The following is a 54,851-nucleotide window of genomic DNA, read 5'->3' on the forward strand; positions in this document are numbered from 1 at the left end:
TGGGGTTAGAGGGTGCAGTTGATGAGGACTGGTTCGGGGTGCAGGGTTACGCCGAAGCGGGTGTGCACCGTGTCGCGGATGGTGGCGGCCAGGGTGAGCAGGTCGGTGGTGCTGGCGTTGCCGCTGTGGTTGGTGAGGGCGAGGGTGTGTTTGCCGGAGATGGCCACGCCGTCCGGGCCGGGATGCCCCTTCGCGAAGCCGGCCTTGTCGATCAGCCAGGCCGCGCTCACCTTGACCATGCCGTCGGCACCGGGCCAGTTCGGCGGCTCGCCCAGGTCGGCGGCGTGTTCCCGGAGCGACTCGTAGGTCGCCGGGTCGAGGACCGGATTGGTGAAGAAGGAGCCGACCGAGCGAGTGTCCGGGTCGTTGGCGTCGAGCACCATGCCCTTGCCGGCACGCAGCCGCAGCACCGCCGCGCGGGCGTCGGCCAGCGGAACCTGGTCGCCGACGTCGACACCGAGCGCGCGGGCCAGTTCGGCGTAACGCACCGGGCCGGAGAGCGGGGATCTGGTGAGCCGGAAGTCGACGGACAGCACCACCCAGCGGTCCCGGTACTTGAAGATGCTGCCCCGGTAGGCGAAGCCGCAGTCGGCGGCGGGGATGGCGTAACGGGTGTCCTCGGTCCGGTCGTACACCTCGACTCCGGTGATCGTCTCGGCGACCTCCTGGCCGTACGCACCGACGTTCTGGATCGGGGTCGCGCCGGTCGAGCCGGGGACGCCGGAGAGACACTCCAGCCCGGACCAGCCGTTGGCCACCGTGGCGGCGACCAGGTCGTCCCATGGTTCGCCGGCCTCGACCCGTACCGTGACGGACGCGGCGTCCTCGGCGACGACGCGCAGGCCGCGGGAGCGCACCAGGACGACCGTGCCCGCGAAGCCTGTGTCGCTGATCACCACGTTGCTGCCGCCGGCCAGGATGAGGATCGGCTCGTCGGCCCCCCGAACTGCCTGGACGATGGCGTCGGGGCTGGTCGCGGCCACGATCCGCCCGGCCGGGCCGCCCATCCGCAGCGTGGTGTAGCCGGCCAGTGGACCGGGGATGGCACGATCGGTTTCGGTTGTCGGCTGGGCGTAGGCGTCTGACACGTCTTTCACCTTAGGCTGAGGAGTAGCCGTGGCACCCAATGGTGGCTCGGCACCCCCGGGAGGATGGCGATGAGCAGACTGCAGGGCAGCAAGGATTTCTGGATCGGCGCGCTCCGTGCGGAGGGGCCGGCCTTCGCCGCCGCGGTGGCCGAGGCCCCGCCGGAGACACCGGTACTGTCCTGTCCGGGCTGGACAGTCAACGATCTCACTTTGCACCTCGCCGGTATCTACCATTGGGTTTCTTCGTTCGCGGGCTCCGGCCTGACGACCGTACCGGCCCGCCCGGATCGGACCGACGCGGAGCCCGGTGTGAGCCCGTTGCAGCTCTGGCAGCAGGGCTACGACAAGCTGATGACCCTCTTCGACGGGCTCGACCCGGAGGCGCCGGCGTGGAACTGGGCTCCGCAGCCGAAGCGGGCGGGTTTCTGGCCGCGGCGGATGGCGCACGAGACGGCGGTGCACCGCTGGGACGCTCAGCTCGCCATCGCCGCCGGTGAGCCGGTCGAGGCGAAGCTCGCGGCCGACGGGGTGAGCGAGGTGCTGGACACCTGGCTGCCCGCCGGGCGGCGGCGGGTGCCGGGCGACTGGCACGGCGTGGTGCAGCTCGCGGCGACCGACGCGGATCAGGAGTGGTATCTGCGACTGCGCGGCGAGGGGGTGGCGTTGCTGGACACGGCGACGATCCTCGACCACGACGACCACCACGCCCGGGCGCACGTCACCGGCACGGCGAGCGATCTGTTGCTGGCGCTGTGGGGTCGGGTGAGCTTCGAGACGCTGGACGTGACCGGCGACCGCAGCCTGCTCGAAGGTCTGCGCACCGGCCGCTGACCGGTCCTTCGCGGCGAGGGCGTCACCCCCTGGGGTGACGCCCTCGTTGGCGTCCGGGTCCGGTCGGCAACGTCGAGAGAGCGCTCTCTTGACAGCACCGGACGCACCCCCCACCCTCATGTGAGAGCGCTCTCTCAGCACCGCCGCCATCGACCACCTCGAGAGGGGTCCCCATCCCATGGCTGTCTTCCCGCGCCGCCGCCTCGCCGCGGTGGCCCTCGCCGCCACCACCGCCCTGCTCGTCACCGCCGGCTGCGGCGGCGGCGACGGGCAGGGCGGCGACGGGCAGGTCACACTGACCGTCGACGTCTTCGGCCAGTTCGGCTACGAGCAGCTCTACCAGGAGTACATGTCCGCGCACCCCGGCGTGAAGATCGTCGAACGCGGCACCGGCACCAACCTCGACGAGTACTCACCGAAGCTCACCCAGTGGCTGGCCGCCGGCCGGGGCGCCGGCGACGTGGTGGCCATCGAGGAGGGTCTGCTGGTCGAGTACAAGGCGAACCCCGGCAACTTCGTCAACCTGCTCGACCACGGTGCCGCCGACCTCAAGGGCAACTTCCTCGACTGGAAGTGGGACGCCGGGCTGACCGCCGACGGCAAGCAGCTCATCGGCCTCGGCACCGACGTCGGCGGCATCGCCATGTGCTACCGCAAGGACCTCTTCGAGAAGGCCGGCCTGCCCACCGAGCGGGACGCGGTGTCCCAACTCTGGCCGACCTGGCAGGACTACATCGCCACCGGGGAACGCTTCGTCGCCGCGAAGACCGGCGCGTCCTTCCTCGACGCGGCCACCAACACCTTCAACACCATCCTGCTGCAGACCGCCGGCAACACCACCGGGTACAGCTACTACGACACCAGCGGCACCCTCGTCGTCGACAGCAACCCGGCCGTACGCCAGGCGTGGGACACCACCATGGACATCATCGACTCGGGGCTGTCCGGCAAGTACGGATCCTGGTCCGAGGAGTGGGTCTCCGCCTTCAAGCAGTCCAAGTTCGCCACCATCGCCTGCCCCGCGTGGATGACCGGGGTCATCGAGGGCAACGCCGGCCCGGCCGCCCAGGGCAAGTGGGACATCGCCCGGGTGCCCGGCAACGGCGGCAACTGGGGCGGATCGCACCTCGCCGTGCCCAAGCAGAGCAAGCACCAGGCCGAGGCGATCGAGCTGGCCAAGTTCCTCACCAGCGCCAAGGGGCAGATCGGCGCGTTCAAGGCCAAGGGCCCGCTGCCCTCCTCCCCGCAGGCACTCGACGACCCGGCGATCACCGGCGCTTCCAACGCGTACTTCTCCGGAGCGCCGGTCGGCACCATCTTCGGCAGTGGCGCGAGGAGCCTCAAGCCGGTCTACATGGGCCCGAAGAACCAGGCCGTCCGCACCGAGGTGGAGAACGCCGTACGGACGGTGGAACTCGGCCAGCGCAACCCGGGGCAGGGCTGGACCGACGCGGTGACCAACGCGAAGAAGGCCGCCGCCAAGTAGTCCGAGCCAGCGTGCGGGCGGGCTCCGGGAGCCGGAGTTCCGCCCGCACGACGGAAAGGAGTCCCCGGGCATGACCGTCCAGCTCGACGCCCGCCCGCCGGTCGCACCGGCATCCGGCAACCACCGCCCATCCTCGGGTCGGCTCAGCCGGCTCGACACCCGCTTCTCGCCGTACCTCTACATCGCCCCGTTCTTCCTGCTCTTCGCGGTCTTCGGGGTCTACCCGCTGGCGTACACCTTCTGGGTCTCCCTGCACGACTGGGACCTGCTCGGCACCGACCATCCGTTCGTCGGCGCGGAGAACTACACCCGGTTGCTCGCCGACGTCGACTTCTGGCACGCGCTGGTGAACACGCTGGGCATCTTCGTGATCTCCACCGTGCCGCAGCTGCTCGCCGCGCTGTGGCTGGCCAACCTCCTGAACCGGGGGCTGCGGGCCCGCACCGGCTGGCGGATGGCCGTGCTCGTCCCGAACGTCACCTCCACCGCCGCCGTGGCGATCGTCTTCGGGGTGCTCTTCGGCCGCGAGTTCGGCATGGTCAACTGGCTGCTCGACCTCGTGGGGCTGGACGCGATCGACTGGAAATCCAACCGGATCGCCTCCTGGGTGGCCATCTCCGCCATGGTCGACTGGCGGTGGACCGGCTACAACGCGCTGATCCTCCTGGCCGCGATGCAGGCCATCCCCCGCGACCTGTACGAGGCCGCGGCGATCGACGGCGCCAACCGCGTCCGGCAGTTCTGGTCGGTGACCGTGCCGCTGCTCAAGCCGACGATCATCTTCTGCGCCATCATCGCCACCATCGGCGGGTTGCAGCTGTTCACCGAGCCCCGGATGTTCCACTCCGGCACCAACCCGATCCGGGGCGGCCCGCTGCGCGAGTCGCAGACCCTGACCATGTACATGTTCGAGAACGCCTTCGCACCGCACTACAACTTCGGGTACGGATCAGCGGTCGCCTGGCTGCTCTTCGCGCTCATCGCCATCGTCGCGACCGTCAACGTGCTGGTCCTGCGTCGCCTCGGCGGCGGGTCCGGCCCTCGGAAGGGAGCGGCACGATGAGCCGGCTCTGGCGGGCCAGCCCGCTCACCTACCTGGCCCTGGTGGCCGCCGCGGCCCTGTCGATCTTTCCGATCTGGTGGATGTTCGTGGTCGCCAGCCGGTCCAGCGACGCGATGGGACAACTGCCGCCCCCGATCACGCCCGGCGGCAACCTGGGCGCCAACATCGCCCGGCTGTTCGACAACACCGACGCGTACTTTTTGACCGGTCTGATCAACTCGGTGATCGTCGCGACCACGGTCACCGTGTCCGTGGTGTTCTTCTCCAGCCTGGCCGGGTTCGCCTTCGCGAAGCTGCGGTTCCGTGGACGCAACGCGCTGCTGCTGGTGATCATCGCGACCATGATGGTGCCGACGCAGCTCGGCGTGATCCCGCTCTACCTGCTGATGACCCGACTGCACTGGAACGACCGGCTGCCCGCGGTCATCGTGCCGGTGCTGGTCACCGGGTTCGGGGTGTTCATGATGCGGCAGTACGCCGGCCAGGCCATCAGCGACGAACTGATCGAGGCCGCCCGGATGGACGGCTGCGGCACCGCCCGGACCTGGTGGCACGTCGTGCTGCCCGCGCTGCGTCCGGCCGCCGCCGTACTCGGCCTGCTCACGTTCATGACCACCTGGAACGACTTCCTGTGGCCGTACGCTGTGCTGAACGACCCAGCAAATCCGACCGTGCAGCTCTCCCTGCGGGCGCTGTCGGACGGGTACTACCAGGACATGTCGCAGGTGTTCACCGGGACAGCCATCGCGACGCTGCCCCTGCTACTGGTCTTCGTGCTGTTCGGCCGTCAGATCATCGGCGGGATCATGGAAGGTGCGGTAAAGGCGTGAGTGAACTCCGTTTTCCCGAGCATTTCCTGTGGGGGGCGGCAACCGCCGCGTACCAGATCGAGGGCGCGGCCCGCGACGACGGCCGCGGTCCGTCCATCTGGGACACCTTCAGCCGTACGCCGGGCAAGGTGTACCAGGGCCACACCGGCGACGTCGCCTGCGACCACTACCACCGGTACGCCGACGACGTGGCGCTGATGGCCGAGCTGGGGTTGCGGGCGTACCGCTTCTCGGTGTCCTGGCCGCGGATCCAGCCGGACGGCACCGGCCCGGCCAACCCGCGCGGACTGGACTTCTACGACCGGCTCACCGACACGCTCCTCGACCGGGGGATCGACCCGATCGTCACCCTGTACCACTGGGACCTGCCGCAGAGCCTGGGCGACCGGGGCGGCTGGACCAACCGGGACACCGCCGAGCACTTCGCCACGTACGCCACCGCGGTGTACGCGCGCCTCGGCGACCGGATCGACGTCTGGACCACGCTCAACGAGCCGTGGTGCTCGGCGTACCTCGGTTACGGCAACGGGATCCACGCACCGGGCGAGCAGGATCCGGCGGCGGCCTTCGCCGCCGTACACCATCTGCTGCTCGGGCACGGCCTGGCGGCGCGGGCGTTGCGTGCGGCCGGCGCGCGCAGCGTGGGCATCACCGTCAACCCGGCGGACGTACGGCCGGCCGACCCGGACAGCGCGGCGGACGCCGCCGCGGTGCGCCTGGTCGACGGCCTGCACAATCGGATCTTCCTCGACCCGTTGCTGGCCGGCGGCTACCCCGACGACGTCCGCGAGCACGTGGCGCGCATCGTGGAGCCGACGTTCATCCGCGACGGTGACGAGAAGCTGATCGCCGCCCCCATCGACCTGCTCGGCATCAACTACTACGCGCCCAGCTACGTCGCGGGTCGGCCCGACGGCGCCGGCAACGGCGCGTACCCGGGCACCGAGGGCGCGGTGCACTTCCTGCCGCCGGCCGGGCCGCTCACCGACATGGGCTGGATGATCGAACCGGCCGGTCTGACCCGGCTGCTGGAGCGGATCGCCACCGACTACCCGGGCGTGCCGTTGCTGATCACCGAGAACGGTGCGGCGTTCCCCGACAAGCCGGGCACCGACTCGCCCGACAGCCCGACGCAGGTGATCGATTCGGATCGGATCGCCTACCTCGACGGGCACCTGCGTGCCGCGCACGAGGCGATCTCCCGGGGCGTGGACCTGCGCGGTTATCTCGTATGGTCATTCCTGGACAACTTCGAGTGGGCGGAGGGTTACCGCAAGCGGTTCGGGATCGTGCACGTCGACTACCTGACCCAGCGGCGCACACCGAAGGCCAGCGCCCGGTGGTACCAGGAGGTGATCTCCCGGAACGGGCTGTGACGAGCGGGGGGAGTCGCGATGACGACGGCGCACCGGCCGACGCTCGAGGCGGTGGCGGCACGGGCCGGGGTTTCCCGGGCCACCGTCTCCCGCGTGGTCAACGGCTCCACCACCGTCGCCGAGCCGATCCGCGAGGCCGTCAACCGGGCGGTCGCCGAGCTGGGGTACGTCCCCAACCTGGCCGCCCGCAGCCTGGTCACCCAGCGCACCGACTCGATCGCCCTGGTCATGCCGGAGGCGGCCACAAGAGTCTTCTCCGACGACCAGGTCTTCCCCGGCATCATTCGCGGCGTCAGCCAGGAGTTGGAGGCGGCCGACAAACAACTCGTGCTGATGCTGGCCGGCTCGCCGGCCGGGCATCACCGCGTCGAGCGATACACCACCGGCCGGCACGTGGACGGGGTGCTGTTCGCGTCGTTGCACGGCGCCGACCCGCTGCCCGGCACGCTGGCCCGGCTCGGCATACCGGTGGTGGTCAGTGGTCGACCGCTCGGCGACGTGCCCGTGCCGTACGTCGACGTCGACCACGTCGGCGGGGTGACCGCGGCCGTCCGGCACCTGATCGACAGCGGTCGCCGACGGATCGCCACCATCGCCGGGCCACAGGACATGGTCGCCGGGATCGAACGGCTCACCGGCTACCGCACCGCCGTGGCCGCCGCCGGGCTGCCCGAACTGATCGCCGTCGGTGACTTCACCCGGGAGTCCGGGGGCGCGGCGATGCGGCGACTGCTCGCCGAACACCCCGACCTGGACGGCGTCTTCGCCGCCTCCGACCTGATGGCGCACGCCGCCCTGCGGACGCTGCGCGAGGCCGGCCGGCGGGTGCCGGAGGACGTGGCGGTGGTCGGCTTCGACGACATCGAGACCGCCGCCTACACCGAACCACCGCTGACCACCGTCCGGCAGCCCATCGTGGAACTCGGCCGGCGGATGACCCGGCAACTGCTCCGGCTGGCCGCCGGGGAGACCGTCGAGCCGGCGGTCATGCTCGACACCGAGCTGATCATCCGCGCCTCCGCCTGACCGCCGTCGCAAGGTTCACTTCCAAGATCCGCACAACTTCGGTGTTATTGCTGCTTCCCGGCGTCGGGAGGCAGCAATAACCCTGAAATTGCTGCCTGCGGCCGCGCAGGCGTCGCGTTATTGCGTCGCTTCGGTGGGGGATCGTGGTTAGCCTCGCCGGCATGCCGGATCCTGTCGCGCTGCTGCAAGTACCCGCTCTCACCGACGTCGTCAAGACCACCATGTACGTGGCGTCGTCGCGGCAGGCGGTGGCCTGAGATGCGCATCCGGGTGGCGCAGCCGGACGACGCTGCGGACGTGGTCGCCCTGCGGGCGGTCGTCCACCCGTACCTCGTACGCGGGGTCGAGTCGACCCGCAAGATGATCGCCGAACCACCGCCGCACGACGGCTGGACCGCGTTCGTGGCCGAGGTCGACGGTCAGCTGGTCGGCTGGACGTCCGCCGAGCCCAACGCCTCGACATCGGTGCAGGGTTTCGGCGACGTCAACATGCTGCACGTGCACCCCGAGCGCCGCCGCAGCGGGATCGGAGCGGCGCTGTTGACCGCCGCGATCGACCACCTCCGCCTCCTCGGAGTTCGGCGCGTACGCACCATGGCCACGGCGGACTCCCTGCCCTTCGCGCGCCGGCACGGTTTCACGCCCAGCCGGGAGGTGCGCTACTCGGCGCTGGACCTGAACCCGCCACCCGCGCTGCCCGAGCCACCCCCGGGCGTACGGCTGCGGCCGGTCGCGGAGCTGGACCCCCGCCTGCTCTACGAGGCCGACGTGGCCTCGGCCCTCGACGAACCCGGCGACGTACCCGTCGACGCGGTCACCTTCGAGAACTGGCGGTACGACGTGTGGGACAACCTCGGACTGGACAAGGCCGCCAGCACCGCCACGGAGGTCGACGGCGACGTGGCCGCGTTCAGCCTGGTCAAGCGGGACGGTGCACGGATGTGGTCGGACTACACCTGCTCCGTCCCGGCGTACCGGGGTCGAGGACTGGCCCGGATGGCCAAGACGGCGGCGCTGCACCGGGCCGCCGAGGACGGCGTACGGATCGCGTACACCTCGAACGACGAGTCGAACGCGCCGATGCTGGCGATCAACGCCCGGCTGGGTTACCGGCCGGTGGCGTCGCAGTGGACCTGCCTGGCCGATGTGAGCTGATCAGTCGGCGTGGTTGTCGCCGCGCGGGAGGGTCCACTCCAGGAACCGCCCGACGTACACCGCAGGGTCCGGCCGCAGGCCCAGCCTCAGCGCGTCGGCGAACGCCTCCCGCGCGAGCGCGTTGACCCAGTTCCGCAGCGTCTCATGATTGACGCCGAGTTCCTGACCGGCCTCACGCAGTGACCGGCCCGACGAGCGGACCAGATCAACAGCGTCCCTACGGAACTGCTCGGGGTACTTCGATGGACGTGGCACCAGGCCATCCTTCCCCAGAACACTGTCTGGGCTCAGGGTGTCCGGTCCGCAGGGGGAACCTCAGGGCAACTCCACTACGCAATAGCCCTGACCCGCCGGCCCTCGTCCACGATCAGGCGCGTAAGCCGAAGACGTGCACGAGGAGTCGAAGCAGCGTTAGCGCGGGACACGAAGGCCTCCTGGTTGGCAGAGCGGTTCCTAGACAGCTCCACCCCACAACCGGAGGCCTTCGTCATTACGTCTATCTACGTCGTGTCGTCACACAACCTCGACCAACATCCCCGGGCAGTACAACTAGCTCGGTGACACGCCTCGAACTAGTACGAGTAGGTCGCGTACGGACGGCTGGTGTTGCCCTTGCTGAAGAACTTGATGCCCGTATTGCTCGCAGCCGACACGTCAACGGACTTGAGGATTTTCAGCTCTGGGAATGGATTCCACCCCACGACTTCAATCCGTGACGTGGACGAAGGAATATTACCCTTTCTGCACGTGCCCGGCTCGACCGGGATCGAGGCAATCGAAGACCAGTTGAAGTTCGTGGGAGTTTTATAGAATCTGACGTACGACCAATAGTTTGCCTGCGAGCAAAGCAGATACCGGCCCTTGCCCATGGACGCCTCTGCAGGGGCGGCAGTTGCCGTGAGTGCCGCCGTCGACAGCATGGCCGCCACGGCGGCACCTGCCGTGACACTCTTGAGTAAGGTCTTGATCGTCATACGGTCCTTCCTCTGGTGGCTGTGATCCCCCGCGTGATCCCTGCGAGCGGCGTGATCCCTACAAGGCATACTCACTCAGGCCCTTGCGGTCACACAGGGGAAGGGAATGCTCCAAAGTGGAGCGTATCTCCTGGCTCTTTCTTTTCTCTGAAGGATTTGCAGATTGGGTTCGCACGCTCGGCTGTGGCGAGTCGGACATGGTGCGACCTGCCGCTCCGGCATTGTCAAACTCGGCTGCCTAGCACTCCAGCCGCACCTGGCGGAGATGGAGTCTTCACTGATAGTAGGCGATTTCGGCGCGGTGCTGGTGTCGGCGTTGCCATCGTAACCATCGATGGATGTGGTCGAAGTGCCCGATGGTGATCAGGTGTGCCAGCAGGGCCAGGGCCCCAGGGTCATTGCGTTGTCGGGCAACTGCTGGTCACGGCGGTGATCAGGTCGTGTGAGCGACGGTTGGCTTGGCGGGTGGCTCGGGCGATGTTGGTCGCGCCGGTGATGCGGTGCCAGCCGATCGCGGTGTTACGCAGGGTTGCGATGACGGCGGGTCCGGTGCCTGTTCGGGCCTGGTGGAGGTCTTCACGAAACGTCACGTCGCGTACGTGATGGAGGCAGTTCTCGATGTGCCAGTGGCGGCGGATCCAGGTTTGCAGATCGACCGGCTGGGCCTGGCCGGCGGGTAGCCTTGCCGTCGATCGCGATGACCGTGCGGTACCGCCTCGGCCTGCTCACCGCGCGGCCTCACCCGCCTCCTGCACCTCGACAGAGGCCGAACTCGTCCCGAACTCCTGGTCAACGGCCCGTCGGCCGACTATGCAATCGCACTGTCTCTAACGTCTTCTCTGGACGACGACTAAACCGCAGAGATCTCGCAGGCCGCAGCGTGGGTGTCCGCGCCGAAGAGCACCAGGCGGGCCTCGCTGACCGTCGCCGGCGTGGCCCGACGGAGCACCGACAGCGCCTGGCGGACCGCATCGTCGACCGGCCAGCCGTAGATCCCGGCGGAGATCAGCGGGAACGCCACCGTGGACGCACCCAGCTCGTCGGCCACCCGGAGGCTGTTGGCGTAGCAGTCGCGTAGCAGTGTCGACCGGTCCTCGGTGGCCGACCAGACCGGCCCGACGGTGTGGATCACCCAGCGGGCCGGCAGGTCCCCGGCCGTGGTCGCCACCGCCTGACCGGTCGGCAGCCCTCTGCCGTAACGGGACGCCCGCAGCGCCCGGCACTCGGCCAGGATCGCCGGACCGCCGCGCCGGTGGATCGCACCGTCGACCCCACCGCCGCCGAGCAGCGACGAGTTCGCGGCGTTCACGACCGCGTCCACCGCCTGGGCGGTGATGTCCCCCTCGACCAGGGTGATCTCCATGTCAGCGCTCCTCGGCCGACTGGCCCAACGATCGGCGGGCCAGCAGGGTCGCACCGGCGACCGCGGCCGGCATGATCAGCACCGCGCCCAGCGGAATGAGGAAGCAGAGGAAGACCGCCACCCCGAAACCGAGCGCGGCCGGCCGGTCCGCCTTGAGGATCGTCCGGCGCTGCGGCAGCCGCATCCCGCGCCGGTAGAACGGCGCACCGACCAGCTCCACGGCGAGGAACCAGCCGCCCACCGCCGCCCCGATCACCGGGACGACCGTCTGGCCGACCACCGGGATGAAGCCGGCGAGGAACAGCGGGATGCCGACCAACGCGGTGAGCGCCACCAGTCGTACGGAGTCGGCGATGCTGCGGCGCAGCGACGACCAGAAGGGCACCTCCACCGCACCCGGAGTGCCGCCGAGGCGATCCTCCACCCGCTCGGAGATCTTCTCGTAGAAGGGGTCGCCGATGACCAGCGTCACCGCCGTGAAGGTGAGCACGCCGAGCAGCCCGCCGAGCCCCAGGAAGGCCAGCCCGGCGATCACCCGGACCAGACTGCGGGCCGACGTCGACCAGTCGTCGGCGAACGGGGTGACCAGGGCGGCGAGGTCGTCCACGAAGTACACGAGGGTGGCCAGCGCGGCCACGAAGAGCGCGCCGGAGATCAGCGCCGGCACGATGCCGAGCAGCATCAGCCCCGGGCTGCGGACGTAGAGGCCGAGCCCACGCAGGAGCAGCCCCGCGCCGGCGAAGAAGCGTCCGACGACCCCGGTCACCGGGCTGGCGATTCTGCTGACGTCCACGATCGAGCAGCCTAACGACCGGTGATCGAATCCGCCGGGCGGCGAGCGGCACGGGGCAGGATGGGCGGGTGCGCGCCTCCCGACTGATCTCGCTGCTGTTGCTGTTGCAGGCGCGCGGGTCGATGACGGCCGGCGAGCTGGCCCGGGAGTTGGAGGTCTCCGAGCGGACCGTGTACCGGGACGTGCTGGCGCTCTCCGCCGCCGGGGTGCCGGTCTACGCCGACCGGGGCCGGGCCGGCGGGTACCGCCTGCTCGGCGGGTATCGGACCCGCCTGACCGGGCTGACCCGGGACGAGGCCGAGGCGCTCTTCCTCGCCGGTCTGCCCGGCCCGGCCGGCGACATGGGGCTCGCCGATGCGGTCGCGTCCGCCGAGTTGAGGGTGCTGGCCGCGCTGCCGCCCGCCCTGCGGGACGCGCCGGCCCGCACCGGCCAACGGTTCCACCTGGACGTGCCGGGCTGGTTCCGGGAGACCGGGTCGCCGGGGTGGAGGTGGGCGACGAGAGCTTCGACCGCGACGAGGGCTTCGACCTGGCCGGGCACTGGCGCGAGCAGGCCGGGTCGTTCCTGCGGACCATGCTGCGGGCCGAGGTCACCGTCCGGCTCAGCCCCGCCGGCCTGCGCCAGCTCCGACACCTGGTCGATGCCCCGTTCGTGTACGACGAGGTGCTCGCCGCCGCCGGCGAACCCGACGGGCAGGGCTGGGTGGTGGCCCGGCTGCCCGTCGAGTCGGTCGAGGTGGCGTACCACCAGTTGCTGGGCCTCGGCCCCGAGGTGGAGGCGGTCGATCCACCCGAGCTACGGACGCGGTTCGCCGACGCGGCCGACCGGCTGCGCGACCTCTACCGGTAGCCGGTGACGTCGGCCGGTCTGCCGGCGTCGACGACCTCGACGATGTAGCGGAACGCCTCCGGCTGGCTGCCGTCGACGTCGGTGAACCCGTACACCTTGGACAGCGTGCCGGCGTCGACGGACTGGCCGTTCCACCGGCCCTTCTCCTCGTCGGCGGCGAGCGCGGCCACCGCGCGGCCGACGAACGCCGGAGTCTCCGAGATGAGGAAGTTCGGGTCGGTGGCGGCGCCGTCGCGCCAGTTCTCCTCGGTGACGCCGAAGTGCTCCAGCATCGACTCGGAGCGGATCCAGCCGGGGGTGAGCGCCACGGCCGTGCAGCCGTGCGGCTTCAGCTCGTGCGCCTGGGTGAAGGCGAGCCGGTTGACCGACACCTTGGCCAGGTCGTAGAAGACCGAGAGCCGGTAGTTCTCGTCGTTGTACGCCTTCGTGCCGTCGCCGATCTCCACGACCAGGCCACCGGGCTTGCGGATCAGCAGCGGCAGGGCGAAGTGGCTGGTGATGATGTGCGTGTCGACGGCCAGCCGCAGGGTGCGGAAACCGGCGTCGAGTGGCTGCTCCCAGACCGGCTTGTCCCAGGTGACCAGCGGGTCGCCGCCCCAGATGTCGTTGACCAGCACGTCGAGGTGGCCCTGCTCGGCGTCGATCCGGGCGACCAGGTCGCGGACCTGCTCCGGCACCAGGTGGTCGACCCGGACGGCGATGCCGGTGCCGCCGGCCGCGGTGACCAGCTCGGCGGTTTCCTCGATGGTCTCCGGTCGGTCCATCTCCGAACGGCCGGCGCGGCTGCTGCGACCGGTGGCGTACACGGTGGCACCGGCCGCGCCGAGCTGAACGGCGATCTGCCGGCCGGCTCCCCGGGTCGCCCCGGCGACGAGCGCGATCTTTCCTGCGAGCGGTTGTGTCATACCTGCGAGGTTGTCAGCGATACCTGACAACCGGGGTCCGAATTTGTCAGTCCACCAGTCTGACGCGTACCCGGCGGTTGGCGCGGCCCTTGCTCTCCACCTTGACCACCTGCACCTTGCCGATCTGGGCGGTGGACGCGACGTGGGTGCCGCCATCGGCCTGCACGTCCAGCCCGACGATGTCGACGATCCGGACCTCCTGCTCGTCCGGCGGGATCAGGTTGGACTGGGTGCGGATGATGTCCGGCAGGGCCAGCGCCTCGGTGCGCGGCAGCACCCGGGTGGCGACCGACCGGTCGGCGGCCACCTCGGCGTTGACCAACTCCTCGATCCGGCTCTTGAAGTCGGGAGGCACCTCGGGAAGGTTGAAGTCCATCCTGGCCTCGCCGGGTTCCATCGAGTTGCCTGTGACGAGCGCGCCGAAGTCGCGGAACACCACACCGCAGAGCACGTGCAGGCCGGAGTGGGTGCGCATCAGCCGGGTACGGCGCTCGTCCTCCACCGCCCCGACGACCTCGGTGCCGACCGGCGGCAACGGGTCACCCTCGGCGGGGATCAGGTACGGGTCGTCGCCCTTGCGGGTGCCGACGATCCGGGTCTGCACGCCCTGCCACAGCAGGACGCCGTGGTCCGGTGGCTGGCCACCGCCGCCCGGGTAGAACGCCGAACGGTCCAGCACGATGCCCTGCTCCGGATCGGCGTGCAGAACCGTGCACGTCCACTCGCGCAGGGTCGGGTCCGCCAGGTCCAGCCGGTGCGTCCGGCCGTGTTGTGTGACGCCCATGACAGGGCAGGCTACTCGTTGAGGAAGCCGGAGATGCGCTCCCGCAGGTCGGCGCGTTCCGACCAGAGCACGCCGGGCCGGTCATACACGTGCAGGGTGGCCCGGGGCAACGCGGCGGCGAGCCGCTCGGCGACCTCGACCGGGTGCAGGTCGTCGCCGGCACACGCGATCACCAGCGCCGGCGCGTTGACCGCCGCCAGGGCGGCGACGTCGTGCAGCGGCGCCTGCTCCGGCAGGGTGGCCAGACCGTCGGCGAGGCCGTCGCGGAGCAACTGGTCGAGCCGCTGCCGCAGGTACGCCCAGCCGGCCGGGGTGTTACGCACCGGCGGCGGCAGTTCCAGCGAGACGACGTCGGCCACCGCCGAGGCGTCGCCGCTCTCCACCGCCTCCAGCAGGTCGGTGAGGCGTTGCCGGGCCACCGGCCCACGCGGCTCGTCGAGCACGGCGGGCAGGAAGAAGACCAGCTTGTCGAAGCGCTCCGGGCTCTCGGTCAGCAGCCGGCAGAGGGCACCCGCGCCGAGGCTCGCCCCGAACGCGCGGCTGGCGCCGCCGAGATCCGCGACGGCGCGCAGATCCCGTGCCAGGTCGAGGTACGTCCACGACCCGTCCGGCGCGTCGGATCGGCCGTGCCCCCGGAACTGGAAGAACACCTTGCGGCCGGTAACCCCGCTGCCGAACGGGCGGGTGGTGGCGATGCCGTTGCCCAGCCCGTGCGCGAACACGGTGACCGGATCACCGGTGCCGGTGACCAGCCTCTCCAGTCGTACGCCGTGCGGGGTGGTGACCAGCTCGGTCTCCGGCTCGGGCAGTGCGGGTCGACCGGTTCGCGGCCCGCCCGGGCCGGGCCCCGAGGTGCGGGGCCCGCTGTCCGGTGGGGGCGGCCATCGGAAACCTCTCACCAGAACCCTTTGCCGTCGCTCAGGTCGCGCAGGCCGACCCGGACGTCAAGCAGGTAGATGAGCGCGGCGGCGATGCCGATCAGTCCGAAGAGACTGATCGGACCGAAGCCGAGCAGGGTGAGCACGAGGCAGACCGCGAGGATGGCGATCCAACCACCCTTGGGCAGCGTCCCGATGGCGGGGAAGCCGTCGGCGCGCTGCGTCACGGCGTGCACCAGCGCGACACCCTGGATGATCAGCGCGAAGACGAGCAGGATCAGCTCGATCACGTAGCGGACTTCAAAGGCGAAGATCGGCGCGGCGTTGGCCATGCCGGCAAGCTTATGTCGACGACCCCGACTACGTCCGACAAGGACGCCGTCGGGGTCGTCGACGCGGCGAACTACTCGGCCGCCGGGCGGGTCCGCTTGGTGGCCCGGGGCAGCTTCGCCGACGGGGTGGCGGCGGGCGTGGCGGCCTTCGGGGCGCGGGCGGCCTTCTTGACGGCGGCCGGCTTCGCCTCGGCGATCTCGGCCACCTCCGCCGGGGTCGACACCTCGGTCGGGGTCGACACCTCGCCGGCAGCCGGGGCGGTGGTCTCGGCCGGGCTGGTGGTCGACGTCACGGCCTGGGTGGCCTCGATGTCGGCGTTGACCGTCTCGGCGGCCTCCAGCACACCGGCGCCGACGACCCGCTCACCGCGGGCGACCAGGGCACCGTACGCGGCGAACGCCCGCTCCTGTGCGGCCTGGGCGCTCGCGACCACCACGGCGGCGTTGCGGGTCGCGGCCGCGCGCAGCTTGTCGAGGTCGGCGACCTCGCGCAGCTTGGCCAGATCGGCCGACTCGCGGAGCTTGGCGAGGTCCAGTTCGGCCTGTGCCCGGCCGCGCAGGGTGCCGGCGGTCTCGTTGGCGGTGCGCAGCGTCTCGGTGGCCTTCTGGCGCAGCTCGAAGCCGGTCAGCACGGCCCGCCCGCCCAGGTCGGCGACGACCCGGGTGCCGAGGACACCGACCACGGTCGGCAGCTTGCGCAGCTGCTCGAGGGCCAGCTCTCCGGCGCCGGCGGCGGCGTAGATCGGGGCGGGGATGCGGTTCGTCTTCGGCTCGGTCATGACGTCTCCTCTTCGGCCGCCTCGGCGGCCTTCCGGACCGCCGGACCGGCGGCCTTCTTCTCGGGGGTGTTCGTGCTGCCCGGGGCGGGAGCGGTGCCCGCCTCGGTGACGGCGACCGACTCGAGCACGGCCTCGGTCGGAGTGCCGCCTGCGGTGGTGGGGCCGGTGGCGGCGAGGTTGGCCACGTCGGCCGGCTGGTCGGCGACATCGGTCGGGGTCGTCGTCCCGGCCGTGTTGCCGGTGGCGGTCGCGCCGGGGGTCTCGGCGGCGGCCTGAGCCTCGGTCAGCCGGGCGTTCTCCCGGCGGAACGTCTCGTAGATCTGGCTGAGGGACTGCTTCTGGGCCATCGTCAGGTCGGTGTCCACGGCGATGGCGGCGAGCACACCGTGGCCCTCCTTGTCGTCGAGCAGCCCGGCCCGCAGGTACATCGCCGGGGTGGAGACCCGCAGCGCGCTGGCCAGCTGCTGGAGCACCTCGGCGCTGGGCTTGCGCAGGCCGCGCTCGATCTGGCTGAGGTACGGGTTGCTGACTCCCGCCTGCTCGGCGAGCTGCCGCAGCGAGATCTTGGCGTTGCGCCGTAGATCGCGGATGAACCCGCCGACGTCGGGAAGGTCCTTCGGTGTGGCCATGAGACTGACGCTAGACGGCCCTGCTAGCTCCTGCAAGCAAAACGCTAACCAGAGTTAGCAAGGTCTCAACGTCCCATTTGCGTGCCGCCCCTCCGGTCCGTACGGTCCCTCCGTGCACAAGATCACAGTCAATGGATCAGCCATCGCGTACGACGAGGTCGGCACCGGTTCGCCGGTCGTCCTGCTGCACGCCGGCATCACCGACCGCCGGATGTGGCGCGGACAGGTCCCGGCGCTCGCCGCCCGGCACCGGGTGATCGTTCCGGACCTGCGCGGTTACGGCGACTCCGAGCTGCCCCCGACGCCGTTCGCGCACCACGACGACGTGGCCGGCCTGCTGGACGCGCTCGACCTGCCCCGGGCCGCCCTGGTCGGCTGCTCGTTCGGTGGATCGGTGGCCATCGACACCGCGCTGGCCCACCCGGACCGGGTGAGCGCGCTCGCGCTGTTCGACACGGCGGTCTCCGGCAACGAGTGGTCCGACGAGGCGAACGACCTCTGGGACAGCCTGGTCGGCGAGGTCGACCCGGACGATTTCGTCGCCGGGGCCGCCGGTGAGGTGCGGTTCTGGGTGGTCGGTCCGGGCCGCCAGCCGGCCGACGTCGACCCCGAGCTGATCGCGTTCGCGCAGGAGATGGACCAGCGGGCGCTCGCCGCCGAGCTGGCGCTCGGCGCGGTCGAGGTGGGCGAACTGTCGCCGCCGGCGATCGGCCGCCTCGGCGAACTGCGGATGCCCGTCCTGGTCACCGCCGGCGCCGCCGACGTGCCGGACATCAGCCGGCTCGCCGACCGGATCGCCGCCGAGGCGCCCAACGCGGTACGACTGCCCGACGTGCCGGACGCCGCGCACCTGCTGCCGCTGGAGCGCCCCGAGCCGGTCAACGCCGCCCTGCTCGACTTCCTGGCCTGATCGACCCCCGGTCGGCGGTCGGCGGTCGGCGGTCGGCGGTCGGCGGTCGGCGGTCGGCGGTCGGCGGTCGGACGAGCCTGATGCCTCAGAGTCATATTGATGACTCTGAGGCATCACCGTCATGACGAGTGGGCCACCCGGCAGGCCGCCGGGCCCCATCCAGCCGGCTCCGCCACCAGCCAGCGGCCTCAGGCCGCCGGGCCAGCCACGCCGCGACACGGTTTACCAGAGCGGACGGACCGCGCCCACCGGCACCCCGCCGCCGAAGAGCGGCACCTCGGCGTACTCGGTCAGCACCGGGGCGTCCACGCCGAGCCGGCGTAGCGCGGAGACCAACACCGGCATCCGGGCGCGGTCGGCGCCGTCGTCGATCTTCAGTGCGACGGCGCCGACACCCGGCAGCCCGACCGCGATCACACCCTCGGCGCCGATCTTCGCCAGCAGGCCCGGGACGCCGCGCATCAACCTGGTGTCATCGGCACGGGTGCCGCCGACGATCTCCGGGTGCGCACGCATCGCGTCGGCGACCGCGCGAGGCGTCGAGCCGGGCTCGGCCTCGACCAGCCGCAGGTACGCCCCGGCCAGGCCGGTCAGCGACACCGCGAGCACCGGGGCGCCACAGCCGTCCACCCCCACCGCCGCCGCCTGCTCGCCGGTGAACTCCTCGATGGCGGCCCGCAACCCCTGCTGCAACGGGTGCTCCGGTCGCCAGTAGCCGTCCAGCGGCCACCCGGCGGCCTGGCAGGTCAGCAGCATCCCGCTGTGCTTGCCGGAACAGTTCATCTGCACCCTGCTCGGGCCGCCACCGGCGCGCAGGACCGCCTCCCGGGCCGCCGCGCCCACCGGCAGATCGGGCGGACAGTGCAGGGCCGCGGCATCGAGCCCGGCCCGGTCCAGCAGCGCGCCGACCCGGGCCAGATGGAAGTCCTCGCCCGCGTGGCTCGCCGACACCAGCGCCAGATCGGCCGGGTCGGTCAGCGGCAGGCCGGCACGGAGCATCCCGATCGTCTGCATCGGCTTGCTGGCCGAACGGGGAAAGACCGGAGAGGCCACGTCCCCGGCGACGGCCACCGGCACACCGGCGGCGTCCAGCACCACCGCCGAGCCGCGATGCACGCCCTCCACGAACCCGGACCGGACCACCTCGGCGAGCGGCGCGCCGCCCTCGTACGTCTTTACCACGTGCTGGACGGTACCGACGCTTCTGGGGGCACCGGCGGCGGGGTGACCAGGACGTCCACCGCCCGGGTGACAGGGGCGCGGGACGGCCGCGTCCTTACAGTCCGAGCAGCTCGCGGGCCTCGGTGGTGGTCAGCGGTGGGCGCTGGGCGAGCTGCGCGAAGCCGACCGCGCGGGCGACCAGTTGCATGTTGGACTCCACCGGGCGCCCCTTCGCGTACGTCACCGTGTCCTCCATGCCGACGCGCAGGTGCCCACCGGTCGACAGTGCGGCCAGCATGACCGGGATGGTGCTGCGACCGATGCCGGTGGCCGAGAAAGTGGTGCCCTCCGGCAGGTCCCGCAGCATCCGGTGAGCCGCGACCAACGTCTCGGTGGTGCCCGGCATGCCGCCCGGCACACCCATCACGAAGTCGACGTGCACGTGCCCGCCGGCCGGCAGTCCGTACCTGCCGAGCAGCCGCTGCAACGCGGAAAGGTGGCCGAGGTCGAAGATCTCGTACTCCGGCACGATCCCCCGGTCCTGCATACGGCCGTGCAGGTCGACGATGAACTCCCACCGGTTGAGGAAGACGTCCTCACCGAAGTTGACCGTGCCCATCGTGCACGAGGCCATGTCCGGTCGGGCGTCGAGCACCGCGAGTCGGGCGGACTCCGGGTCGGTCACCGCGCCGCCGCTGGACAGCTGCACGATCAGGTCGGTGGTCTCCCGCAACGCCGCCACCGTCTCGGCCAGGCGTGCCGGGTCGAGGGTGGGCCGTGCCGCGTCGTCACGGATGTGGACGTGGATCACGGCGGCACCGAGCGCCTCGCACTCCTTGGCGGTGCGCAGCAGCTCGTCGAGGGTCACCGGCAGGGCCGGCACCTCCGCCTTGGCCGACTCCGCCCCGGTCGGGGCCACCGTGATCAACGTCCCTGTCGTCATGCCGGCGATCCTAGACGGCCGGGTCAGGACGGGTCGATCGCCGCCGCCGTCTCGCCGATCCGCAGGGCGGCGTCGTCCGGAACGTTCCGCTTCAGCACGGCGAGGGCAACCTGGCCCAACTCGTGGTGCAGCACGGCGGTGCCGACGAAGCCCACCGTCCGGCCGTCGAGGGTCACCGGCGTACCGGCGGTCGGCGGCTGGTCGGTGGTCACCCCGTCCAGATGCAGCAGTACGAGGCGACGCGGCGGCCGGCCCATGTTGTGCACCCGGGCCACCGTCTCCTGACCCCGGTAGCAGCCCTTGTCCAGGTGCACGGCAGGGCCGATCAGATCCACCTCGGCCGGGATGGTCCGGTGGTCGGTGTCCACCCCGACCCGGGGCCGGCGGGCGGCCACCCGGATCGCCTCGTACGCCCACAGGCCCGCCACCGGCACGCCCGCGCCTCGCAGCTCCGCCACCACCTGGTCCATCGCCGAGCGGGGCACCAGCAGGTCCACGCCGAGCGGCCAGCGCCGGGCCCAGCCGCCGACGGGCAGCGGTCGTACGTCGTACCGAACGCTCGCCCGCGGTGGGACGGCGCCGGCGGCGAACTTCGGACCGGGCACCGCGACCAGGTCCGGTTCGGCCAGCCCGGTCACCCCGAGCGTGCCCAGCGCCTCCGTGGCCGCGGGGCCGACCAGCGACAGCAGCGCCCGCTCGGCGGTGGCGTCGCGCGGGTCGACCTTGCTGAAGAACCGCATCTTCTCCAGGTAGGTCAACAGGCCCTCGGTCGCGCCGGGCTCGGTGTCCAGCCAGGCGGTCTCGCCGTCCTCGGCGACCAGGGCGTGCTGCTCGACGTGCCCGTGCGGGGACAGCACCAGCAACTCGGTGCCGTCACCGGCGGCCAGCGCCGTCAGGTGCTGCGAAGTGATCGTGTGCAGCCAGCCGGCGCGGTCCTCCCCGGGCACCGCGATGACGCCCCGGTGCGACCGGTCGACGAGTCCGACCTCGGTGTCCAGGGTGCGCTGCTCGCGCAGCGGGTCGCCATAGTGCGCGGCGACCCCCCGCACCCCGGCCGCGACGTGCGCCGGATCGGGCTGGTCGCGGCTGGCCTCGTCGATGCTCTCGACGGCCACCGCACCCGCGATGTCGATCATTTGTGGTCCCCGTTCTCGCAGCGTGCGCAGACGCCGAAGAGTGACACGTGCCCGATGTCCACCCGGAAACCCCGCTGGGCGGCCAACTCGTCGCTGAGCGGACGGAACAGCTCCGGATCGACCTCGTCGATCGCGCCGCACTCCCGGCAGACCAGGTGGACGTGTTGGTGCTCACCCGCCGCGTGATAGGTCGGCGAGCCGTGGGAGAGATGGGTGTGGGTCACCAGGCCGAGCCGTTCCAGCAGCTCCAGCGTGCGGTAGATGGTGGTGATGTTGACGCCGGCGGCGACCTCCCGGACAGCGGTGTGCACCTGCTCCGGTGTGGCGTGGCCCAGATCGAGCACCGCCTGGAGGACGAGCTGCCGCTGGGCTGTCAGCCGCAGCCCACGGGCCCGGAGCATTTCCGCGAGGGAGGATTCGGACACCGTCCGATCATAGTTCGCCGATCGCGCCACCCCCCTGCGCGCCGCTACGCTGCACGGTCATGGTGACCTCCTCCGCTGGCACGGTCCCGGCCGCACGGATCGCCGTGCTCGGGCGGGGCCTGATCCCGGTCGACGAGCCGGTGCTCCGCGGCGACGACCTGGGCGTCCTGCGCGGCGACGGGCTCTTCGAGTCCATGCACCTGCGTCAGGGCCGGCCGTGGCTGCGCGACGAGCACCTGGCCCGGCTGACCACGGCGGCCGCGGCCGTCGACCTGGAGCTACCCCCCACCGACACGCTGATCGACCTGCTCGACACGGTCCGCGCGGGCTGGCCCGCCCAGATCGAGGGTGCGCTGCGGCTGGTCTGCACCCGGGGCTCGGAGGCCGGTGGGGCACCGACCGTCTACGCCACGCTGACCGAGGTGCCGGCGTCGTCCCGGGCGGCGCGGCGGAACGGGATCACCGTGGCCGTCCTGCCGCTGGGGGTGCCCGCCGACGCGCGTACCGGACTGGACTGGTTGCCGGCCGGCATCAAGTCCACCTCGTACGCGGTCAACAGCGCCGCCCGCCGCTGGGCACAGCGGGCCGGGGTGGACGACGTGCTCTGGGTCTCCTCCGACGGGTACGCCCTGGAAGGGCCCACCGCCAACGTGGTGTGGCTCACCGGGGACACGCTCTGCACGGTGCCGGCCGCCACCACCGGCATCCTGCCCGGCACGACCGTGGCCTGGCTGCTCGCCCACGCCGACGAGCTGGGCCTGAGCGCCGCCGAACGGATGGTCACGCCGGCGGAGCTGCACGCCGCGGACGGGGTCTGGTTCAGTTCGTCGGTCCGTGGGCTCACCGAGGTCCGGATGCTGGACGGGGTGCGTCGGGACCACTGCCCGCGCACCCCCGCCCTGCACGCCGTGCTGGGCTTTCCCGTCGGCTGACGGTCAGCCGCCGACCCGGATGAGCCGGGCGGACAGGTGCGGGCTGAGCCCGTGCCCCATCGCCGCCATCTCCTGGGCGTACAGCAACGCACCCTCGACGATGCCGAACAGTCGGTGCCCGGCGGTGACCTCCTTGGCGGTCGGCGTCCGGACGACCGCGTCGGTGGCGAACTCGACCTGGGTGCCGGTGCGCTTGCCAAGGTGCAGCTCCATCACGCCGGTCGGCGTGGTCAGCAGGGCCTCCAGCTCGTCGGTGGCCCGGCCGTCCACCAGGACCGGCCGCCACCAGCCGACCTCCCGCCCGGCGGGGCGGACCGGCCGGCTCTGCTCGTCGAGAATCCAGGCACGGGACTCGTAGTGCAGGAACGGTCGGCCGTCGTGGCTGATCCGGATCTCCTGCGCGTAGTCGAAGTCCTCGATGGTGGGGAAACCACCCTTGCCCCGGCCACGCCACAGACCGATGTAGGGCAGCAGGCCGTCCAACGCGGGGTGCAGCTTCGGCCCGACCCGCAGGTCGTAGCTCTCCTCGTACGGGTACTCCTCGACGGGCGGCGCGTTCAGCCACGGTGGCTGCAGCGGGTTGTCCTCGCTCACAGGGCAACCTTCGTTCGCGACTGCGGGGCTCGCAACCCCGGCTCACTCCTCGCGCTCACCAACGTCCTCTCGATATGCGTACGGCAAGGTAGACCAGGCCACCGGCGAGCCCGCCCAGGCCGGCGACCAGCAGGCTGACGAACCCGATCTCGGTAACCATCCCGACCATCCTATGCTGGGCCACATGGCCCGCAATCTCGTCGTCAAGGCCACCGCGGGGGCGGACGCCCCGGAGCGGTGCGCGCAGGCGTTCACGGTCGCCGCGACGGCGGTCGCGGCCGGCGCCGACGTGTCGCTCTGGCTGACCGGGGAGTCGACCTGGTTCGCACTGCCCGGCCGCGCCCAGGAGTTCGAGCTGCCGCACTCCGCGCCGCTGGCCGAACTGCTGCACATCGTCCTGACCAGCGGTCGGGTGACCGCCTGCACCCAGTGCGCGGCCCGCCGGGACATCGGCCCGGACGACGTCCTGCCGGGGGTACGGATCGCGGGCGCCGCGGCCTTCGTCGAGGAGGCGTTGGCCGAGGGCACGCAGGCACTCGTCTACTGACCTCCGCGGCGGCACGGCCGGCCGCCACGGGCGGAGTGCGGATACCGACCCGACAACCCGGACAGCTGCCTACGATTCGGATGTGACCGAGGCGACGGAGAGGTTCTTCGAATCACTGCCGGTCCGCGCCCCCGGCGTCCTGCGCGGCCTGGCCGACGGAACCCTCCAGATCGACCTGGGCACCGAGAACCAGACCGAGCACTGGCGAATCCGGATGCGACCGGGGTCGGTGGAGGTCAACCGAAGCCGGGGACCGGCCGACGCCATCTGGTACAGCAGCACGGAGTTGTTCGACCGGCTGATCGTCGGGGAGGCCCAGGCGGTCGCGGCGGTACGGATTCCGGGAGGAGGCCGGGCTGATCTGCGACGCGATGCTGGCCGCGTCCCGCTACTTCGACGGGCGGCTGCCGGAGGCGTTCGCCGGGTACGCCCGCACCCTCACCGAATACCCGGTGGAGTATCCGACGGCGTGCAGCCCGCAGGCCTGGTCGGCGGGCACCCCGTTGCTGCTGCTGCGGGTGATGCTGGGGTTGGAGCCGCAGGGCGAGCACCTGATCATCGATCCGGCGGTGCCGTCGGGCATGGGTCGGATCGAGCTGCTGGACATTCCGGGTCGCTGGGGCCGGGTCGACGCGCTGGGGCGCAGCCGTGGTCCGCAGGACGGGCGGGACGGCTGAGCCCGGATCAGTCGGGGCAGCCGACGGTGGCCGTCAGCCGGGACGCGTCCGGGGTGAGGTCGGCCAGCACGTTGACCGTCCCGGCGCGGTACGCGTACACCGGGGGGTTGTCCAGCAGTGGGATGCCGCCGGCCAGCGGGGCGAGCGCGGCCGCCGGGGTGGCCGGGCCGGCGGCGGAGCGTGCGGTTCGGGCCAGCGCGCCACCCGGGCAGGGCGCGGTGATCAGCTCCGGCGCGGCCTCGGCCGGCCGGTCGAGTGCGCGCAGCGCGGCGGTCAGGGCGGCGACGGCACCGGCGTCACCGGTGGCCGGCGGTGCGGTGTAACCCGCGCCGACCGGCCGGCAGCCGGTGTCGACGGTCAGCCGGATCCGGCCGTCCCCGGTCGGTCGACCCTGCACGGCGACGAACTCCCCGGCGTCGGCCCGCAGCTCCGGGCCGTTCAGACCGGAACCGACCCCGGCCCGCCAGCTCGCCGGCAGTCGCTCGGCGAGCCCGGCCAGTACGGACCGTTCGGTGCCGTCGAGTGCGAGGACACCTACCTCACGGCGCAGCCGGGCACCGTCGGCGAACGGGGTGACCCGGCAGCCCGCCGCGATACGCGCCGGGCCGAGCTCCAGCAGTCCGGCCGCGCCGGCCGCCCGGGCCAGCTCGCCGACCGCGCGGTCGACCACCGGGCCGGCCTGGTCCAGGCTGCGCTGCTCCCGCACGGTGGGCGGATCGTGGCGGACCGACGTCCAGGTGAGCGCGGCCAGCAGCACGGCCCAGAGCACGGTCGCGACCAGCAGCCAGCGCCGCCGACGCCGTGCGGGTGCCGGCGCGGCGGGACCGGTCGACGGAACCCACCCCGTCCGCACAGCACCGCTCACCCGGCCATGGTGTCACGGGCGGTCCTCCGGCCCGGCGGCGGAGGCGGCGGTCGGGAACCGGTCGGCGGGCCTGCGGTCAGGTCGGTCGGGGCGGCGGGTCGAGCCGGTAGCCGACGCCCCGCACGGTGTGCACCCTCGGCCCACCCGGCAGGCTCCGCAGCTTGTGCCGCAGTCGCCTGATCGCGGAGTGCAGGATCGCGCCGTCGCCCGGGTACGTGCCGCTCCACACGGAAGCGAAGAGCTGTTCGTAGCTCCACACCACCAGCGGCGGCCCGATCAGACGGGCCAGCAACTCCCGTTCGGTGCGGGTGAGCGGGAGCGGGTCACCACACCAGGTGACCAGGTCCGCGGCGCGGTCGACGACCAGCTCACCCCAGCTGACCGGCCCCTGCGGCACCACCGGCGGGACGATCGTCGCGGCGGGCGGGGCCGGGTGGCCGGGCGGGGCTGCGGGGAACAGCAGCGTGCGCAGCTCGGTCAGGTCGGCGCAGCTCACCACCGGGCCGACACCGCCGAGTTGGCGGACCACCCGCTCCCGCACCGAGACGTCCGCGCTGACGCAGACGACGATCGGGACCTCTGCTCCGGAGACGCCGCCTCCACCCGGAAATTCCACCCGTTGATAGTGGCGCATGCCGATGGATTTCGGGGTCCACGCTCGGCTTGGGATCGCGTTTCGTCACTGACCATGCACCGACCGGCGTTAACCATTCAGCACCGGGTCGACGCGCGGTGCGCGCACGGGTCCCGAACCGTCGGGATTCCTGACGTGGGGAGGAAGAGTGTTCCGAGCATCAGCCACAAGGACCGCCCTCTGGCGGGCGGCACTGGCGTGCACCGCGGTCGGGCTGGGCGTCACCGCCCAACCCGTGGTCGCCGCCCGTCCCCAACCGGCGCCCGCCCGAGCCAGCGTGGACCAACGCCTGCTCAGTCAGCTCGGCGCGACGGGCAGCGGAAGTTTCCTGGTCTACCTGCGGGACACCGCACCGGTGGCGCGAACCACCAGGCTGCGCGACCCCGACGACCGGGCCCGGGAGGTGCACCGGCTGCTCACCACGACCGCCGAACGCACCCAGCAGGGGCTGCGCTCGCTGCTGGCGGCCCGCAAGGCGCCGCACACCGCCTACTGGATCGCCAACGCCGTACGGGTGACCGGCGACCGGGCGCTGGCCGACGAGATCGCCAAGCGACCCGAGGTGGCCCGGATCGAACCCAGCCGCAGCTACCCGCTGGTGCGTCCGAAGCCGACCGCCGGCAGCCGTGCCAGTGCCGCCGGCGCCGAGTGGGGCCTCAGCAACATCAACGCGCCGCAGGTGTGGAACGAGTTCGGCGACCGCGGCGAGGGCGTGGTGGTCGCCAACATCGACAGCGGCGTCCAGTACGACCACCCGGCGCTGGTCGGGGCGTACCGGGGGAATCTTGGCGGCGGCTCCGTCGACCACAATCACAACTGGTACGACCCGGCCCACGTCTGCCCGAACGCCGCGCCCTGCGACAACAACAGCCACGGCACCCACACGATGGGGACGATGGTCGGCGACGACGGCGCCGGCAACCAGATCGGCGTCGCCCCCGGCGCGAAATGGATCGCCGCGAAGGGTTGCGAGGACACCGACTGCTCGGACGCCTCGCTGCTCGCCGCCGGTCAGTGGGTGCTGGCCCCGACCGACCTGAACGGGCAGAACCCCCGCCCGGACCTGCGCCCCGACGTCGTGAACAACTCCTGGGGAGGCGCCGGCGGCGACCCGTGGTTCCAGCAGACCATCGCGGCCTGGCGGGCGGCCGGGATGTTCCCGGTCTTCTCCTCCGGCAACGACGGCCCGGACTGCGGCAGCGCCAGCTCCCCCGGCGACAACGCCGACGCGTACGCCGTCGGCTCGTACGACGTGCAGAACGCCATCTCGGACTTCTCCGGCCGGGGCGACGCCACCGACCCGCACGCCTACAAGCCGAACGTCGCCGCCCCCGGCAGTGACGTGCGCTCCAGTGTCCCCGGCAACGCCTACGCCGCCTTCAGCGGCACCTCGATGGCCGCCCCGCACGTCTCCGGCACGGTCGCGCTCGTCTGGTCGGCGGCACCGACCCTCAAGGGGGACATCGCCGCCACCGAGGAGCTGCTGGACCGGACCGCCCGCGACGTCGACGCCACCACCTGCGGGGGCACCGCCGCCGACAACAACGTCTTCGGCGAGGGCCGGCTGGACGCGTACGAGGCGGTGCGGTCCGCGCCGCGTGGGCCGGCCGGACGGGTCGTCGGAACAGTGACGGCGGCCGGCGAACCGGTCGCGGGCGCGACCGTCGGCGACGGCACCCGCAGCGTCACCACCGGCGCGGACGGCCGGTACACGCTCGCCGTGCCGGCCGGCGAGACCACCGTCACCGTCGACGCCTACGGGTACGCCCGGCAGTCGGCCACCGTCACCGTCACCGAGGGCGGCACGGTCACCCACGACTTCGCCCTGGTGGCGAGCCCGTTGGTCACCGTGCGCGGTCGAGTCACCGACGGTTCGGGACACGGCTGGCCGCTGTACGCCCGCATCGACGTCGAGGGGCGACCCGGCGCACCGATCTTCACCGACCCGACCACCGGGCGGTACTCGCTCACCGTCGCGGGCAACGCCACCTACCGGCTCACCGTGGCCGCCCGATACCCCGGCTACCGCACCCTCACCCGGGAGGTGGTGGCCGGCACAGGGCCGGTGACGGCGGACATCGCGGTGCCGGTCGAGCCGGCCTGCACGGCAGCCGGTTACAGCGGCAGCTTCGCCACTCCTCTGCTGAACGAAGGCTTCGACGCAGCCGGTACGCCGGCCGGCTGGACGGTGCGCGACCGCACCGGCGACGGCGGCTGGACCTTCACCGACCCCGGGGAACGGGGCAACCTCACCGGCGGCAGCGGCACCTTCGCGATCGTCGACAGCGACCGGCTCGGCTCCGACAGCACCCAGGACACCAACCTGATCAGCCCCACGGTCGACCTGAGCGCGGCACCGGCACCGGTGCTGCGCTTCCGCAGCGACCGGCGGGCGGTCGGCGTCACCGACACGGCCGACGTGGACGTCTCCACCGACGGCGGTGCCAACTGGACCACCGTCTGGCACCAGACCGACAGCCGGCGCGGGCCACGGACCGAGGAGGTGCCCCTGGACCCGGCCGCCGGCGCCGACCGCGTCCAGGTCCGGTTCCGCTTCCAGGGCACGTACGCCTGGTGGTGGGAGGTGGACGACGTACAGCTCGTCAACCGTGACTGCGCGCCGACACCCGGAGGGCTGCTGCTCGGCGTGACCACCGACCGCAACACCCGCGCCCCGCTCAACGGCGTCACCGTCGCCAGCGTCGAACGGCCGCAGGACCGAGGGGTCTCCGCGGCCACACCGGAGGACCCGACCCTGTCGGACGGCTTCTACTGGCTATTCTCCGGCCTGACCGGGGCACACCGGTTCACCGCCGGCCGATCCCCGTACCGGACGGTGACGAGGACGGCGACCATCGCGGCGGACGGCGCCCGCCGGGCGGACCTCGCGCTGGCCGCCGGCCGACTCACCGTCACCACGACCGACATCGAGTCGTACCAGCGCTACGGCCGTACCCGGAGCACGAAGCTGACCGTACGCAACACCGGCACCGCGCCGGCCACCGTCAACCTGGTCGAGCGCAACGGACGGTTCGACCTGCTGTCCCGGGCCGGTGCGCCGCTGCGGGAACAGAAGATGAAGGGAATCAGCAAGGCCCGCACCGGCACCGCGTACGGCGGGGCGGGCACCGACGTCGCGCCACACGCCCAGGACGCCTGGGCCGGGATCGCCGACCTGCCGGCGGCGGTCTTCGACAACGCGGCGGCCAACCTGGACGGCACGGTCTACTCGGTGGGCGGTGGCGGCGGCTCCGGCCTGGAGCGCAAAGCCTGGCGGTACGACCCCGCGACCGACGCCTGGACCACGCTGCCCGACCTGCCGAGCGCCCGGTCCAAGCCGGTCGCGGCGGCGGTGGGCGGGAAGCTGTACGTACTGGGCGGCTGGGGCGCAGACGACCTCACGGTCGCCTCGGTGGACGTGTTCGACCCGGGCGCCGGCACCTGGAGCACGGTGGCCGGGGCGACCAACCCGTTCCCGGCAGCCGCGGCCGGGCAGGCCGTGGTCGGAGGGAAGGTCTACCTGGTCGGCGGATGCCTCGACAACGACTGCACCGACTCCGACCGGCTGGTCGTGTTCGACCCGGCGACCGGCACGTTCCGCACCGGCGCGGCCTACCCGCACCCGGTCGCCTGGCTCTCCTGCGGCGGAATCGGCAGCGCCGTGTACTGCGCCGGCGGCACCAGCAGCACCGAACACACCGACGCCTACCGGTACGACCCGGCGGCCGACACCTGGAGTCCCCTGCCGGACCTGCCGATCGACCTGTGGGGCTCCCAGTACACGGCCGCCGGCGGCCTGCTGGTCCTGAGTGGCGGGGTCACCGCGGCGTCGACCGCGGTGACCAACCGGACCATCGCGTACGACCCGGCGGAAGGACGCTGGCGCGACCTGCCCAACGTCCAGTTCGGACGGTTTCGGGGCGCCGCCGCCTGCGGCGCGTACAAGATCGGTGGTTCGCCCTCGCCGTTCGTGGGGTCGGCGGACAGCGAGCGGCTGGACGGCCTCGACCTGTGCGCCAACGAGGCGGACCTGCCCTGGCTGTCCATCGCGCCGAGCGGCTTCACCCTGGCACCGGGGAGGTCCCGGGCGGTCACCGTCACGCTGAGCGCCACCGCGGCGGCCGGCGTCCTCCAACCGGGCACCTACTCCGGTGAGCTGGCCATCGCCTCGGACACGCCGTACCCGGTGCCCACCGTGGCGGTCACGATGACCGTGTCACCGCCGGCGAACTGGGGCCGGGTTCAGGGCACCATCACCGGTGTGACCTGCGGCGGGGCGACCGTCGGAGTGCCCGCCACGGTGAGGGTGAACCCGAGGGGCAGGGCCACCGGCCACACCCTGACCGCGGACGCCCGGGGCAGGTACGCCTGGTGGCTGCCGAAAGGCCGCTACGACGTCGTCGTGGCCCGGGACAGCTGGGCGCCCCAGGTGCGACGCACCCGGATCGCGGCGGGCCTCGTGACCACCGTCGACGTCACCCTCGACCCGGTCTCGTGCGGCACGAAAGCCACCGGCATCTGAACCATCCGGAGACGACCGGGGCCGGTCACCCGCGCGGGTGACCGGCCCCGGTCGATCAGAGCAGTGGGTCAGGCGACGGTGACGGACACCTCGTTGATGCCCCGGCCCGCGGTGACGGCGGTGTCGCCGTTGCCGTGCCGGGACAGCGCCCGCAGGGTCCAGGAACCCGGCGCGGCGAAGAACCGGAACTGACCGGCGGCCGAGGTGACCACCTCGGCCGTGAACTCACCCGTCGAGTCGAGCAGCCGGACGTACGCGCCCGGCACGGCCTCATCCGCCGCCGAGCGGACGATGCCGGTGATCACGGTTTCCTTCTCCAGGTCCAGGCTGGCCGGCAGCGGGGCGGCCTGGTCGGGTGCGGCGCAACCCGCGGCGGTGGGAGCAGTCATGACGGATCAGGCCTCCCCGGGCTCGTCGCCGAGCGCGACCGGCACGCCGACCAGCGAGCCGTACTCGGTCCACGAACCGTCGTAGTTCTTGACGTTGCGGTGGCCCAACAGCTCCTGGAGGACGAACCAGGTGTGCGAGGAGCGCTCACCGATCCGGCAGTACGCGATGGTCTCCTTGCCGTCGTCGAGCCCCGCGTCCCCGTAGATCTTGCGCAGCTCGTCGTCGGACCGGAAGGTGCCGTCCTCGTTCGCCGCCTTGGACCACGGCACGCTGATCGCGGTGGGGATGTGGCCGGCCCGCTGCGCCTGCTCCTGCGGCAGGTGGGCGGGGGCGAGCAGTCGACCGGCGAACTCGTCGGGGCTGCGCACGTCCACCAGGTTCTTGGTGCCGATCGCGGCGACGACCTCGTCGCGGAAGGCCCGGATGGACGTGTCCGGCTCCTGCGCGACGTACTGCGTCGCCAGGCGGGTCACCGAGTCGGTGACCAGCGGACGGGCGTCCAGCTCCCACTTCTTGCGACCGCCGTCGAGCAGCTTCACGTCGCCGTGGCCGTAGAGCTTGAAGTACCAGTAGGCGTACGCGGCGAACCAGTTGTTGTTGCCGCCGTACAGGATGACGGTGTCGTCGTTGCTGATGCCCCGCTCGGAGAGCAGCGCCTCGAACTGACTCTTGTTGACGAAGTCCCGGCGGACCTGGTCCTGGAGGTCGTTCTTCCAGTCGATCTTGATGGCGCCGGCGATGTGGCCGGTGTCGTAGGCCGACGTATCCTCGTCGACCTCGACGAAGACGACGCCCGGGGCGTCGAGGTTCTTCTCGGCCCACTCGGCCGAGACGAGTGCGGTGTCGCGACTCATCGAATCACTCCCTGGTGAGGATGGATGGTGAGCCAACGCGCGAGTATCGATGGGTGGTTCTGTCGCACCACGCGCGGGACCCAGCGGAAGGACGGGATCACGGGTTCGTGCGACGGCGCCGCTGCCGGGCGTTCGATGGGATACCGGAGGGGTACGAGAACCCCGCGTGCCGGTGGCCGCCGTCAGGCGGCCGAGGACAGCCCCGCCGTCAGATGACGGGGCGACACAGGCAGGTGGCCACGCGGCACAGGTCGACCGCGCGCCGTTTGGTGAGGTGAGTCCCCATGGTGACGGAGCCTACCAGCCTGTGACCGGGCTGCCACCGAGCCGACCACCATCCGGGAATCGGGCGGGCCGCCGGCCGGATTCGACGTCCCACCGGCGGCCCGAGCGGTCAGCTGACCGAGTTGATCGGCACGTTCTTCGCGTCGGCGGTGACCGCCAGCCCCTCGGGCAACGGACGGACCTCCCGCACGGCGAGCTGGAACGGCAGGTCGGGCAGCGGCACGTCGACGGAGATGCCCTTGGCGTAGTTGTTCAGCAGGGTGCGGGCCAGCGGCAGGTTCGGCAGGCCATCGGCGTCCAGGTTGTTGAAACGCAGGGCGACGGCGCCGCTCTTGGCGACGGTGACGTCGGCGGTGCCGGCGACGGTGAACTTCTGGCCGAGGATGTCGACCGGAGCGGTGACGGCGAGCTTGCCGCCCTGCTCCGCGAGGGTGAGCCCGGGCCGGTCCAGCAACGCGGCGAGGCTGTCGTAGCTGATCGTGCCGGTGCCGTTGACGGTGTCCGCGACCACGTCACCCTGCCCGGAACGAAGAGTGTCCAGGGAGGCCCGCACGTTGCGCGCGTCGACGTCCAGCACCGGCAGTCGTACGGCTTCACCCTCGACCGAGGCCTGCACGTCCCGCAGCTTGATGGAGATCCGCTCGTACCGGCCGTCGATCACCTGCGTGAGGAACGGCGTCCCGCCGACCTGCACCTCGGGAGCCGCGGACTGCGCGCCCTGCTTGGTGATCTCCTGGCTGACCCGGTCGGCGATCGCCCGCTCGGCCACCCCGACCGCCACCCGGTCGGCTACCACCAGCAGCCCGGCCACCACCAGAAGCAGGATGACGAGACCGATGAGCAGTTTGCGACCGCGCCGCCGAGGCCGGGTTTCGTCCGCCGGATAGTCCTGGGCCACGCCGCCTCCTGTCTTCGCCCGCCGCGGAGCGACGGGGCGTTCGTACCGGTGCCGCAGAGCGGCGCACCCGTAGGTACCCGACCGGCTCCGGGCTCAACCGTGGGCTCAGAGGAAGAGCATGCACATGGCGTACGCGGCCGGCGCGGCCAGGGCGAAGCCGCCCAGCGGACCCTGCATGTGCCGGGCGACCCACATGGTGGGCGGTTCGCCGGCCATCAGTCGCCCCGCCTCCGCGTACCCGACGGCGAGGTCGGAGAGCACGGCGGTGACCGCCGCGACCAGGCCGATCACCGCGGCCCGGGTCGGCGTGAAGGGTGCCACCAGGTAGCTGCCGAGAAGCGCGCTGATCAGCGTGCCGACCATGGCGCCCACGACGACGCCGGCGGCGCCCCGGGGCACCTGCGGGGCCAGTCGGGGCCAGGGCAGCACGGCGTCGGTGAGCCGGGCGACGGTCAAGGCGACCCCGCTCGCGGTCAGGCAGACCGTGATCGCCTGAGTGCCGGCCGGGATGCGGCTGAGCACGATCAGGGTGCCGAAGGCCACCACCCCGACGACGATGAGCAGCGTGGCGCCGAGCGAGTCGGTGACCCGGACCCGGTCGACCCGGCGGACCAGTTGACCGAGCACCGCCGCGAGGAAACCACCGGCGGCCAGGTAGCCCAGCGGAGCCAGGCCGGCGATGTCGGTCTGCACGGCGGCGATGTCGGCGAGCGCGGCGACCACGGCGCTGATCCCGCCGACCAGCAGCAGGGCGGGCGGGCGCATGGCCATCGTCCAGGCGAGCACGAACAACAGCTGGACGCCGAAGATGATGAAGGCGAACGGCAACCGGTGGCCCGGGCCCGACGTCTGCGCGCCGAGCACCAGACCAACACCGAGCAGCGCGGCGAATCCGGCGATGATCAGCGCCAGTGGGCGGCGCACCTCCACCGGGGGTACGACCTCCTCCTCCGGCTCGTCGATCTCGTCCTCGGAGCGACGGGCGGGCTCGCCGGAGCGGCGGGCACGGCGCGGACCACCCCGCTCACGACGTTCGCCGTCGACGACGGCCGGACCGGTGCGCGGCGCGGGCGGTTGGCCACGGGTCGGGGCGGCCGGGCCCGGACGGGGCCCGTCGGGCCACGTTTCGCGGCCGGCGTCCGGCGAGGTGGAGGGAAACACGCCCCGATCGTGCCAGACCCACCCGCCGATGCGGCGGTCAAGGGTTTCGGCAACGTTAAAAACTGTGCCACGATCAGGGGCAAGCTAGACAAACGGGAAGTGGCCTGAGGGCGCAGCCGGGGCGATCGGTTACGCTCAACGCGTTACCCGCCCGTCAGCGACGCCGGGACCACGCAATTTCTCAGCGCACTCCCCTCACGAGTGTGTCTGGTCGCGTGCGGCCATGCGCCGCCGGGACGGAGGTGATCGTGGAGATCCTGCTGCTGGTGACCGCACGCGCAGGGGAACCGTCCGCTGTGCTGCCGGCACTCGACCTGCTGCCGCATTCGGTCCGCACCGCACCACGCGACGTCCGCACCCTGGTCGCCGGGCCCAGCCCCGACGCGGTGCTGGTGGACGCGCGGTCGGAGCTGAGCGAGGCACGGGCGACCTGCCGGATGCTGCACGCGACCGGGCTCGGGGTGCCGCTCGTCGCGGTGGTGACCGAGGCCGGCCTGATCGCGTTGAACGCCGACTGGGGCGTCGACGACGTCATCCTCGCCTCGGCCGGGCCGGCCGAGGTGGAGGCGCGGCTGCGGCTGGCGGTGGGCCGGCTGAGCAACGCGACCGCCGGTGCCGGCGGTTCCATCCGGGCCGGCGAGCTGAACATCGACCCGGACACGTACGCCGCCAAGCTGAAGGGGCGCCCGCTCGACCTCACCTACAAGGAGTTCGAGCTGTTGAAGTTCCTGGCACAGCACCCGGGTCGGGTGTTCACCCGGGACCAGCTGCTGCGTGAGGTCTGGGGCTACGACTACTTCGGTGGCACCCGCACCGTCGACGTGCACGTGCGGCGGCTGCGCGCCAAGCTCGGCTCGGAGTACGAGTCGATGATCGGCACGGTCCGCCAGGTGGGCTACAAGTTCGTCGTCCCGCCGTCGCGGTCGCTGCCCGAGGCGGAGCACGCGCCGCTGCCCGTCTGACCGGTCCTCCCGTCCGGGGAATTCCCCATATGCCCCTTTTGCGCATCTCGTCGGTTCTATTCTGACTGCCGGGTTTGTTAGCGGAAGGGGCGACGGTGCGCACAGAAACCACGGGGGCGACGGGCCGGCCTGTCCGGTCGGCGGAGCGGAAGCCGTGACGCGGGGCAACCCGACCGTCCGGGCGGCCGGAATCGTGGTGTTGGTGGTGACGGCGCTGCTCGGCTCGGCATACCTGCTGGGCCGCAGCCTCGTCCCCGACCAACCCCAACGGCAGGCCACCGGGGTGAACACCAACGCCGAGGGGCCGTACTACGCCGATCAGCCCACCGGGGACGGGCCGAGCGGGTCACCCACCGCCAGTGCCAGTGCCAGCCCCACCGAGGCCGGCCAGGACGGGACGGGACGGGACTCCACGGGCGGCCAACTGTTCGGGGCGCACACCAGCACCGGCACACCCCGCCTGGCGTTGACCTTCGACGACGGTCCCGATCCGCGCTACACCCCGCAGGTGCTCGCCATGCTGCGCGAGTTCGACGTCAAGGCGACCTTCTGTGTCGTGGGCGAGAACGCCCAGGCCCACCCCGACCTGATCCAGGCGATCGTGGACGGCGGGCACAGCCTGTGCAACCACTCGTGGCACCACGACGTCACCCTGGGCAACCGCTCGGCGGACGTGATCCGCGCCGACCTGCTGCGCACCAACGAGGCGATCCGGGCGGCGGTGCCGGACGCGCCGATCGTCTGGTACCGGCAGCCGGGCGGCGCCTGGACCTACCCCGTGGTGTCGGTGGCGCAGCAGCTCGGCATGACCCCGCTGCACTGGTCGGTGGACCCGTCGGACTGGGAGGTCCCCGGCGCGACCAAGATCGCCGCGACGGTGGTCAGCCAGGCCGAACCGGGCTCGGTGGTGCTGCTGCACGACGCCGGTGGAAATCGCCAGGGCACCGTGGACGCGCTGCGCCGGATCCTGCCCGACCTGACCGCGCGGTTCGAGCTGGAGGCGCTGCCGACCGACCCGACGTGAGGCCGGCGCTGGCGAAGGCCGCGGGTCCGGAGGGTGGGGATGGTTGGTGCGCAGCCCTTGGAGTTGATGTGGTGAACGAATCAGCCCCGCCAGGACGGCGTTTCCGGGACCGGGACCGGGCGTGAGGCCGCGGACACCAGTGGGACCGCACCATCGGGCCGGTGAAATCCCGGCACCAGCAGGACAGCACGACCGGGCCCGGTGATGCATCAAACGCATCAACTCCAAAGGCGTTGACCAACACCTCGCCGGCGCCGGCTGCTGGCCTCCTCGACGCCGACCGTCCTTAACTCGGCGACCCGGCGGGTGTCACGAGACGCAGCGGATACGGTGACGGGATGAGCAGCGCGGAGCCGACCAGCGACCAGGTGACCCGGAGCGACCGACTGGCCCCGGCGGACGTCACCGATGTGCTGGCTCTGGCCCGTTGCTCGGGCGACACCGACGGCGCGGACCCGCTCGACGAGCACGTCCTGCTCCGGCTGCGCGACCCCGACGCCCCGGCCGTGCACCTGATCGCCCGTGCCGACGACGGCACCCTCACCGGATACGCGCACCTGGACACCACCGACCCGGTCGGCGGGATCGGGGTCGAGCTGGCCGTGCACCCCGCGTACCGGCGGCGGGGCACCGGCCGGGCGCTGGCTCGGGGCGTACTCGCCTCGGCCACCGGGCCACTGCGGGCGTGGGCGCACGGCGACCACCCCTCGGCCGCCGCGCTCGCCGTCGACCTCGGGTTCACCCGTGCCCGGGTGCTCTGGCAGCTGCGTCGGCCACTGGCCGCCCCGCTGGGTGAGCCGCGCCTGCCCGACGGGGTGACGCTGCGCGCGTTCCGACCCGGGGCGGACGATGCGGCCTGGCTGACCCTCAACTCGCGCGCCTTCGCCGAGCATCCCGAACAGGGGCGCTGGACCGCGGACGACCTGCGGGTACGCCGCGCCGAGCCGTGGTTCGACCCGGCCGGCTTCCTACTCGCCGAGGAGACCTCGACCGGCCGGTTGCTCGGCTTCCACTGGACCAAGGTGCACGAGCGGCCCGGGTCGGCCCGCATCGGCGAGGTGTACGTACTGGGCGTGGAGCCGACCGCGCACGGCGGCGGGCTCGGCCGGGCGTTGACCACCGCGGGGCTCGCGTATCTGCGGGACAAGCGGGGCCTGGACCGGGTGATGCTCTACGTGGACGACTCGAACACCGGGGCGGTCGCGCTCTACGAGCGGCTGGGCTTCGCCCGCTGGTCCGCGCACATCAACTACCACCTCGGCTGACGGTCGGGCACCGGGGACAGCCGAGTAACCGGCGGATCACGGCCGCGCATCGGCGGGATAACGCCGTACCGGAAATATGACCATACTTCCGACAGGCGCACCCGGGTTCACTTAACGGACAACTCGCCCTCAGTAAGCGGTCACCTCGATGGCCGCACGTGTTCACCTTGCGTTCACTTGCGACCGGCGAACCGGCTACCTGGCACTTCTAACTTTCGTGTCAGCCGGTCAGTGCCGGTCCTCGGGCCCCGGGATCGGGGCGCCAAGTCAGACGCGAAGGGAAACCCCTCAGGTGAAGCTCCAGCGGTACGGCACTATTGCCTGCCTCGCTCTTGCCGCGACGCTCGGCCTCAGTGCATGCGGCTCGGACAACAACGAGCCCACCCCCGGCGCCAGCGCCTCGGGCTCGGCCGCCGCGGTCGACTGCGGTACCGGCACGGTCAACGCCCAGGGCTCGTCGGCCCAGAAGAACGCCATGGCCGAATGGATCAAGGCGTACCAGCAGAAGTGCCAGGGCACCACGATCAACTACGAGGGCACCGGGTCGGGCGCCGGCATCCAGGCGTTCATCGCCGGGACCGCCGACTTCGCCGGCTCGGACTCCGCGCTCAAGCCGGAGGAGCAGCCGCAGGCCGACGCCAAGTGCGCCGGTGGCAAGGCCCTCAACCTCCCGATGGTGATCGGCCCGGTCGCGGTCGTCTACAACGCCGGCAGCGGCGTGGACAACCTCCAGTTCAAGCCGGCCACCCTGGCGATGATCTTCGCCGGCAAGGTCACCAAGTGGGACGACGCGGCGATCAAGGCCGACAACCCGGACGCCAAGCTCCCGTCGGCCCCGATCCAGGCCGTGCACCGCTCCGACGAGTCGGGCACCACCGACAACTTCACCAAGTACCTGTCGAAGACCGCCGAGGCGGACTGGACCTTCGGTAACGCCAAGGCGTGGAAGGCCCCGGGTGGCGTCGGCGCCGCCAAGTCCGACGGCGTGGCCAGCAAGGTCAAGAGCACGGTGGGCACGATCAGCTACGTCGAGTGGTCGTACGCCGAGAACTCCAGCCTGAACCTGGCCAAGGTGCAGAACGGCGCCGGCGAGTGGGCCGCGCTGACCGCCGAGTCGGCCGGCAAGACCATCGCCGGGGCGAAGATCGAGGGCCAGGGCGACGACCTCAAGCTGTCGATCGACTACAACACCAAGGAGGCCGGGGCCTACCCGATCGTCCTGGCGACGTACGAGATCGTCTGCAGCAAGGGCCTCGCGGCCGACAAGCTGAAGCTGGTCAAGGGTCTGCTGGGCTACGCCGCCAGCGCCGAGGGCCAGACCTCGCTGACCGAGCTGGGCTATGCCCCGCTGCCGGAGACGGTCCGCACCAAGGTCGAGACCGCGGTCAAGAACCTCTCCTGATCCGACCCCACCACCTCAGCAACGGAATCGAGCGAGCAGATGGGTGAAACCCCTCACCGCTCGGCCGACGCCGGCACCGGCGGGACGCGCGTGACCCAGAGTCACGAGTGGCCCGCCGGTGCCTCGGCGCGTGTGGCCGAGGCACCAGTCAGCGCGCGTACCCCCGGTGGCAACGGGCTGGGAGGCGGCGGCGCGCTGCCGAGAAACCGGAAGTTCGGCGCCGAGCGGGCCTTCCACGGCCTCACCCTGGCCGCCGGCGCGATGGTGCTGGTCATCATCGTGGCCATCGCGGCCTTCCTGATCGCGAAGGCGATCCCGGCCCTCCGTGCCAACACAGCGAACTTCTGGACCTTCGAGGGCTGGTTCCCGAACGACAACCCGCCCACGTTCGGCATCGGCGCGCTCGCCTTCGGCACCGTTCTCAGCGCCGCCCTGGCTCTGCTGATGGCCGTGCCGGTAGCCATGGGCATCGCGCTGTACCTGTCCCACTACGCGCCCCGGCGTCTCGGCAACAGCCTCGGCTTCCTGATCGACCTGCTGGCCGCCGTGCCCAGCGTGGTGTTCGGCCTGTGGGGTCGCGACTACCTGATCGGCCCGGTCACCGACCTCTCGGGCTGGCTGAACAAGTACTTCAGCTGGATCCCGATCTTCGGGGGCGAGGGCCCGTACGGCAACTCGATCCTGCTCGGTTCCCTCGTGCTAGCGATCATGGTGCTGCCGATCATCACCTCGCTGACCCGCGAGGTGTTCCTCCAGACGCCGACGGCCAACGAGGAGGCGGCCATCGCGCTGGGCGCCACCCGGTGGGAGATGCTGCGTACCGCGGTGCTGCCGTACGGCCGCCCGGGCATCATCGCCGCGGTGATGCTCGGCCTGGGTCGGGCGCTGGGTGAGACCATCGCGCTGGCGCTGACCCTCGGATCCACGTACGCCATCTCGTTCAACGTGTTGGAGAGCGGCGGCAACACCATCGCCGCCAACATCGCCAACCGGTTCGCCGAGGCGAACGACACCGGCCGCGGCGCGCTGATCGCCTCCGGTCTGGTGCTGTTCGCGATCACGCTGGTCGTCAACATCATCGCGCGGGCGATCATCTACCGCCGCCGGGAGTTCACGGAGTCCGCCGCATGAGCACCACGGTCACCTCACATCGCCCCCGGCCGCCGGCACAGCCGGAGACGCTGCGGGCTCGGCGGCTGCCCGCGTACGCCGCACCGGCCGTCGCCGTGGCAGCCCTGGCGCTCTCCGCGGTCATCGTCTACGGCGCCGGCATCGGCGGCCCGGTCCTTGTCATCGTCCTCGGCGCGGTGCTCTACCTGGTCGGGCTCTTCGCGGCGTCCAACGCCGTCGAGGGCCGCCGGTCGGCCCGCAACCGCACCTGGAGCGCGCTGATCCACTCCGCATTCGTGCTCGCCGTGGTGCCGCTCGCCTCGGTGGTCTGGACGCTTGTCAGCAAGGGCACCGAGCGGCTGGACGGCAACTTCTTCCAGACCTCGATGAACAACATCGGGGCTCGCGACCCGAACGGCGGCGCGTACCACGCGATCGTCGGCACGCTGGAGCAGGTCGGCATCGCCACCCTGATCACCGTGCCGCTCGGCATCCTCTGCGCGATCTACATCGTCGAGTACGGCCGGGGCCGGTTCGCCTTCGCGATCCGGTTCTTCGTGGACGTCATGACCGGCATCCCGTCGATCGTCACCGGCCTGTTCGTGCTGGCGTTCTGGGTGCTGATCGTGTCGCCGTGGTTCAACGACGGCCGGCCGGGCTTCTCCGGCTTCGCCGCCGCGCTCGCGCTCAGTGTGCTGATGCTGCCCACCATCGTCCGGTCCACCGAGGAGATGCTCCGCCTCGTTCCGCCGCCCCTGCGCGAGGGCGCCTACGCGCTCGGCGTACCCAAGTGGAAGACCATCCTGCGGGTGGTCCTGCCCACGGCGCTGCCCGGCATCGTCACCGGCGTCATGCTCTCCATCGCCCGCGCGGCCGGCGAGACGGCCCCGGTGCTGCTGGTCGCCGGCGGCGGCGCCGCGATCAACTTCAACCCCTTCGAGAACAACCAGTCGTCGCTGGCCCTCTACGTCTACCAGCAGGCCGGCGAGGCCTCGAAGTACTCGCCGGCACGGGCGTGGACCGCGGCACTCACCCTGGTCGCCCTCGTGCTCATCCTGACGATCGCGGCGAAGTTGCTGGCCCGTCGCAACAGGCTCAGCCGATGAACCCCGGAGGTACCACCATGGCCAAGCGCGTCGAAGCCTCGAACGTCACCGCGTACTACGGCGGTTTCAAGGCGATCGAGAACATCAACCTGACCGTCGAGCCGAAGACGGTCACCGCCCTGATCGGCCCGTCCGGTTGCGGCAAGTCCACGTTCCTGCGGTCGATCAACCGGATGCACGAGGTGCTGCCGGGTGCCCGGGTCGAGGGCAGCCTGACCATCGACGACCAGGACATCTACGACCGGGACGTGGACGTCACCGCGGTCCGCCGCATGATCGGCATGGTGTTCCAGCGGCCGAACCCGTTCCCCACCATGAGCATCTTCGAGAACGTGGTGGCCGGGCTGAAGCTCAACGGCGTCCGGAAGAAGTCGATCCTGGACGAGGCCGCCGAGAAGGCGCTGCGCTCGGCCAACCTGTGGGACGAGGTCAAGGACCGGCTGGGCAAGCCCGGCGCGGGCCTCTCCGGTGGTCAGCAGCAGCGGCTCTGCATCGCCCGGACCATCGCGGTCGAGCCGCAGGTCGTGCTGATGGACGAGCCGTGCTCGGCCCTGGACCCGATCTCCACGCTGGCGATCGAGGACCTGATGTTCCAGCTCAAGGACAAGTTCACGATCATCATCGTGACGCACAACATGCAGCAGGCCGCGCGGGTGTCGGACCGGACCGCCTTCTTCTCGATCGAGAAGACCGGCGACCCGGGCCGGCTGATCGAGTACGACAACACCCAGAAGATCTTCAGCAACCCGAGCGTGAAGAAGACCGAGGACTACATCACCGGCCGCTTCGGCTGAGCCGCCGATCCCGGTCCGCGAGGGGCGTCGGTCGTCACGACCGGCGCCCCTTTTCGCGTGCCCGGGGTGTCCGGCCCGGGCCCAGCTCGGCCATGATCATGCTCGATCCATGATGTAGTGGTCTCACCGCAGCGTGAGGCCACTATTTCCATGTTCGGGCGCGATCTTTCCCCGAGCGGTACGCGCGCGTGGCCCGGCGCGTTTTAACCGAGGACGAAGCGGGGCTCGCCGTTCGGTGGGAGGTCCAGGCGGGGGGTGATCGGGGTGGCGGCGTCCCGGTCGGTCGCCGCGCGGGCCACGCCGGCCAGATCGCCGGCCGCCGCCACCTGGGCGAGGGTGACCAGGGTGGGCGGGAGCATGGTCAGCTCACCCGCCTCGGCGCGGGCCAGCGCGTCCGCCGGACGGATCCACAGGGTGTGGTCGGCCTCGCCGGAGACGTCGCGGGTCCGCTGTCCCGCCGGCAGCAGGGCCACGAAGAAGTACGTGTCGAAGCGGCGTGGCTCGAACTCGGGCGTGATCCACCGGCTCCAGGGCAGCAGCAGGTCCGACCGCAGGGTGAGCTGACGGTCGGCGAGCAGCGCCGCGAAGCCCAGCCGCCGCCCCTCCAGGTCCTGCCGGGCCACCTCCCAGTCGTCGCCGCTGACGTCACCCACCACGGCCGCCCGGTCCGGGCCGGCGAGCAGCACGCCCGCCTCCTCGAAGACCTCCCTGGCGGCGGCGCAGACCACCGCCTGGGCGGCGTCCGCGTCCACCCCGAGCCGGCCCGCCCACTCGATCGGCGTCGGCCCCGCCCACTCCAGATGTGCCTCCGAGTCGGAGGGGTCCACCCCGCCGCCGGGAAAGGCGTACATCCCACCGAAGGTCATCGCGGCGACGCGGCGGATGACGTACACCTCGAAGTCCGTGTCGGTCGGACGCAGCAGCAGCACCGTGGCCGCGACCCGCGGCACCGCCGGAGTGCCGCCCTCGGCCCGGAACCGGCGGGCGTGCTCGACCAGGGCGGCCGGGGCGGGAAAGCCGTCGCTGTCGATCGTCATGCCGCGAGCCTAGCTAGCTGGGCCTGGCCGGCAACCGGGGGACGCTGGCGAGCAGCCGACGCGTGTACGGATGGGCGGGGGAGCCAAGCACCGAGGCGGTGTCACCGTGCTCTACGACGCGGCCTCCGGAGAGCACCACCGTCTCGTGGCACAGCAGCGAGGCCACGGCGAGGTCGTGGGTCACCATGACCACCGTCAGGCCGCGGGTCTCACGCAGTTCGGCGAGCAGGTCGACGACGCGTACCCGGGTGGTGACGTCGAGCGCGCTGACCGGCTCGTCGGCGAGAAGCAGCCGCGGTTGGCACACGATGGCCCGCGCGATGGCGATGCGTTGGCGCTGCCCACCCGAGAACTCGTGCGGGTACCGTCCCACCACGTCCTCGGGCAGGCCGACCTCGCGCAGCGCGTCGGCCACCCGCTGCCCAGCGGCGTCCAGACCCAGCGACCGCAGTGGTTCGGAGACTATCCGCCCCACCCTCTGACGTGGGTCCAGCGACGAGTACGGGTCCTGGAAGACGGATTGCACGCCGCGCCGGAACCGCCGCGTCAGCGCCCGGTCGCGTGGCCGAAGCGGCTCTCCGTCGAAGCGGACCTCGCCGGTGGTGGGCCGCAGCAGCCCGAGCAGGATCCGCAGCAGCGTCGTCTTGCCGGCTCCGGACTCGCCGACCAGTGCGATGCCACGTCCGGCGGTGACACCAACGTTGACGCTGTCGAGTACCGCCCGCCCGCGGGGGTACGCGAAGCCGACCTCGCGTCCTTCCAGGATCATGGCTGCCTTACCTCCAGTGCCGCGTCCAGGTGCCGCGCACTCTCCAGAAGGGCGCGGGTGACCGGGTGGCGTGGCGCGGTGAGGATCTCCGTGACGGTGCCGGACTCGATGGCGGATCCCCGGTCGAGCACCAGGACACGTTCGGCGATCCGGGACACCACTGCCAGGTCGTGACTGATGAACAGCAGGGCCAAGCCTCGGTCGGCGACGAGACGGTCCAGCAGCGCGAGCACGTCGGCCTGGACGGTGACGTCCAGCGCGGTGGTGGGCTCGTCGGCGACCAACAGCGCGGGCCGGCACGCCACCGCAGCGGCGATGGCGGCGCGCTGGCGTTGCCCGCCCGAGACCTCGTGGGGATAGGCGCGTCCGATCCGGTGGTCGAGGCCGACGTCGGCGAGCGCGGAGAGGACGGCCGCGCGCAGCGCCGGCCCGCGTAGTCCCCGGGTACGGCGGACGGACGCTCCGATCTGGTCGCCGAGGCGCATGAGCGGGTCCAGGGCGGTCGACGGCTCCTGGAAGACCACCGTCGCCACCCGGCCGCGCAGCCGTCGGAGCGCGCTTTCGGACGCGCCGACGACCTGCACGGGCTCGCCTCCGGCCGGGTGGAACCGGATACTGCCGGAGACGCGCAGTCCTGCGGGAAGCAGTCCGAGCAGGGCCAGGGTCGTCAGCGACTTGCCGGATCCGGACTCGCCGATCACCCCCAACCGTCCGCCCGAGGGCAGTTCGAAGGAGATGTCGGAAACAAGAGGCGTGCCGTCCGCGGTGCAGATGGCGAGCCGGTCGACGGCGAGGAGACTCACGACGACCTCCGGGCCAGCGGGTCGGCTACCTCGCGCAGGCCGTCGGCGACGAGGTTGGCCCCGACCACGAGGACCACCAGCGCCAGTCCCGGCGCGACGAGCCCGGCCGGCGCGACGAGCACGGTGGACTGCGCCTCCTGGAGCATCCGGCCCCAGGACTGGTTCGGCGGCGGCGCACCCAACCCGAGGTAGGAGAGGCTCGCCTCGGCGAGCACCGCGAGGCCGAACTGCAACGCCAGGTTGACCGCCAGGGTTGGCCAGATGTTGGGCAGTACGTGCTCGGCGACCACGCGTGGCCAGGAGGTGCCCGAGACAAGCGACGCGGTCACGAAGTCCTGCGCCAGCACTCGTTTGACGAGGATCCGGGTCAGCCGGGCCACCACCGCGGACATCGCCAGTCCCAGCGCCAGGATCGCCGAGCCGAGCGACGCGCCGCGGGCCGCTACCACGAGCATGGCCAGCAGCAACGTCGGGAACGCGATGACGATGTCCAGCAGCGCGGCGAGGCCGTCGTCCAGCCAACGTTGGGCGAATCCGGCCGCGATCCCGACGAGGACTCCCAACGTACCGCCGACCACGACGGCGCCCAGCCCGGTCTCCAGCGCGATGCGGGCACCGACCATGAGCTGCGTCGCCAGGTCCCGGCCGAGTCGATCGGTACCCAGCAGGTGCGCGGCGGTGACCGGAGCGAGGCGGCCGCCCGAGGTGTCCGAGACTGGATAGGGAGTCCACAGTAGAGAGATCAGTGCGGCGGCGCAGGTGAGCCCCACGAGGATGCCACCGGCGACGAGGGAGCGGCGGTGACGGCTCATCGCGACCCCCCGGGCGAGGAGCCGCGAAGCCGCGGATCGATGAGGCGCTGGGCGAGGTCGGCCAGGAACCCGATGACGAGAACGGCGACCGTGCTGACGAAGAGGACACCCTGGACGACCGGGTAGTCGTGCTGCGTGATGCCCTTCACGAGCATGCTGCCGAGCCCGGGCAGCGCGAAGACGCTCTCCACCACCACCGCGCCGAGGAACGTGGTGGCGAGTTCGACGCCGAGGACGGACACCACGGGTCCGGCGGCGTTGCGCAGACCGTGCCGCCACATCGCCTCCGCGGACGAGGCGCCGAGCGCACGGGCCGTACGCAGGTAGTCGCTGCCGAGCACGTCGAGTGTGGCCGAGCGGACGTACCGGATCAGCGACGCGGACATCACGAGGGCGATCGTCAGCACCGGTAACGTCAGTGAGGTCAGCGCCGCGCCGGGATCGGCCCAGCCCGCGCGGGGAAAGCCGCCCGAGGGAAACACCCTCAGCCGCAGCGCGAAGACGAAGATCAGCAGCATGCCGACCCAGAACGCCGGCACCGCGATACCGAGCTGGGACAACGCGGAGAGTCCGGCGCCGTACCAGGTGCGGGACCAGCGCGCGCAGAGATAGCCGACCGGCACCGCGATGACGATCGCGAGCGCGAAGGCGAACAGGGTCAGCGGAAGTGTGACCACCAGCCGGTCGACGATTTCCGGGCCGACGGGCAGGGTGGATACGAACGAGCGCCCCAGGTCCAAGCGCGCGAGCTGCCCGAACCAGGTGACGAACTGCTCGGGCAGCGATCGGTCCGATCCGACCTGCCGCTGGGCAGCCTCGATCTGCTCCGGCGTCGCGTCTACCGTCAGCAGCGCGTTCGCCGGATCGCCGGGCAGCACCCGCAACAGCAGGAACAGCGCGACGCTGGCGAGTAGCAGCGAGGCGACCAGCAGGCCGCCCCGCCGCACCAGGTACCTGACCATGGGCCGCCGGTCAGCCTTCCCGCTTGGTGATGCCGTAGACGTAGAACTGTGAGTTCAGCCCGTTGACGGGATATCCCGACACGCGCGTGGAGGCGACCACGATCTGCGGGTAGAGGTAGAGCCAGACGCTGGCCGCGTCCTGCGCGAGCTGCCGGTTCGCCTGCTTGAGCAGGGCCGTCTGTTCGTCCGCCGTGGCGGCCTGCTCGGCCTGCCTCACCCACCGCGTCACCTGCGGGCTGTCGTAGCCCCAGTAGAAGTCGGGGTTGCCGTACCAGACCACGTCGCGGTCGTTGACGTGCTCCTGCAAGGTGGCCACGAAATCATGCTTCTGGAACACCTTCGTGTACCACTCATCAGCGCTGATCACCTTAATGGTGACCGTGATGCCAACCTTCGCCAGCTCTGACTTGAGGAACGTGGCCACGATCGGGTGCGGGTCGTAGTTCGGCGTGTCGAGCGTGAACGAGAAACCGCCGCCGTGTCCCGCCTCCGCGAGCAGCCGCTTGGCCAGGTCGATGTCGTAGGGGTTGGCGTTGGTGAGGTCCTCGTACCAGGGGTCCGACGGCGGCACCATCGACCCGATCAGCTTGCCATGCGGGCCCCAGATCGATTCGAGCAGCTTCTTGCGGTCGATGGCCGAGTAGACCGCCTTGCGCACCTTGACGTTGTCGAACGGAGCCACCCGGTCGTTGAAGGCCAGCAGCAGCTTGGTCGTCGAGGCGCCATCGTTCACCCGATACGCCGGGTTGGCGGTGAACTGGTCCAGCGCGTCCGGGCTCTGCTCGCTGGTAATGATGTCGATCTGGTCGGTCAGCAGCGCGTTGTTGAGCGCACTGGCATCGGTGAAATAGTGGAACACCACATCCTTGTTCGACGCCTTCGTCCCCCAGTACCCGTCGAAGCGGCTGAGGCTCAACGTCGCGCCGCGCTGCCAGGACGCGAGCCGGTACGGGCCGGTGCCGTCCGCCGTGGTGGTCGGGCTCTGGTTCCCCGCGTTGACGATCCAGACGTAGCTCAGGTTGTAGACGAAGGAGATGGAGCGAGTCTTCAGGGTCACCACGAGCGTGCTGTCGCCCGGCGCGGTGATGCCGCCGATCGGGCCGAAGCTGCTCTTTCGAGCTGACTTCGAGTCGGGCGCGATGACCTTCTCCAGGCTGTACTTGGCGTCCGCCGCCGTCAGCGGCTTGCCCGAATGGAACGTGACGCCGGAGCGCAACGTGAACGTGTAGGTGAGCCCGTCGCCGCTGACGGAGTAGTCGCTCACCAGCAGGTTCTCGACCTTGCCGTCGTCGGTGAGCCGAAACAAGCCCTCGTAGACGTTGCCGTTCAGGGCCTCGGTCACGCCCTGTCCGCCGCCACCGGTGTTGTCCAGGTTCTGGGGCTCGTACAGCGAGCCGACGTCGATGGTCGCGTCGGCGCCGGATGCCGTCGACGGGCCGTCATCCGGGGCGCACGCGGCCAGGCCGAGGCCGAACGCGACGGCGACGACGGCGGTCAGAATCTTCCTCACGGGGATGTGCTCCTTGACGTTGGTGCTGGGCTCAGTCATTCGACGGTGAAGCCGTCGCGGAATACGGGCACGCGCTCGCCGGCCTCGATGGCAAAGGGGAAGCGGTTCTCCGGCGGCGGCAGCGGGCAGTTGAAGTGAGCCGAGAAACCGCAGGGTGGGGTGCGGGCCCGGTTGAAGTCGAGGACGGTGTGGCCGGAGTCGGACGGCCAGGGCACCGTGAGGAAGCGGCCACCGCCGTACGTCTGACGGCCGTTGGTACGGTCGCCGAAGACGAGCAGCAAGGAGCCCTCGTCGTCGAACGCGTGGACGGTGAACGCGGTACCCGCGACGGTCACCTCGATGTGTCCGGGTACCGGTAGGTCCCGCGTGCCGCCGTTATCCCGGCGATGGGCGAACGCGACGTGGTGCTCCGGCCCGGCCGGCACGAAGCTCGCCGGCAGCACCCATGCCGGGTCGTACGGGTACGGATCGGTGCTCACAAAGTGCGCGACGGCGTCCGACCGGGAGTTCCAGCGGCGGATGCCGTTGCGGGTCTCTCCGGTGAGGGGATCGAACCGGCGGATCACCGTCGTGAGGACGCCGTCCCGCTCCTGCTCCGGTGCCGGTTCCTCGTCGTCGGCGAGCCAACGTGTCTCGACGAGGGCGAGGTTGCCGCTCGGTGCCGTCAGCGCCTCTTCACGGGCTCGGTGCCAGGCCGTCCACTCGTTTCGCGCCGCGTCTGTCTGGGAGGACATTACAAGCTTTCCGGTAGGTTTGATAGAGAATTGGCGCGATGCTCCGCATCCACCCGGGGTGTCGGTTTCGAGCCGCGTCACGGCCTAAGAGGTACGTACCCCATCAAATGCCACACTGCGCCCAGCGGCGCTCGCCGATCCCGGCCACGTGACGGCCCCTCGACGAGAGGCGGAAACTGTCTCAGCGGGCAGGTGTGTCGCCCGGACAGGCCGTGCTGACAGCACGGCCGAAGTCAATGTGCCGGCGCATGCGCAGCATGACGGCGCCTTCGTCGGTTCGCACGCCGTCACCTCCCAGCAGCCAGGCCTTACAGTCCTCGGAAGTCTAGGCACGGTCGTGGCAGGTCGACAAGCGAGCACCAGGGAGACGCTGATCATGTCGGCGCCCGGCCGCGTCGCGGGTTGCGACAGCCTGAGCAGGACAGTTGCCGCAAGCGGGTAAGGTGCGCGTCTCTGCGGAGGCGCAGCGGTTTGCCTCACGTTGCGTGGCGGGGGAGGCTTCAGTTCTGTTCTCACGGGCGCGGGACTGTCGGACCTAGCCGGCGGCCCGTAGTTGAAGGGGCAACATGGCTCAAGGAAGTAGCACCGTAGGCATGACTCGTTGGGGCATCCTGGCCACCGGCCACATCGCCAGCCGTTTCGCCGAAGACCTCCGGCTGGTGCCGGACGCCGAACTCGTCGCGGTCGGCTCCCGCGCCGCCGACAGCGCGCAGCGGTTCGCCGACACGTACGGGGCGAAGCGCGCGTACGGCTCCTGGGTGGAGCTGGCGGCCGATCCGGAGGTCGACGTCATCTACGTGGCCACGCCGCACGCCGCGCACCACGAGGCGGCGATGACCTGCCTGACCGCCGGGCGCGCGGTGCTGTTGGAGAAGCCGTTCACCCTCGACGTGGCCACCAGCACGGAGTTGGTCGACACGGCGCGCGCCGCCGGGGTCTTCCTGATGGAGGCCATGTGGATGCGGACCAACCCGCTGATCCTCCGGGCGACCGAGCTGATCGCCGAGGGTGCCATCGGCACGGTGAGCAGCGTGCGGGCCGACTTCGGGGTGGCCGGGCCGTTCTCGCCGGACCACCGGATGCGCAACCCGAAGCTGGGCGGGGGTGCGCTGCTCGACCTGGGGATCTACCCGATCAGCCTGGCCCACCTGCTGCTCGGGGTGCCGCAGCACATCCGGTCCTGGGCGCAGCTCGGCCCGGAGGGGACGGACGAGAACACCGGCATCCTGTTCGGCTACGACACCGGAGCGTTGGCCGCGTTGAGCTGCGGCATGGTCGGTGCGACCGAGTTGTCCGCCTCGATCACCGGCAGCACGGGGCGGATCGACCTGCCGGAGCCGTTCTTCCGGCCGGGGTCGCTGACCCTGCACCGGGCGGGCGCCGAGCCGGAGACGATCGTCGCGGAGGAGGCCGGCAACGGCTACCAGTACGAGACGATCGAGGTGCAGCGTTGCCTGGCGGCCGGGCTGACCGAGAGCCCGCTGGTGCCGCACGCCACGACCCTTGAGGTGATGGCCCTGCTGGACGCGGTGCGGGAGCAGATCGGTGTGCGGTACGAGTGACCGAAAAGGGCCCTTCTGCGAAGAGGGGCCCGTTCTGCGTGACGGTCAGCCGAAGAGCGGTCGGACCAGCAGGTAGGTGACGCAGGCGATCAGCGCGGCGGCCGGGAACGTGATGATCCAGGCGAGCACGATGTTGCCGGCGACGTTCCAGCGGACCGCGGAGAGCCGCTTGGTCGCGCCCACACCCATGATCGCCGAGGTGATCGTGTGGGTGGTGGAGATCGGCGCCTTGAGCACCAGGGCGTTGAAGTAGAGCACCGCACTGGCGACCGTCTCGGCGGCGAAGCCCTCCGGCGGCCCGAGGTCGATGATCTTGCGACCGAGGGTACGGATGATCCGCCAACCACCGGCGTACGTGCCGAGGGCCAGCATCGTCGCCGACGTCCAGAACACCCAGCCCGGGATGTGCGTCTTGCTCTCCTGGAAACCGCCGGTGTAGAGCGCCAGCACCACGATGCCCATGGTCTTGGCGGCGTCCTGCATGCCGTGCCCGAGCGACATGGCGGCCGCCGAGGCGGTCTGTGCCCAGCGGAAGCCCCGGTTGAGCTTGCCCGGCTGCCCCTTCCGGAACAGCCACAGGATGGCCAGCATCAGCAGGTAGCCGAGGGTCAGGCCGACGATCGGCGAGAGCACCATCGGCAGCAGCACCTTCTCACCGATGTTGCCCCACTGCACGATGCCGCCGGTGGACAACAGGGTCGCGCCGACCAGGCCGCCGAAGAGCGCGTGCGAGGACGACGACGGCAGGCCGAAGTACCAGGTGATGAGGTTCCAGGCGATCGCGCCGAGCACCCCGGCGAAGACCACACCGAGGCTGCTCACACCGGTGGGGAGGGTGACCAGGCCGTCGCCGACGGTCTTGGCGACCCCGGCGCCGAAGTGGGCGCCGATGAAGTTGCCGACCGCCGCGAGGCCCAGCGCGATCCGGGGGGTCAGCGCCCGGGTGGAGACGCTTGTCGCGATCGCGTTGGCGGCGTCGTGGAAGCCGTTGGTGTAGTCGAACGCCAGGGCAACCGCGATCACCGCCAGGACGGCGATGAGTTCAGGAGACACCGGCTCAGGACTCCTTGACCGCGATGGTCTCGACTGTGTTGGCCACGTGCTCGAAGGCGTCGCAGGCGGCCTCCAGCTCGTCGGCGACCTCCTTCATCTTCAGCACCGTCAACGCGTCGTACTCACCGGAGAAGAGTCGGACGAGCAGCTGCCGGTTGATCCGGTCGCCCTCGTTCTCCAGCCGGTTGCACTCGATCCAGTAGTCCTCGAGATCCTTCATCGACTGCAGGCGGGGCATCGCGTCGGCGGTCAGCTTGGCCTGCTGGTCGAGCACGTTGACCATCTCGTGCAGCTCGCGGGGCAGCGCCGGAAGCTCGGTCAGGCCGTACAGGTAGAGCAGGTCGCCGACCGCTTCCAGGTGGTCCATCACGTCGTCGAGCAGCGAGCCGAGCCGGTAGATGTCCTCCCGGTCGAACGGGGTGATGAAGGTAGAGTTGATCTTCTTGTACAGCTCGTGCGTGATCTGGTCGCTGTCGTGCTCGACCTCGGTCAGCCGCTCGCTGACCGACTGCACGTCGACGCCGGGCAGGGCCAGCTCGTTCAGCAGTTCGGTGCCCCGGACCAGGTTCTGCGCGGCCCTGGTGAAGAGCTCGTAGAAGGCGCCCTCGGTGGGGCGGAAGGAAAACTTCACAGCACAGACCTCGTCGCGTCGGTGGAAGGGTGGCGGCACCCGTCGGGCGTCCGCCCGGTGAATGCTAGGAAACGGCAGAACCGCGAATTCGTCGGCCCACCCCTGGCCAGGCCGCATTCACCGATCGTTCACCTACTGTTCACCTCGGGCGTCCCATCCGCCCCCACTCCCCCAGCACGCAGCCGCTCCCGCTCGTGCGCCACATCGAAATCGGCAGGCGGATACCCCAGATCAAGCGTGTCGAACGTCTCCCGCAGCAGGTGGGCCACCGCCCAGTCCCGGTACCACTTGCGGTCCGCCGGCACCACGAACCAGGGCGCCGCGTCCGTGCCGCACCGGCTCAGAGCCTCGGCGTACGCGGCCTGGTAGTCGTCCCAGCGAGCCCGGGCGTCGACATCCGAGGGGTTGTACTTCCAGTGCTTACGCGGGTCGGTGAGCCGCTCCAGCAGGCGCTCGCCCTGCTCGGCGTACGAGATGTGCAGCATCACCTTGACCAGGGTCACCCCACCCTCGGTCAGCTCCCGCTCGAAAGAGTTGATCTCGTCGTAGCGGGCCCGCCAGGTGGCCTCGGGCACCAGCGAGCCGACCCGGGCGATCAACACGTCCTCGTAGTGCGAGCGGTTGAACATCCCGACGTACCCCGGTGGGGGCAGCTCCCGGCGGATCCGCCACAGGAAATCGTGCCGCAGCTCCTGCGGAGTCGGCGGGCCGAACGAACGGATGTGCAGACCCAGCGGGTTCATCGCGCCGGCCACCCGCTTGATCGTGCCGTCCTTACCGCCACAGTCCATCGCCTGGAGCACCAGCAGCACCCGGTGCGCCGGCCGCTCCGAGCCGGCCTTGGCCATCGCGAAGAGCATCTCCTGCTGACGACCCAACTCGCCACCGACCAGTTCCACCTGCGCACGGGCCCAGACCTTGCGGCGCTCCCCGTTCACCTCGGCCTTCGGCAGGCCGGGCGTGGACCGGGGGTCGATCGCCGCGAGATCCACCGGTGCGGTGACCCGGAGCAGCTCCCCGACTCCGCCGCCGGCCGGTGCCACGATCCCCGCTTCCTGCAGTGCGCTCATGCACGGATCATCGCCCACCCGTCGGTCATCCGCCCGCCGAGAGCCCCCGGACCGGGACGACCAGGGCTGCCGGCCCCCGGACTTGCCAGGAAGATGGACACCGGCAGGGCGACGGCGACGGGTGGCCGCCGCGCTGGTGAGCCGGGCGCCGGCTCAGACCACCAGCGCCAGCCACTTCCGGTACGACGTGGCGAACGGCTCGGTGCCGTCACCGAGCGCGCCGTACAGCCACCGGGCCGCCGCCTCGGCCTCGTCCACCACGTCCTGCGGGTAGCCGAAGCGGGCCCGGTGCTCGGCGAACTCGTCCTCGTCGAGCAGCTCGACGAGACCGGTGGCCCGGCGTCGGACCACATCCAGGTCCAGGTCGATGAGGTGGACGGTGTCGTCGGACTCCCAGCGGGCCGGGGTGGTGATGTCGCAGTAGACCTCGCTGGTCCGTGGCGGCGGGTTGAACATCCCCGTCCACCAGGCGTTGTGCGGCACCAGCAGGACGAACGGGATCTTCTCCACCGAGGGGCGGCCGTGGTAGACCGACTCGGTGCCGAACGGGACGCCGAGCCAGACGCCGAGGTCGTCCTCGGCGAGACGGCGGGCCGGGTAGTCACGGTGGGCGCTGCCGTCGTACTTGCGATAGACCACTCGGACCACGTCGCTCGGCATGATTCGCACCCTAACCGATACTGCCCACGCGTCGTAGTGCGGCCGTAACCGGACGGCGTCGGCCAGGGAGGCCGGCGGGTGCCTCCGCGCCACGCGGCGGATGGGCGCGGCCCGTGTCGGCGGCGGCGGGTACCGTCGCACGGTGACTCCGCCCCGCACCGCCACCGGTTCCGCCACCCCGTCGGCCCGTGCCAAGGGCCGGCGGCGGGGTGACCGACCCAGCGGCACGGAGCTGCTGGCGGCGGCGGTCGGCGCGGTGCCCGGCGGCGCGGAACGCCCCGGTCAGCTGCAGATGACCACGGCGATCGAGGAGTGCGTGGCCGGCGGCGAGCATCTGCTCGTGCAGGCGGGCACCGGCACCGGCAAGTCGCTGGCCTACCTCGCGCCGGCGCTCACCGTGGACGGCCCGGTGGTGGTGTCCACGGCCACCCTGGCGTTGCAGTCGCAGCTGGTCGACCACGACCTGCCCCGGCTCGCCGACGCGGTCGAGCCGGTGCTCGGCCGCCGGCCCACCTTCGCGGTGCTCAAGGGACGCCACCACTACCTGTGCCTGGCCCGGTTGGACAACTCCACCGAGGAGGAACCGGAGGACACCCTCTTCGACGCCCCGGCCGCGCGCCCCGGCGGCGGGACGAAGTGGCTCGGCGAGGCGGGTCGGCTGGGAAAGCAGATCGAACGGGTACGCGACTGGGCCGAGAAGACCGCCACCGGCGACCGCGACGAACTGGACCCGGGCGTCGACGACCAGGCCTGGCGGCTGGTGTCGATGCCGGCCCGGGAGTGCGTCGGCGCGACCCGCTGCCCGTTCGGGCAGGAGTGCTTCGCCGAGGCGTCGCGGGCCCGTGCCCGCGAGGCCGACATCGTGGTGACCAACCACAGCCTGCTCGCGGTCGACATGCTCGCCGGCCGGCACATCGTGCCGCCGCACAAGCTGCTCATCGTGGACGAGGCGCACGAGCTGGCCGACCGGGTCTCCTCGGCGGCCCAGGCGGAACTGGTGCCGGAGCTGATCGACCGGACCACCCGGCGGGCCCGTACGCTGCTGCGGCCGGAGACCGCCGAGGCGCTCACGGCCGCCGGCGACGCCCTCGCGGTCGGCCTGGCCGAGGCGCCGGCCGGGCGGATAACGGCGGGGTTGCCGACACCCCTGCGGGAGGCGTGCACGCTGCTCGACGCGGCGACCCGCTCCGCCCTGGACGCCATCGGCGACGTGAAGGCCGACGACCCCGACCCGGTCCGCAAGCAGCAGGCCAAGGCCGCCCTGGACGAGCTCTCCACCACCGCCCAGCGGTTGCTGGAGGAGGCCGACCACGACGTGGCCTGGGTGGAGAAGAACGACAGCGGCAGCCGCCGGGCGCTGGTGGTCGCGCCGCTGTCGGTGGCCGGCACCCTCGCCACCCACCTGTACGACGAACGCACCGTCGTCGCCACCTCGGCGACCCTGGCGCTCGGTGGACGGTTCGACACGGTCGCTCGCGCCCTCGGCCTGGACGCGCCACCGCCCGCCCC

55 protein-coding genes and 2 pseudogenes are annotated in these 54,851 nt (G+C 71.3%); 22 read left to right on the forward strand and 35 right to left on the reverse strand.

Translation table 11 applies throughout. From position 1 onward, the window contains the following. Nucleotides 1-5: 5 nt before the first annotated feature. Nucleotides 6-1,007 carry a UDP-N-acetylmuramate dehydrogenase gene (locus tag F8271_RS05130; protein ID WP_370461860.1) on the reverse strand — a complete coding sequence of 334 codons (1,002 nt, stop codon included), beginning with the start codon at nucleotides 1,005-1,007 and terminating at the stop codon, nucleotides 6-8. Between the two features lie 150 nt (nucleotides 1,008-1,157). On the opposite strand from F8271_RS05130, the gene F8271_RS05135 reads away from it, so the two are divergent. The 7 genes from F8271_RS05135 (at nucleotide 1,158) to F8271_RS05165 (ending at nucleotide 8,855) form a co-directional block, all read left to right on the forward strand. After that, nucleotides 1,158-1,919, forward strand: a complete 762-nt coding sequence (locus F8271_RS05135; RefSeq protein ID WP_151488492.1) for a maleylpyruvate isomerase family mycothiol-dependent enzyme — start codon at nucleotides 1,158-1,160, stop codon at nucleotides 1,917-1,919. 178 nt (nucleotides 1,920-2,097) lie between these two features. Then, the gene (locus F8271_RS05140) at nucleotides 2,098-3,405 is read left to right on the forward strand and encodes an ABC transporter substrate-binding protein (protein ID WP_151488493.1); all 1,308 of its coding nucleotides are present in this window, start codon (nucleotides 2,098-2,100) and stop codon (nucleotides 3,403-3,405) included. A gap of 70 nt (nucleotides 3,406-3,475) precedes the next feature. After that, nucleotides 3,476-4,468: a carbohydrate ABC transporter permease gene (locus F8271_RS05145; protein WP_151488494.1), complete on the forward strand. Its 993-nt coding sequence runs from the start codon at nucleotides 3,476-3,478 to the stop codon at nucleotides 4,466-4,468. After that, nucleotides 4,465-5,298 carry a carbohydrate ABC transporter permease gene (locus tag F8271_RS05150; RefSeq protein ID WP_151488495.1) on the forward strand — a complete coding sequence of 278 codons (834 nt, stop codon included), beginning with the start codon at nucleotides 4,465-4,467 and terminating at the stop codon, nucleotides 5,296-5,298. Before F8271_RS05145 ends, F8271_RS05150 begins: the two co-directional genes overlap by 4 nt. Further along, nucleotides 5,295-6,674 (forward strand): GH1 family beta-glucosidase, encoded by a 1,380-nt coding sequence (locus tag F8271_RS05155; protein ID WP_151488496.1) that lies wholly within the window; start codon nucleotides 5,295-5,297, stop codon nucleotides 6,672-6,674. The genes F8271_RS05150 and F8271_RS05155 overlap by 4 nt, the downstream gene beginning before the upstream one ends. Nucleotides 6,675-6,692: 18 nt before the next feature. Further along, complete coding sequence (locus F8271_RS05160; RefSeq protein ID WP_151488497.1) at nucleotides 6,693-7,700, forward strand: LacI family DNA-binding transcriptional regulator; 1,008 nt, start codon at nucleotides 6,693-6,695, stop codon at nucleotides 7,698-7,700. Nucleotides 7,701-7,958: 258 nt separating this feature from the next. Then, nucleotides 7,959-8,855: a GNAT family N-acetyltransferase gene (locus F8271_RS05165; protein WP_151488498.1), complete on the forward strand. Its 897-nt coding sequence runs from the start codon at nucleotides 7,959-7,961 to the stop codon at nucleotides 8,853-8,855. Here F8271_RS05165 and F8271_RS05170 read toward each other — a convergent pair whose 3' ends face one another. The 4 genes from F8271_RS05170 to F8271_RS05195 all read right to left on the reverse strand — a co-directional run bounded on the left by F8271_RS05170 (nucleotide 8,856) and on the right by F8271_RS05195 (nucleotide 11,985). Then, nucleotides 8,856-9,110, reverse strand: coding sequence for a transposase (locus tag F8271_RS05170; RefSeq protein WP_192580147.1), 255 nt, complete (start codon nucleotides 9,108-9,110; stop codon nucleotides 8,856-8,858). A 317-nt stretch (nucleotides 9,111-9,427) separates the two neighbouring features. Then, nucleotides 9,428-9,829: a hypothetical protein gene (locus tag F8271_RS05180; protein WP_151488500.1), complete on the reverse strand. Its 402-nt coding sequence runs from the start codon at nucleotides 9,827-9,829 to the stop codon at nucleotides 9,428-9,430. An 850-nt stretch (nucleotides 9,830-10,679) separates the two neighbouring features. Continuing rightward, a complete protein-coding gene (locus tag F8271_RS05190; RefSeq protein WP_151488502.1) occupies nucleotides 10,680-11,192 on the reverse strand; it encodes an O-acetyl-ADP-ribose deacetylase in 513 nt (170 codons plus the stop codon). 1 nt (nucleotide 11,193) lies between these two features. Continuing rightward, complete coding sequence (locus F8271_RS05195; RefSeq protein WP_151488503.1) at nucleotides 11,194-11,985, reverse strand: EI24 domain-containing protein; 792 nt, start codon at nucleotides 11,983-11,985, stop codon at nucleotides 11,194-11,196. A 68-nt stretch (nucleotides 11,986-12,053) separates the two neighbouring features. On the opposite strand from F8271_RS05195, the pseudogene F8271_RS05200 reads away from it, so the two are divergent. After that, nucleotides 12,054-12,835 (forward strand): annotated as a pseudogene (locus tag F8271_RS05200) (helix-turn-helix transcriptional regulator). Here the strand turns inward: F8271_RS05200 and F8271_RS05205 are convergent. The 6 genes from F8271_RS05205 to F8271_RS05230 form a co-directional block, all read right to left on the reverse strand. After that, entirely contained in the window at nucleotides 12,826-13,740 is a 915-nt protein-coding gene (locus F8271_RS05205) for an SDR family oxidoreductase (RefSeq protein ID WP_151488504.1), read from the reverse strand. The pseudogene F8271_RS05200 and the gene F8271_RS05205 overlap by 10 nt on opposite strands. A gap of 46 nt (nucleotides 13,741-13,786) precedes the next feature. Beyond that, the gene (locus F8271_RS05210; RefSeq protein WP_151488505.1) at nucleotides 13,787-14,524 is read right to left on the reverse strand and encodes an alanyl-tRNA editing protein; all 738 of its coding nucleotides are present in this window, start codon (nucleotides 14,522-14,524) and stop codon (nucleotides 13,787-13,789) included. Nucleotides 14,525-14,535: 11 nt separating this feature from the next. Then, nucleotides 14,536-15,423, reverse strand: coding sequence for an alpha/beta fold hydrolase (locus F8271_RS05215; protein ID WP_151488506.1), 888 nt, complete (start codon nucleotides 15,421-15,423; stop codon nucleotides 14,536-14,538). Beyond that, nucleotides 15,420-15,734: a DUF2516 family protein gene (locus F8271_RS05220; protein WP_151488507.1), complete on the reverse strand. Its 315-nt coding sequence runs from the start codon at nucleotides 15,732-15,734 to the stop codon at nucleotides 15,420-15,422. The genes F8271_RS05215 and F8271_RS05220 overlap by 4 nt, the downstream gene beginning before the upstream one ends. Before the next feature lie 71 nt (nucleotides 15,735-15,805). Beyond that, nucleotides 15,806-16,513 (reverse strand): hypothetical protein, encoded by a 708-nt coding sequence (locus tag F8271_RS05225; RefSeq protein WP_151488508.1) that lies wholly within the window; start codon nucleotides 16,511-16,513, stop codon nucleotides 15,806-15,808. Then, nucleotides 16,510-17,142, reverse strand: a complete 633-nt coding sequence (locus F8271_RS05230) for a helix-turn-helix domain-containing protein (protein WP_151488509.1) — start codon at nucleotides 17,140-17,142, stop codon at nucleotides 16,510-16,512. The genes F8271_RS05225 and F8271_RS05230 overlap by 4 nt, the downstream gene beginning before the upstream one ends. Nucleotides 17,143-17,254: 112 nt before the next feature. Between F8271_RS05230 and F8271_RS05235 the strand changes: the two genes are divergently transcribed. After that, nucleotides 17,255-18,052, forward strand: a complete 798-nt coding sequence (locus tag F8271_RS05235) for an alpha/beta fold hydrolase (protein ID WP_151488510.1) — start codon at nucleotides 17,255-17,257, stop codon at nucleotides 18,050-18,052. Between the two features lie 222 nt (nucleotides 18,053-18,274). Here the strand turns inward: F8271_RS05235 and F8271_RS05240 are convergent, their stop codons facing one another. The 4 genes from F8271_RS05240 to F8271_RS05255 form a co-directional block, all read right to left on the reverse strand. Further along, on the reverse strand, nucleotides 18,275-19,234 hold the full coding sequence (locus F8271_RS05240; protein ID WP_151488511.1) for an asparaginase: 960 nt from the start codon (nucleotides 19,232-19,234) through the stop codon (nucleotides 18,275-18,277). A 94-nt stretch (nucleotides 19,235-19,328) separates the two neighbouring features. Beyond that, a complete protein-coding gene (locus tag F8271_RS05245) occupies nucleotides 19,329-20,156 on the reverse strand; it encodes a 3-keto-5-aminohexanoate cleavage protein (RefSeq protein ID WP_151488512.1) in 828 nt (275 codons plus the stop codon). Nucleotides 20,157-20,179: 23 nt separating this feature from the next. Beyond that, a complete protein-coding gene (locus F8271_RS05250; protein WP_151488513.1) occupies nucleotides 20,180-21,292 on the reverse strand; it encodes a folate-binding protein YgfZ in 1,113 nt (370 codons plus the stop codon). Then, a complete protein-coding gene (locus tag F8271_RS05255) occupies nucleotides 21,289-21,693 on the reverse strand; it encodes a Fur family transcriptional regulator (protein WP_151488543.1) in 405 nt (134 codons plus the stop codon). Before F8271_RS05255 ends, F8271_RS05250 begins: the two co-directional genes overlap by 4 nt. Before the next feature lie 83 nt (nucleotides 21,694-21,776). Between F8271_RS05255 and F8271_RS05260 the strand changes: the two genes are divergently transcribed. Continuing rightward, on the forward strand, nucleotides 21,777-22,649 hold the full coding sequence (locus F8271_RS05260) for an aminotransferase class IV (RefSeq protein WP_151488514.1): 873 nt from the start codon (nucleotides 21,777-21,779) through the stop codon (nucleotides 22,647-22,649). A gap of 3 nt (nucleotides 22,650-22,652) precedes the next feature. Here F8271_RS05260 and F8271_RS05265 read toward each other — a convergent pair whose 3' ends face one another. Both F8271_RS05265 and mtfM read right to left on the reverse strand, forming a co-directional pair. Beyond that, nucleotides 22,653-23,243 carry an FABP family protein gene (locus F8271_RS05265; protein ID WP_151488515.1) on the reverse strand — a complete coding sequence of 197 codons (591 nt, stop codon included), beginning with the start codon at nucleotides 23,241-23,243 and terminating at the stop codon, nucleotides 22,653-22,655. 55 nt (nucleotides 23,244-23,298) lie between these two features. Continuing rightward, nucleotides 23,299-23,403, reverse strand: coding sequence for a small membrane protein MtfM (mtfM, locus tag F8271_RS33970; RefSeq protein ID WP_030327764.1), 105 nt, complete (start codon nucleotides 23,401-23,403; stop codon nucleotides 23,299-23,301). Between the two features lie 12 nt (nucleotides 23,404-23,415). Here mtfM and F8271_RS05270 point away from each other — a divergent pair, with 12 nt between their 5' ends. Beyond that, nucleotides 23,416-23,790 (forward strand): DsrE family protein, encoded by a 375-nt coding sequence (locus tag F8271_RS05270; RefSeq protein ID WP_151488516.1) that lies wholly within the window; start codon nucleotides 23,416-23,418, stop codon nucleotides 23,788-23,790. Between the two features lie 326 nt (nucleotides 23,791-24,116). Continuing rightward, nucleotides 24,117-24,467, forward strand: a pseudogene (locus F8271_RS05280) (amylo-alpha-1,6-glucosidase); the annotation flags it as partial. A gap of 7 nt (nucleotides 24,468-24,474) precedes the next feature. Here the strand turns inward: F8271_RS05280 and F8271_RS05285 are convergent. Both F8271_RS05285 and F8271_RS05290 read right to left on the reverse strand, forming a co-directional pair. After that, on the reverse strand, nucleotides 24,475-25,332 hold the full coding sequence (locus F8271_RS05285) for a hypothetical protein (protein WP_151488517.1): 858 nt from the start codon (nucleotides 25,330-25,332) through the stop codon (nucleotides 24,475-24,477). 76 nt (nucleotides 25,333-25,408) lie between these two features. Continuing rightward, a complete protein-coding gene (locus tag F8271_RS05290) occupies nucleotides 25,409-25,966 on the reverse strand; it encodes a winged helix-turn-helix domain-containing protein (protein WP_151488518.1) in 558 nt (185 codons plus the stop codon). Nucleotides 25,967-26,114: 148 nt separating this feature from the next. Here F8271_RS05290 and F8271_RS05295 point away from each other — a divergent pair, with 148 nt between their 5' ends. Further along, nucleotides 26,115-30,488 (forward strand): S8 family serine peptidase, encoded by a 4,374-nt coding sequence (locus F8271_RS05295; RefSeq protein ID WP_151488519.1) that lies wholly within the window; start codon nucleotides 26,115-26,117, stop codon nucleotides 30,486-30,488. A gap of 68 nt (nucleotides 30,489-30,556) precedes the next feature. On the opposite strand, the gene F8271_RS05300 is transcribed toward F8271_RS05295, so the two are convergent. The 5 genes from F8271_RS05300 to F8271_RS05315 all read right to left on the reverse strand — a co-directional run bounded on the left by F8271_RS05300 (nucleotide 30,557) and on the right by F8271_RS05315 (nucleotide 34,076). After that, nucleotides 30,557-30,877, reverse strand: coding sequence for a DUF1416 domain-containing protein (locus F8271_RS05300; RefSeq protein WP_151488520.1), 321 nt, complete (start codon nucleotides 30,875-30,877; stop codon nucleotides 30,557-30,559). 6 nt (nucleotides 30,878-30,883) lie between these two features. Beyond that, complete coding sequence (locus F8271_RS05305) at nucleotides 30,884-31,732, reverse strand: sulfurtransferase (RefSeq protein ID WP_151488521.1); 849 nt, start codon at nucleotides 31,730-31,732, stop codon at nucleotides 30,884-30,886. A 208-nt stretch (nucleotides 31,733-31,940) separates the two neighbouring features. After that, nucleotides 31,941-32,018 carry an Ms5788A family Cys-rich leader peptide gene (locus F8271_RS34090; RefSeq protein ID WP_310503780.1) on the reverse strand — a complete coding sequence of 26 codons (78 nt, stop codon included), beginning with the start codon at nucleotides 32,016-32,018 and terminating at the stop codon, nucleotides 31,941-31,943. Nucleotides 32,019-32,126: 108 nt separating this feature from the next. Further along, on the reverse strand, nucleotides 32,127-32,915 hold the full coding sequence (locus tag F8271_RS05310; RefSeq protein ID WP_151488522.1) for a DUF2993 domain-containing protein: 789 nt from the start codon (nucleotides 32,913-32,915) through the stop codon (nucleotides 32,127-32,129). A 105-nt stretch (nucleotides 32,916-33,020) separates the two neighbouring features. Further along, entirely contained in the window at nucleotides 33,021-34,076 is a 1,056-nt protein-coding gene (locus F8271_RS05315) for a hypothetical protein (protein WP_151488523.1), read from the reverse strand. A 242-nt stretch (nucleotides 34,077-34,318) separates the two neighbouring features. On the opposite strand from F8271_RS05315, the gene F8271_RS05320 reads away from it, so the two are divergent. From F8271_RS05320 to pstB, 7 genes are all read left to right on the forward strand, one after another. Then, entirely contained in the window at nucleotides 34,319-35,038 is a 720-nt protein-coding gene (locus F8271_RS05320) for a response regulator transcription factor (protein ID WP_192580148.1), read from the forward strand. A gap of 154 nt (nucleotides 35,039-35,192) precedes the next feature. Then, nucleotides 35,193-36,062, forward strand: a complete 870-nt coding sequence (locus F8271_RS05325; RefSeq protein WP_151488525.1) for a polysaccharide deacetylase family protein — start codon at nucleotides 35,193-35,195, stop codon at nucleotides 36,060-36,062. Nucleotides 36,063-36,400: 338 nt separating this feature from the next. Further along, nucleotides 36,401-37,327: a mycothiol synthase gene (mshD, locus tag F8271_RS05330; protein WP_151488526.1), complete on the forward strand. Its 927-nt coding sequence runs from the start codon at nucleotides 36,401-36,403 to the stop codon at nucleotides 37,325-37,327. A gap of 292 nt (nucleotides 37,328-37,619) precedes the next feature. Beyond that, entirely contained in the window at nucleotides 37,620-38,729 is a 1,110-nt protein-coding gene (gene pstS / locus F8271_RS05335) for a phosphate ABC transporter substrate-binding protein PstS (protein ID WP_151488527.1), read from the forward strand. A 39-nt stretch (nucleotides 38,730-38,768) separates the two neighbouring features. Further along, the gene (gene pstC / locus F8271_RS05340) at nucleotides 38,769-39,860 is read left to right on the forward strand and encodes a phosphate ABC transporter permease subunit PstC (protein ID WP_151488528.1); all 1,092 of its coding nucleotides are present in this window, start codon (nucleotides 38,769-38,771) and stop codon (nucleotides 39,858-39,860) included. Beyond that, a complete protein-coding gene (gene pstA / locus F8271_RS05345; protein ID WP_151488529.1) occupies nucleotides 39,857-40,945 on the forward strand; it encodes a phosphate ABC transporter permease PstA in 1,089 nt (362 codons plus the stop codon). Before pstC ends, pstA begins: the two co-directional genes overlap by 4 nt. 17 nt (nucleotides 40,946-40,962) lie before the next feature. Continuing rightward, nucleotides 40,963-41,739, forward strand: a complete 777-nt coding sequence (pstB, locus tag F8271_RS05350; RefSeq protein ID WP_151488544.1) for a phosphate ABC transporter ATP-binding protein PstB — start codon at nucleotides 40,963-40,965, stop codon at nucleotides 41,737-41,739. A 203-nt stretch (nucleotides 41,740-41,942) separates the two neighbouring features. Here the strand turns inward: pstB and F8271_RS05355 are convergent, their stop codons facing one another. The 7 genes from F8271_RS05355 to F8271_RS05385 form a co-directional block, all read right to left on the reverse strand. Next, nucleotides 41,943-42,776 carry an NUDIX domain-containing protein gene (locus F8271_RS05355; protein WP_151488530.1) on the reverse strand — a complete coding sequence of 278 codons (834 nt, stop codon included), beginning with the start codon at nucleotides 42,774-42,776 and terminating at the stop codon, nucleotides 41,943-41,945. A 13-nt stretch (nucleotides 42,777-42,789) separates the two neighbouring features. Then, nucleotides 42,790-43,545, reverse strand: a complete 756-nt coding sequence (locus tag F8271_RS05360; RefSeq protein WP_151488531.1) for an ABC transporter ATP-binding protein — start codon at nucleotides 43,543-43,545, stop codon at nucleotides 42,790-42,792. Then, on the reverse strand, nucleotides 43,542-44,348 hold the full coding sequence (locus F8271_RS05365; protein WP_151488532.1) for an ABC transporter ATP-binding protein: 807 nt from the start codon (nucleotides 44,346-44,348) through the stop codon (nucleotides 43,542-43,544). Before F8271_RS05365 ends, F8271_RS05360 begins: the two co-directional genes overlap by 4 nt. After that, nucleotides 44,345-45,160, reverse strand: a complete 816-nt coding sequence (locus tag F8271_RS05370; protein WP_151488533.1) for an ABC transporter permease — start codon at nucleotides 45,158-45,160, stop codon at nucleotides 44,345-44,347. Before F8271_RS05370 ends, F8271_RS05365 begins: the two co-directional genes overlap by 4 nt. Next, nucleotides 45,157-46,122 (reverse strand): ABC transporter permease, encoded by a 966-nt coding sequence (locus tag F8271_RS05375; protein ID WP_151488534.1) that lies wholly within the window; start codon nucleotides 46,120-46,122, stop codon nucleotides 45,157-45,159. The genes F8271_RS05370 and F8271_RS05375 overlap by 4 nt, the downstream gene beginning before the upstream one ends. A gap of 10 nt (nucleotides 46,123-46,132) precedes the next feature. Then, on the reverse strand, nucleotides 46,133-47,464 hold the full coding sequence (locus tag F8271_RS05380; RefSeq protein ID WP_225854175.1) for an ABC transporter substrate-binding protein: 1,332 nt from the start codon (nucleotides 47,462-47,464) through the stop codon (nucleotides 46,133-46,135). 203 nt (nucleotides 47,465-47,667) lie between these two features. Next, nucleotides 47,668-48,366: a DUF1684 domain-containing protein gene (locus tag F8271_RS05385; RefSeq protein ID WP_151488536.1), complete on the reverse strand. Its 699-nt coding sequence runs from the start codon at nucleotides 48,364-48,366 to the stop codon at nucleotides 47,668-47,670. A 593-nt stretch (nucleotides 48,367-48,959) separates the two neighbouring features. Here F8271_RS05385 and F8271_RS05390 point away from each other — a divergent pair. After that, nucleotides 48,960-49,928, forward strand: a complete 969-nt coding sequence (locus F8271_RS05390) for a Gfo/Idh/MocA family protein (protein WP_151488537.1) — start codon at nucleotides 48,960-48,962, stop codon at nucleotides 49,926-49,928. A 45-nt stretch (nucleotides 49,929-49,973) separates the two neighbouring features. Here F8271_RS05390 and F8271_RS05395 read toward each other — a convergent pair whose 3' ends face one another. From F8271_RS05395 to F8271_RS05410, 4 genes are all read right to left on the reverse strand, one after another. Continuing rightward, nucleotides 49,974-50,981, reverse strand: a complete 1,008-nt coding sequence (locus F8271_RS05395; protein WP_151488538.1) for an inorganic phosphate transporter — start codon at nucleotides 50,979-50,981, stop codon at nucleotides 49,974-49,976. 4 nt (nucleotides 50,982-50,985) lie between these two features. After that, nucleotides 50,986-51,612: a DUF47 domain-containing protein gene (locus F8271_RS05400; RefSeq protein ID WP_151488539.1), complete on the reverse strand. Its 627-nt coding sequence runs from the start codon at nucleotides 51,610-51,612 to the stop codon at nucleotides 50,986-50,988. Between the two features lie 128 nt (nucleotides 51,613-51,740). After that, nucleotides 51,741-52,682: a PPK2 family polyphosphate kinase gene (locus F8271_RS05405; protein WP_151488540.1), complete on the reverse strand. Its 942-nt coding sequence runs from the start codon at nucleotides 52,680-52,682 to the stop codon at nucleotides 51,741-51,743. A gap of 153 nt (nucleotides 52,683-52,835) precedes the next feature. Next, a complete protein-coding gene (locus tag F8271_RS05410) occupies nucleotides 52,836-53,342 on the reverse strand; it encodes a DUF402 domain-containing protein (protein WP_151488541.1) in 507 nt (168 codons plus the stop codon). A 100-nt stretch (nucleotides 53,343-53,442) separates the two neighbouring features. On the opposite strand from F8271_RS05410, the gene F8271_RS05415 reads away from it, so the two are divergent. Next, nucleotides 53,443-54,851, forward strand: a 1,409-nt coding sequence (locus F8271_RS05415; RefSeq protein WP_192580149.1) for an ATP-dependent DNA helicase, incomplete at its 3' end; no start/stop codon positions are given.

The sequence above is a fragment of the Micromonospora sp. ALFpr18c genome (genome assembly GCF_008868155.1).
In the GTDB taxonomy this organism is placed as follows: Bacteria; Actinomycetota; Actinomycetes; order Mycobacteriales; family Micromonosporaceae; genus Micromonospora.

What these genes read in the sequence shown, in the direction of transcription:
- F8271_RS05360 (WP_151488531.1), bottom strand. Translation starts at nt 43,545, where the DNA reads ATGATCCTGGAAGGACGCGAGGTCGGCTTCGCGTACCCCCGCGGGCGG.
- F8271_RS05180 (WP_151488500.1), bottom strand. Translation starts at nt 9,829, where the DNA reads ATGACGATCAAGACCTTACTCAAGAGTGTCACGGCAGGTGCCGCCGTG.
- F8271_RS05210 (WP_151488505.1), bottom strand. Translation starts at nt 14,524, where the DNA reads ATGGGCGTCACACAACACGGCCGGACGCACCGGCTGGACCTGGCGGAC.
- F8271_RS05290 (WP_151488518.1), bottom strand. Translation starts at nt 25,966, where the DNA reads ATGCGCCACTATCAACGGGTGGAATTTCCGGGTGGAGGCGGCGTCTCC.
- pstB (WP_151488544.1), top strand. Translation starts at nt 40,963, where the DNA reads ATGGCCAAGCGCGTCGAAGCCTCGAACGTCACCGCGTACTACGGCGGT.
- F8271_RS05385 (WP_151488536.1), bottom strand. Translation starts at nt 48,366, where the DNA reads ATGTCCTCCCAGACAGACGCGGCGCGAAACGAGTGGACGGCCTGGCAC.
- F8271_RS05255 (WP_151488543.1), bottom strand. Translation starts at nt 21,693, where the DNA reads ATGCTCCGGGCCCGTGGGCTGCGGCTGACAGCCCAGCGGCAGCTCGTC.
- F8271_RS05145 (WP_151488494.1), top strand. Translation starts at nt 3,476, where the DNA reads ATGACCGTCCAGCTCGACGCCCGCCCGCCGGTCGCACCGGCATCCGGC.
- F8271_RS05370 (WP_151488533.1), bottom strand. Translation starts at nt 45,160, where the DNA reads ATGAGCCGTCACCGCCGCTCCCTCGTCGCCGGTGGCATCCTCGTGGGG.
- F8271_RS05140 (WP_151488493.1), top strand. Translation starts at nt 2,098, where the DNA reads ATGGCTGTCTTCCCGCGCCGCCGCCTCGCCGCGGTGGCCCTCGCCGCC.
- F8271_RS05165 (WP_151488498.1), top strand. Translation starts at nt 7,959, where the DNA reads ATGCGCATCCGGGTGGCGCAGCCGGACGACGCTGCGGACGTGGTCGCC.
- F8271_RS05190 (WP_151488502.1), bottom strand. Translation starts at nt 11,192, where the DNA reads ATGGAGATCACCCTGGTCGAGGGGGACATCACCGCCCAGGCGGTGGAC.
- F8271_RS05230 (WP_151488509.1), bottom strand. Translation starts at nt 17,142, where the DNA reads ATGGCCACACCGAAGGACCTTCCCGACGTCGGCGGGTTCATCCGCGAT.
- F8271_RS05355 (WP_151488530.1), bottom strand. Translation starts at nt 42,776, where the DNA reads ATGACGATCGACAGCGACGGCTTTCCCGCCCCGGCCGCCCTGGTCGAG.
- F8271_RS05410 (WP_151488541.1), bottom strand. Translation starts at nt 53,342, where the DNA reads ATGCCGAGCGACGTGGTCCGAGTGGTCTATCGCAAGTACGACGGCAGC.
- F8271_RS05130 (WP_370461860.1), bottom strand. Translation starts at nt 1,007, where the DNA reads ATGGGCGGCCCGGCCGGGCGGATCGTGGCCGCGACCAGCCCCGACGCC.
- F8271_RS05250 (WP_151488513.1), bottom strand. Translation starts at nt 21,292, where the DNA reads ATGATCGACATCGCGGGTGCGGTGGCCGTCGAGAGCATCGACGAGGCC.
- mtfM (WP_030327764.1), bottom strand. Translation starts at nt 23,403, where the DNA reads ATGGTTACCGAGATCGGGTTCGTCAGCCTGCTGGTCGCCGGCCTGGGC.
- F8271_RS05260 (WP_151488514.1), top strand. Translation starts at nt 21,777, where the DNA reads ATGGTGACCTCCTCCGCTGGCACGGTCCCGGCCGCACGGATCGCCGTG.
- F8271_RS05220 (WP_151488507.1), bottom strand. Translation starts at nt 15,734, where the DNA reads ATGGCCAACGCCGCGCCGATCTTCGCCTTTGAAGTCCGCTACGTGATC.
- F8271_RS05160 (WP_151488497.1), top strand. Translation starts at nt 6,693, where the DNA reads ATGACGACGGCGCACCGGCCGACGCTCGAGGCGGTGGCGGCACGGGCC.
- F8271_RS05270 (WP_151488516.1), top strand. Translation starts at nt 23,416, where the DNA reads ATGCTGGGCCACATGGCCCGCAATCTCGTCGTCAAGGCCACCGCGGGG.
- F8271_RS05245 (WP_151488512.1), bottom strand. Translation starts at nt 20,156, where the DNA reads ATGACGACAGGGACGTTGATCACGGTGGCCCCGACCGGGGCGGAGTCG.
- F8271_RS05300 (WP_151488520.1), bottom strand. Translation starts at nt 30,877, where the DNA reads ATGACTGCTCCCACCGCCGCGGGTTGCGCCGCACCCGACCAGGCCGCC.
- F8271_RS05225 (WP_151488508.1), bottom strand. Translation starts at nt 16,513, where the DNA reads ATGACCGAGCCGAAGACGAACCGCATCCCCGCCCCGATCTACGCCGCC.
- F8271_RS05150 (WP_151488495.1), top strand. Translation starts at nt 4,465, where the DNA reads ATGAGCCGGCTCTGGCGGGCCAGCCCGCTCACCTACCTGGCCCTGGTG.
- F8271_RS05405 (WP_151488540.1), bottom strand. Translation starts at nt 52,682, where the DNA reads ATGAGCGCACTGCAGGAAGCGGGGATCGTGGCACCGGCCGGCGGCGGA.
- F8271_RS05305 (WP_151488521.1), bottom strand. Translation starts at nt 31,732, where the DNA reads ATGAGTCGCGACACCGCACTCGTCTCGGCCGAGTGGGCCGAGAAGAAC.
- F8271_RS05390 (WP_151488537.1), top strand. Translation starts at nt 48,960, where the DNA reads ATGACTCGTTGGGGCATCCTGGCCACCGGCCACATCGCCAGCCGTTTC.
- F8271_RS05375 (WP_151488534.1), bottom strand. Translation starts at nt 46,122, where the DNA reads ATGGTCAGGTACCTGGTGCGGCGGGGCGGCCTGCTGGTCGCCTCGCTG.
- F8271_RS05205 (WP_151488504.1), bottom strand. Translation starts at nt 13,740, where the DNA reads ATGACACAACCGCTCGCAGGAAAGATCGCGCTCGTCGCCGGGGCGACC.
- pstC (WP_151488528.1), top strand. Translation starts at nt 38,769, where the DNA reads ATGGGTGAAACCCCTCACCGCTCGGCCGACGCCGGCACCGGCGGGACG.
- mshD (WP_151488526.1), top strand. Translation starts at nt 36,401, where the DNA reads ATGAGCAGCGCGGAGCCGACCAGCGACCAGGTGACCCGGAGCGACCGA.
- F8271_RS34090 (WP_310503780.1), bottom strand. Translation starts at nt 32,018, where the DNA reads ATGGGGACTCACCTCACCAAACGGCGCGCGGTCGACCTGTGCCGCGTG.
- pstA (WP_151488529.1), top strand. Translation starts at nt 39,857, where the DNA reads ATGAGCACCACGGTCACCTCACATCGCCCCCGGCCGCCGGCACAGCCG.
- F8271_RS05135 (WP_151488492.1), top strand. Translation starts at nt 1,158, where the DNA reads ATGAGCAGACTGCAGGGCAGCAAGGATTTCTGGATCGGCGCGCTCCGT.